The sequence below is a fragment of the Psychrobacter sp. LFX-11D genome, from assembly GCF_904846475.1.
Taxonomy (GTDB): Bacteria; Pseudomonadota; Gammaproteobacteria; order Pseudomonadales; family Moraxellaceae; genus Psychrobacter; species Psychrobacter cryohalolentis.
The window spans coordinates 57,672-109,594 of sequence record NZ_CAJHAV010000011.1; the positions used below are offsets into that span (position 1 = coordinate 57,672).

The window sequence follows — 51,923 nt, forward strand, 5'->3', positions numbered from 1 at the left end:
GCTTTAGTGATACCCAATACATAGTCTAAATATAATGGACCGATACCTGTACCAGTCGATACACCGCCCGCAGTGACGCTAGAGCTGGTCACAAACGGGTAAGTACCGTGGTCGATATCAAGTAATGTACCTTGGGCGCCTTCAAACATTAGGTTTTTGCCAGCAAGACGTAATTGGTTTAGGTCTTCGGTTACATCGGTAACCATGCCTTTGATTTCTTCGCGCCACTCTTGGCAAAGCTTAAGCGTCTCATCAAAATCAATCGCTTCAACTTTATAATACTGAGTCAGTTGGAAGTTATGATATTCGATTAAGTTACGTAGTTTTTCTTCTAAGTCATCACGGAACAAATCAGCAAGCTTGATGGCACGGCGCGCAACTTTATCTTCATAAGCTGGTCCAATACCACGACCAGTCGTACCGATTTTACCACTACCGCGCTTAGCTTCGCGTGCTTGGTCAAGCGCCACGTGATAAGGCATAATTAATGGACAGTTTGGTGAAATACGTAGGCGCTCACGGACTGGCACATTCTTCTCTTCTAGGGCTTTCATCTCTTTTAATAGAGCGTCAGGTGCAAGCACCACGCCGTTACCGATGAAGCACGTTACGCCTTCACGCAAGATACCTGAAGGAATCAGATGTAGGATGGTGGTTTTGCCATCGACAACTAAGGTGTGACCGGCATTATGCCCGCCTTGGAAACGTGCAACGGCTGAGGCTTTTTCGGTCAGTAAATCAACGATTTTACCTTTACCTTCATCGCCCCATTGGCTACCTAAAACTACGACATTCTTACCCATGATAAATCCTTACCTTAATATATTGAGGTGTGTGCAATAAGTGTTTAAAACTACCTATCAAAACGAAAGTAATGCTAAAAACGATACTTTAAACAAAGTATATTTTTAACGACTTAATCACTAAATATCTTTTTATAGCAAACGCTTTTTTTATAGCATTCATAAATGTTAAATATTTTCAAAGTTAAACCGCGTGTAGCTGCCATTGGTTATCGACAAGGCTTAAACGATGAGTCATACCCACTGGAATATCTTTTGCCGTTAATGGCATGGTCACGCGATAGCCCTGCTGACGTAAGCTTGCCACTTGCTGTAATAATAGCTGCAGCTGCTCACTACCCAAATCCTTGAAAGCGTCATAATCGACCAGCACAATAACAGGTGCATCAAGCTGAGTATGCGCGAGCAAACGGCTGACATCCATACTAAAGCCGGTCGCTTGACGTGGCTGATTCGTGGCTAATTGATTACTTTTCATACCATCAAAGCGCCCGCCACGTACCAGTGGCTGAGTTTCACTATTGATATAACCATTGAACACAATGCCCGTATGATAATGATAGCCTGATAGCTCGGTCACATCGATACTGACCGCACACTGCCACTGTACTTGCAAGTGCGCTTTTAGACGTTGCAGCTCATCAATAGCTGTGACAATTTGAGCGTCTTGTTGCGCATTCTCTGACAATCTTCCAAGCAGATTTGCAATGTCATGACCAAAGCGCGCCAAGGTATAAAAATCGCTACCCAGCGGTAGCGCTTGGCAAACCTGCTTAAGCTCTGGCAAGTTCTTATTGGCATAAAGCTGCATCAATTGCTCAGTATCACTTTCTGATAATACTGCCAATTCTGCCAAGCGCTTAAATATCGCTACATGACCCAAATCAACGTGTAATGCTGCGCTCATCTCTAGGCTATTGAGCATGCTAAATAAGACATCAATCAGCTCAATATCTGCTGCAATGTACTCACAACCAAATATCTCAGCGCCTAATTGCAACGGTGTACGTGAACCAAAAAGCCCCGATGGCAAGGTATGAATGACATCGCCTGCATAGCAATAACGCGCGATTCCATCACCGCCATGATGTGCATCAATACGTAGAATCTGCGGCGTGATATCCGCGCGTATACCCATTAAGCGACCAGTTAGCTGATCGATAATCTTAAAGGTTTGACGCTTTAGATCTTCTGAGGCACCGCTCAGTAGTGATTCGGTAAACTCAATCATTGGCGGATTGACCAACTGATAGCCATGGCTGATAAGTTGCTGGATCAATTGATGTCTAAGCACTTCTTGTTTATGGGCGTCTTCAAACAACACATCAACCACCCCATCAGGCAGCAACCAGCTATTAGCAACATCGCTGGCAAGATTGCTTAAATAAGGTAAACGGTTGGGTGCGGCAGTATTATCAGCGGGCTGAGTAGCCGCTTGCTTGAGGGTATTTTGCAGGGCAGGTTTTGCAGAATCAGGACTGGCAGACACAATAAATCCTTGTTTGGCGTATCGCTTACCAAAAGCGCGGTAAAGATGCGGTACTTAAAGGTTATATTTCCAATTGCATAGATATCAGGCGTTTTTTATTTTTCACGCGCAACATCACTGACCCAATTATTGATAAGCAAACTAGGTAACCGCAAAAGGGTGAGTAATAGTATTAGTTGGGATGATAAGACGAGTATCTTTATGCGCTAAAATTTATGTGATAGAAAACTATGATAAATAATCAAGGCACTTTATGCTTTAGTTTAGCATAGCAGCTAAGCTTCGCCTAGTGACAATTAACGGCAATCGCCATCTAATTTATTCTATTAACCTTAAAAACTGTCTTTTTTATGACAGATTTATCATCATAAATACCGTATTTCTATAGAGACAATATAGTGTTAACGGCGCAATATTTCCTTTAACTATCTGTTGCATCTATCGTTGAATAACGTCTTAGATGTGCACTCATGTTACACTAGCCTATATTTTTATTTTGGAAGCCTTATGTCATCTGATTATCATCCAAATCCTGCTACCAACCAAGCCAATGTGCTTGGCACTGCCCTAGCCAGCTGTTGTTTTGATCCGCTTACCGGTTATTATCGTAATGGCTTTTGTCATACGGGCAACCATGATGTTGGTCAACATACCGTTTGCGCCAAAATGACCAGCGAGTTTTTAAACTTTTCAGCCAGTCGCGGTAACGATTTGATTACGCCATTGCCCGAGTATGGTTTCGCCGGTCTACAACCAGGTGACTACTGGTGTATTTGTGCGCTACGTTGGGTTGAAGCACTCGATTTAGGCATGGCACCACAAATCAAGCTTGAAGCATGTCATGAGAGCTTATTAAATTTGGTCGATATTGAGACGCTAAAACGCTTTGCCTTGTAATCCGCATCAGTTGCAGAAGTTATTTTATATTTATTTTTATACTTAGACAGAAGGAGTAGGTATGAATCAAGATGATGACCTGATTGTCAAAACGGCAACGCGTATCACACCTGAGTCTAATGTCAGTCTTATTGACGCCACTATCATAGACGAGCACTCCTATTTAGACAATTATGACAGCTATATCTATGGCGATTCTGATGCAACGGTCGAGGACACTATTGAGACCATGACCGTCTATGATCCAGACTCTGAACGCTATGAGGATATTGAGCCACTCAGTGCTAATGAAGTGGTCAATTGTTATGCGTATTCTCGTAAAACCGGTGAGCAGCTTAATAAAATAGCGCTCAGGGATGTCAGTCGCGCCTTGAGCAATAGTGGTCAGTTTATCTGGTTAGGTCTTTATGAGCCTAGCTTGCAGACAATATCCGAGGTAAAAGAAGCCTTTGATCTGCACGAGCTTTCAATCGAAGATGCCTTTGCCGATCATCAGCGCGCCAAAGTTGAAAGCTATGATAATGATACGATATTTGTGGTATTGCGTACTGCTAAGCTTGAAGGCAATGTCATCCGCTATGGTACTACGGCGATATTTATGGGCAAGAACTATCTGATTACGATTCGTAATGGTCCTTCTAACTCCTATGCGCCAGTACGTGAGCACTGCAATCGCCGCCCTGAAAAACTGCGTATGGGACCTATATTTGTCTTGCACGCTGTAATTGATTTTATCGTCGATAACTATATGCCAGTGACCGACCGCTTAGGCAGCTATTTACGTGAGCAAGAGCGCAATATTTTTACTTATGAATTTAATAAAGAAACGCTTAGAAATCTATATGAATTAAAATCACAATTGGTGCATATGCGTGCAGTTATTTTACCAGTGCAGGATATCTGTAGCTTTTTTATAAACCATCAAAAAAGCGATTTAGTCTCACCATTTTCGCATGCTGCAAAACCCTACTTTCGAGATGTGAATGACCATCTATTGCATTCTTTAGATGCCATCAATGGTTTAAATGAGATGCTCAGTGTGGTGATGAATACCTATCTCGCTATGGTAAATATGGGACAGAATGAGGTGGTTCGCAAGCTTGCTGCTTGGGCAGGTATTTTGGCAGTACCGACGGCGATTGCGGGTATCTATGGGATGAACTTCGACTTTATGCCTGAGCTACACTGGCAATATTCTTACTTTATCATCATGGCGGTTATCATTTCACTATGTAGCTTTTTATACCTTAACTTTAAGCGCTTAGGCTGGTTATAAGATAGTGTTTTAGATGAAAAAAGGGCTGCCATATATATATGGAAGCCCTTTTTTTATTAACAGATATTAACTATCGTTAGTAACTCATCGACACCTATCATCCCTTTATCGATAAAAATTATTTAAGAGACTGCTTATTATCAACACAAGGCAAATGATGCTCAGTACTGGTCACTTGATGGTCTTTCAAATAATCTTCTGGTCGCCCAAACATCTTAGCCGTCCAAGTTAATATAACAATTGACGCACTCAGCACCATAATGGCAAAGGAAATCGTTGCTAACAGCCATAAGTGAAAGTTATCTGATACCGCCTGTACATCGACGACTAAATGTCGCGATAACGCCGTAATCGCAATAAATATCAAGAACTGCACTGGCAAACGATGAGTCTTAAAATAGATCCCTATCATCGCTAACAGCTCTAGATAAATAAAGAGTAATAAGATGTCTTTCAAATCCGCTGAACCTTTTTGAAAGATGACAAAGAATTCTTTGCCCGCTGTCCAAACCACCACTACACTGATTAAAAATAAGATTATGTAATGAGAGACATCGACGAACTCTCTACCAATACCTTGTAATCGCTCATGAATATCCACGTTATTTTTAGCCATGTTAGATCCTATCAACGGTAAAGGGGTTGATTTAGCCTGAGTCTTTGTGCTGTCTACTGTGAAGTCTCAGGCTCCTTATCTATCGGCAATCGGTGCTCTTATGCTTAACTCATTAACTCATTAACTCATTAACTCATTAACTGATTAACTGATTAACTATTGTCTAAACCGGCAGCTTTTTCAGCAGCATCAACGGTCTGGCGAATAAGGGTATTAATCGTCATAGGCCCAACGCCACCTGGTACAGGCGTATAAGCACTAGCGATATTTTCTACACCTTGCAATTCGATATCGCCGACGCCGCCATTATCCGTTGGATGAAAGCCTGCATCAATGACCACAGCACCCGCTTTAATCCACTCTGCTTTAATCAATTCAGGTACGCCGACTGCACCAACTACGATATCAGCACGCTTAATATGAGACTCTAAATCTTGCGTTCTTGAATGGCAGATTGTTACTGTACAGTTGGCATTTAATAGCATCATCGCCATTGGTTTACCTAAAATGGCACTACGACCTACTACCACGGCCTCCAAACCAGCCAGCTCAATATTATGCTGCTCTAGTAAATGCATGATACCTTGCGGGGTACATGAGCCATAAGCGGACTGCTGCATTGCCATACGACCAAAGCCAAGACAGGTCACACCATCGACGTCTTTTGCCAAGTCAATCTGCTCAAAGCAAGCACGCTCATCAATATGAGCCGGTACTGGGTGCTGCAGCAAAATACCATGAACATCTGGACTGCTATTCAGCTCGTCTATTTTTGCTATCAGCTCTGCAGTCGTTGTCGCACTTGGCATCTCAACCCTAATAGAATCCATACCGACACGTTTACAAGCATTGCCTTTCATACGTACATAGGTCGCAGAAGCCGGATCATCGCCGACCAATATCGTCGCTAAGCTTGGTGTACGTCCTGTCTTAGCTTTAATAGCGTCTACACGCGTACTCAGTTGCTGTTCTATTTGTTTAGCAAGTGCTTTACCGTCCAAAACGGTAGCAGATCCTTGGGCAGTTGACGTAATAGACGCAATTGACATAGTAACTCCAATAGAGGGTGCGATAAAAAAAGTAAAGACAGCGCCGCAATTGCTTGCATGCCTGTCTTATCCTTGATCAAGGTATGATTGATACTCATATTGTACCTGCCTGAGCCAAAAAATCCTAGCACCCTATATTCGATTCAATTTAAAAAGAACACCGTACTGCTGGGATAAATTTTACGAAGCCTCTGGAGTGCGAAGCGCACAGCAAGCGAGAGAAATTTATCCCAGTGTAATGCTATTCTAAGCATAACTCCTTTATATTGAACTCACTATATTAAAAAGCCATAATTAAAAAACAATAACGTGACCATAAAAAAGTCGATCTATTAAATATTAATAGACCGACTTTTTGTTTTCAAGCACTGTCGTGCATTGATTAAGCAAGCATTTAATAAGTCTGCAGCTCAATACCTATACCTACGCCAACATCAGTGGACTGGATATCTGAATCTACGGCCCAAATTCGGCTAGAGATAAGTGCTTTGGGATTGTATTGATGCTCCCAAGCCACATCAATACCAGTCAACTTATCAGTCGTTGGGAATGCTTGATTAATGGCTTCATCGGCTTGATTTACCTTAGCATGCTGTACTTTTGCATTAATAAAATTACGGTTATCGAGCCATAAGCGACCACCAAGCGCGATACTTTCCGCATCGCCGCCTAACGCATAGCCTAATGGGAAGCCTTGCTGATAATAGCCATCTTTATAAGTACCATGATCATAAGAAACCCCTCTAACTTCACCGCTAGTACGGGTATCTGTATACTCAGCATAAAGCTGATAAGGTTTGCCGTAAGCAGCAGACGCATAATCAACACCGGCTAAATACATGTTTTTCGCTGGCAAGCCGCCTGCTTCATCTTCACCGATATATTGAGCATAAACGCCAGCAGGCACATTCACCAATGGCGCTAAATTTAAGCGCGCATCAAAACCGCCTAACTGATTAGCAGGGTCTTCTTTACCTGTATCTCCATTATCTCTAGTTCCTAAGAGAGCATCAGTAAAGGAGCTAAAGCTCTGTGGACGACCTTCACCGCCCCACATAAAGGTACGTGAAGCACCAACTTCTAACCATTCCCAAGGACTAGCCGTCAGCCTTGCGCCAAATAGCTTAGCATCAGGAATCGCCTCATAATCCTCTAGCTGACCGGCAAATAGCTGATACTGCCAAGGTCCAACCCACGATAAATATGGGGATATCGGCGCAGTTTGTTGATCTCGCTGCATGGTGAAACCTGTCACTGGTAAGCTTGCATCGCCTCGAATAAGGCTACCATCATGCCCAGGTCCCCACCACGTTGGAATTTTACCCGCTATCAACCACTGATTGGCAGCGGTACCAGCAAGGTACGAGCCCTCAAAGCTAACATCTGAGCTGTCATCGATAAGTTTGTCATTTTTTAAATTGGCTTGTAAATTAAATTCCCATTCCGCTTCGCTAAGCGACACGCCAACGCTTCCTTGTTGACCCGCCAGCTTATCATCAGCAAATTTTTGTGGTAGCTGCTCTCTATCGGTTTGTATATGCAGTGCTGCCGAGCCTTTTACCACTGAGTTGCGGTTCTGATTCAATCGCGTTTGTACCGACTGCAGGATCTGCTGCTGCGCTGGCGTCTGGGCATTAGCGCTATTTAAAGCGCGTTTGATCTCATTGGCCGTCAGCGGCCAAGTACTGGTGCTAATCTGCGCGACCCCTTGAGTATTCAACCAGTCAAGATCGGCCTTAAGCTTTAGATCGTTCATATACAGGTTTTGTGCAGATGCCAACACCGACACTGAGGATAAGACACTCAAACCCAATAAAATGCTTAGCTTCTTGTACATGATCAAATACTCTTCGGTTATAAAGGGTTTATTATAAATGCCAATGGCTTATAAATACTATGGGTCAAACATCCATTTGCATTAACGTAACTAAATTTAACTCAACAACTGATATCTTATTGGTTATGTATATTCGCAAATACGCTATCAATCGCCTGTACGGTTTGCTTAATCTCGTCTTCTGTCAACGTTGGATGAACGAGAAACATCAAGCTGGTTTCGCCAAGCTGCTTGGCGACTGGTAGTCTCGTCTCAGGACGTAAGCCTGTATTATCAAACGCTTTTTCCAGATATACCTCAGAAGCGGATCCTGAAAAACAAGGAACCCCTAAGTCATTGATCTCTTCAATGATCCGATCTCGTGACCACTCTTTCGGTAGGTTATCTGACTGCACATAGACGTAAAGCTTATAATAAGCGTGGGTCGAATCTGCAAACTGCAGCGACTCTTCTAACCTAGGTACAGAAAGATAGCCTTTCGCTTCCCATTTTGCACAGGTATCTAAGATAGCTTGAGCATTAGCCGTACGTTTGGCTGTCCAATCAGGCATTCTCGTTAATTGAATACGGCCAAGCACTGCTTGCATTTCAGTCATGCGCCAATTGGTACCAAAGCTCTCATGTAGCCAGCGATAGCCTGGTGGATGCTCGGTCTCATAGACCGCTGCATAGCTTTTACCATGGTCTTTATACGCCCACATTTTGCGCCATAATTGCTCATCATTGGTGGTGACCATACCGCCCTCACCGCCTGTGGTCATTACTTTATCTTGGCAAAAGCTCCACGCACCGATATGGCCGATACTCCCCACGCTACGACCCTTGTAACGCGCACCATGTGCCTGTGCACAGTCCTCTATCACATATAGATTATGCTGTTCTGCCAACGCCATGATGCCATCCATATCACAAGGCCAACCTGCCAAATGCACACAGACGATAGCTTTGGTTTTATCTGTCAGTACTGCAGCAATTGACTCGGGCGTGATATTACCAGTTGCCTCATCGACATCAGCAAATACAGGCGTCGCTCCCGCATTGACGACCGATGAGATACTTGCAATAAAGGTACGCGGTGTGACGATTACTTCATCACCTGCGCCAATATCTAACGCTTGCAAGGCAACGTCTAATGCCAACGTACCATTACCCATCGCAATGGCATATTTGCTATCAGCCCATTTAGCAAACTCAGTCTCAAACTGACGACACTCTTGCCCTGTCCAGTAATTTACCTTGTTGGATAATAATACTTGACTGACGGCATCAGCCTCTTCTTGAGTAAAGCTTGGCCAAGGTGAAAATGGGGTATTTAACACATTACTCATCCATAAAAATTGATTACTACCAACCATCTAGGTCGGTCTTTAGCCTGACAAAGGAAACACTACTTAGCCTACGCGCCAACATTTTTAACTACAGCAGCGCCTGAATACACAACTATAGCTAAGCAATATTTAACATGTAACTACCACTCAACAACTGTTGCAGCCCAAGAGTAGCCAACACCAAACCCAACCAATAATATACGATCACCAGATTTAAACTTTTGCTCATTCAAAGCTTCTTTAATACCGAGAGGAATAGTAGAGGATACCGTATTACCGTAACGCTCATAGGAGGTTAAGAAGCGTTCTTCAGCAAAACCTGTTTTAGATCTAAGCTTATCAAGCATAAACTTATTAGCCTGATGAAATATCACATAATCAATGTCATTTTTACTTAAATTAGCTTTTTCCAATAAAGCATTAACACTAGATGGAACAGTCTTCATCGTGAATAGAAGAATTTCAGCACCGTTCATATATAGATTTTTCGGTGCTCTTACGTTACCTGATGTATCTTCAGTCAAAATAGACGAGGCATCAGTAATTGGATTTTTACTACCCCCATCAGGCACTATTAAATTATCACCACCATTACCATCAGTACCAAATACAAAAGGACCAATTAAGTCATGGTTAGACTCTTTTCCTTTGATTAAGGTTGCAGTAGCAGCATCACCAAATAACGTCCGAACACTTTTATCACCTGCAGCAATATGCTTAGAATATGCTTCAGATGTAATTAATAAAATATTGCTAGCCTGCCCAGTCTCAATCAAGCCTTTTGCAAGACTCAATCCATAGACATAACCAGAGCAACCTAAATTAAAATCTAAAGCGCCGCAGGATGTTGGTAAACCAAGTTCAGATTGAACCAAGCATGCGGTCGTAGGTAGAAAATAGTCAGGACTTTGTGTACATAGCAACACATAATCTATCGAACTTTTATCAATTGCATTTTCAGAGATTAAAGACTCGGCAGCGGCCACAGCCATATCAGATATAGTCTGATTCTCGTTGCAAATATGTCGAGTATGTATTCCAGTTTTTGAAAAAATCTTATCAACGCTCCAATCAGGAAATTCAAGCGCTAAATCTTCGTTCGTTAGTGTATTTTCAGGTAAGTAAGAACTTACTGCAGCAATATAAGCTTTCATATCAATTCCTTAGTGAGCACTGTAACCACCATCAACATACAGTGTTGTACCAGTCACCCAGCGCGCCATATCACTAGTTAAAAAAGCAGCAGCATGGGCAATATCTTCAGGAGTACCTAGACCTAATGGGTGCTTGTCAGCTATTGCCATATATTGTTCAGAGGTAAGCTGTTGACTAAACTCTTTAGCCATTTCTGTTTGTACGTGTCCAGGTGCAATACAGTTCACACGTACTTTTAATCTTGCTAACTCAAGCGCTAAAGATTTGGATAGGCCTTGTAATGCTGCCTTAGAAGCTGCGTAAGTAGAAATCGCGGGCTCACCACATATTGCAGCGACTGAGCTTAAAAAGATCAGACTTGACCCTTGAGGATTAAAACGCCCTTTTCTACTGATACTTTTTGCTAAAAATTGAGCGCTTTTTACGTTTGCATTGAAAATATCATCAAAGTGGTTTTCTTTTAAGACCTTCAGTGGCAAAGTTTTTTGCACACCTGCACAGTGCACAACACCATCTATAGGGCCCATTTGAGTGACTGCAGTCTTAATCAGTTGCTCAACATCATCTGCTGAATCAAGATTTGAACAGAGAGAAAAATGTTTGTCTCCCTGCAATTGGCTTACAGTATCTGCTAAGCGCTCTTGATTGCGCCCTGTAACAATGACTTTAGCGCCTTGTTGACTAAAAAAAACAGCGGTTTGTTTACCGATACCTGATGATGCACCTGTAATAAGAACCACTTTATCTTTAAGTAAATTTGCTATCACATCACACCTCAACAACAGATAGTAAAGCAGTCTCAGAGAGGTCAGCATGAACAGCGCCCCAAGACAGACCAACGCCAAAACCTGCCATCAGTATGGATTCTCTACTCACAATGTTTTGACTGCATAAAGTGAGAGGTATGGACGCACTGCTCGTATTGCCGTAATCAACAATACTCAAGGGTACTTGCTCTGTAGTAAAACCAGACTTTTTAGATAAGTGCTTCAACATAAAGCGATTGGCTTGATGATAAATACATGCATTAATATCTGAACTTGTAACACCCAGCTCATTCATAAAACCATTGAGCATTTCAGGTACAGCAGCGAGAGTGAACTGAAAAACCTCGCCACCATCCATAGCCAAGTATGCTGAAGACATACCACGTTCCGCACTGTCTTGTATGCTTTTGTCTTTAGCTATGATGTGCTCAAAACCAGTACCATCAGAGCCTAATGTGAAGCTTAGTTTTTTACCTGTTTTTTTCTGTAACGCAGTTGCTGTCCCTGCATCACCAAATAGCAAACCTGTACTTCTGTCGTCTTTATTAACGATTTTACTGATCGTATCGCCAACAAGCAGCAACACTCGTTCAACACCAGAGTTGATTAAGCTCGCGGCTAAATACAAGCCATACACATAGCCAGAGCAACCTAAATTGACATCAAAAGCGATAGTTTTTCTACTTAAACCTAGTTTAGCTTGAAGAACACAAGCTGTGGCAGGTAGCTGATAATCAGGTGTTTGACTGACAAAAATCAGAGCTCCTATACTTTCAGGCTCCCAATCTAAGTCTTTAATAACTCGAACAGCGGATTCATAACAAAAATCTGATGTTGTTTGCTTCACGTTAGCTATATGTCGTGTTTCAACACCAATATTTTTAATTATTTTTTTGACTTCGGCTTCACCAAAAATCTTAGCTAGGCTAAAATTATTAATTTTATCTGCTGGCACAGTTGATGCTATAGCTGCAATATCAACATCATTAATAATTAACATATAAACTCCTGAGCACCTGCAAGCAGGCGCTCTGCATATCCTATTGAATTAAATCTAATAAGTCTTTAACACTTTTCACTGCAACCACTTCAGTTGGTGAAAGCGTCTTACCAAACTCTGAATCAGCTTCAGCCATAAATGAAACAACAGCTAATGAATCCCACATTTCTTCACATAGCTCTGTCTCTAACGAAACTTCCTCCAATTCACACTCCAAAATATCAGCAACAATTTCAAGTAATTTAGCTTCTTTAGACATTTTAACCTCACATTATTTTTTTGGCAGGATTGCCAAATACCGTTGTATTTTCTTTAACTTTACGGATTACCAAGCTACCCGCGCCTATAATAGCACCAGTACCAACCTGAACACTAGGAATAATCGACGCATGGCTACCCATAAAAACTTTATCACCAAGCTTAACATTACCGGTGACATCACAATGCCCGCTCAGTGTGCAAAAATCTCCTAGGGCTGCATCATGACCAACACTAGAAAACGCATTAATTGTACAACCACGTCCTAAAGTCACATTAGTTGTAACGACTGAGTTTGGCGCGAATACAGTACCTACACCAACACTTACATCGTGCCCAATAATGGCTGAAGGATGTATATAAGAAATAATAGTACCGTTATTTTTATTATAAAATTCAAAAACCTGCTCTTTAAGAGCTGGGTTAGCTATTGCGACAATTAAGCAATCTGTGACCTTTAAATCAATACTCTTTAAATTGCCTACTATTTTGTGAGATAAATCAAAATCATCTAATGCACTTGAGTTATCATCAAGAAAGCCTACTAGCTTTGAATTATTATAAGTGAAATTATTGTCAACTAAATAACTATATATTTCTCGAGCAAAACCACCTGCACCTAAAATATACAGATTTTCATTACCAGAAAATGCAGACATAGTTGCTTCACCATCGGCACTAACACCATCTTTAATAACCACTTTTTTTACTGTCTTCAATAATATCTTGATATCTAACCATAGTGATTGATTATCTACATACCACGTATCGAGCTCAAACTTTTTATCCCAACCAATCGCATTACGCCCATTTACTTGCGCATAACCGGTAATACCAGGGCGTACATTATGACGACGCGATTGCTCTTTACTATATAGCGGTAGGTATTCCATTAATAATGGGCGTGGTCCGACTAAGCTCATATCGCCTTTGACGACATTCCACAGCTCAGGCAGTTCATCCAAACTACTATTACGTAGTGCTTTACCAAAGTCAGTCAAGCGCTCGCTATCTGGTAGAGGATTGCCATCACTGTCTATAGCATCTTTCATCGTGCGAAACTTAATCATCTCAAACGGCTTACCGTCTAGACCCGGGCGTGTTTGACGAAATAGTACTGGCGAGCCTAAATTTTTTTTGACTTTATAGGCAGTGATAGCATATACCGGAGATAAGGCAACTAAAGCGGCAGTCGCGGCAGTGATATCAAAAAGGCGTTTTATCAATTTTTATTATCCTATTATATTTAATAGAGCTTTTAATAATTCAACATATGTTCTTTTTTATTCAGAAAAACTAATAACTCACTCTTATTTCATTAACTAAAGCAAAGCATCAAGAGTAATATAGGCTATAACAGATACACACTCTAGTATCTGAATATCAAACATAATTTAAGATTTGAAACTATTACACAACTCTATTACTATTTTAATTTCCTCTAGTGTCAATGTTGGCCCTATCGGCAAACTCAACACCTCTGCATGAATGCTTTCAGAAATAGGATAACTTAGCTCATTCCACTCTTTATATGCAGGCTGCTGATGCGGTGGCACAGGATAATGTATTAGTGTCTGAACGCCATTATCAGCTAAGTATTTTTGTAGCGCATCTCTCTGCTCACAGCGAATAACAAAGACATGCCAAACGTGTGCGCTATCATTTTCCTTAGTAGGTAGTATGATTGCTTTATTATTAAGACCTTCAAGATAAGCATCCGCGACTTTACGACGATGGGCAATCTCGTTATCTAAATGGTTTAGTTTCACATTAAGCATAGCGGCTTGAATTTCATCCAAACGACTGTTAACACCCTGAAATAGGTTTTTATATTTTTCGTGTGAACCATAATTACGTAATGCACGCAATGTATCGGCCAGCTCTTTATCACTCGTGGTAATTGCGCCAGCGTCACCCAATGCGCCAAGGTTTTTACCCGGATAAAAACTAAAACCCGATGCATCACCCCAGCTCCCTGCTTTCTTACCATCAAGAGAAGCGCCATGGGCTTGCGCCGAGTCTTCTAATACCAACAACTCATGACGTTTAGCAATAGCCATAATAGCTGGCATATCCGCTAATTGCCCATATAAGTGCACTGGAAGTATGGCTTTTGTTCTGCTCGTAATAGCCGCTTCAATCTTTTTAGGATCAATATTGAAGCTATTTAAACACGGCTCAACTAAAATAGGCGTTAGATTATTAGCACTAATTGCTAATATGCTGGCTATATAAGTATTAGACGGTACGATAACTTCATCACCATCTTTGAGTTTACCTAATTCTTTCCAAGCACGAAGGGTAAGAATAAGCGCATCTAAACCATTGGCCACACCAATGGCGTATTTCGTCCCGCAGTAGTTAGCAAACTGCTGCTCGAATTGCTCGAGCTCACTGCCGCCGATATACCAGCCTGAGTCAATAACACGAGTACAAGCATCTACAAGCTCATCACGATATTGGGCATTAATAGCTTTTAGATCAAGAAAAGGAATCATTTTATATACCTATGGGATAAATATTTCGGCAGTGCCTGTTGTAACCACTCTATTTTTAACAGTGCAGACAGTTTCAAAGGTTACTCGCTTTTTAAGTACATCTATAGCAATCACAGTGACTTTTGCGACGACAGTATCGCCTAAATATACGGGTTTTTTAAATTGTAAGTTTTGACCTGCATACACACATCCTTCACCTGGAAGTTTGGTTCCAAATATTGCAGAGAAAAAACTAGCTGTTAATAAACCATGAGCAATTCTATTTTTAAAGCGAGAATTTTCTGCATATTCCTCACTTAGATGTACAGGATTGTGATCACCTGAAATGCCAGCGAACGCTTTTACGTCTGCATCACTTATAGTTTGACTATAAGATGCTGTCATCCCTATTGTAATTTCTGTTATCGTAAAAGACGTTTTTATATGCATTATTCACTTATCCAAGTTCTGACCAAATCTTCTGGATAACCACGATGGAAGTGCTTACGCCATGGATAAGCATCTCCGCTGCCATCATGTAATTTAATCTTAGACGTTGGACATATCTTCTTAGCGGGGGAGCCTGCATAAATCATATCTTCTTCTGTATCACCTTTTATAGAAGAATGAGCGCCGATTAAACAACCCTTCCTAATATAAGCTCCCGGTAGTACGACACTCATTGTTGCTATAACGGCGTAATCTTCAACAGTCACGCCAAGTAAAGTATCACTAGGTGGATGAGGGTCATTGGTCAGCACGACATAAGGAAAAATCCATACATAACTACCAATTTTACTTTTCTGACCAATATGAACATTGCTGTGGAAACGGACAAAATCACCTATTTCACAATGGCCTTGTAAGTCAGACAAAGTCCCTATTTGTAAGTTTTTTCCAGCTTTAATTTTCTCTCTTACAGTAACTCGATGACCTGTCACTAATGACTCTAAAAATACAGATCCTTCATAGAAAACACTATGCGACCTGATATGCGAGTTTGGACCTATATATAATTTATTTCTATTTGATAAATGATTGGAAACGCCTATCTCGCAAAACGCTTCAATAACTGTATTATCAGAAATCTCCACATTGTCATAAATAATTGTATAAGCACCGATTTCTACATTATTTCCAATGATAGCTTTGTCGGATACTATTGCCGTTGCATGAATGCTCATAAACACCTCAAAAATTCTTTATAATCACGAATATAATCAGCTTCATCATAATGCTCACTAGCCAATACTAAGAGCACACAATCATCACTAAAATCATGCATTTCTCGCCATACCAAATCCCCAATCAATAACCCTTTATTCGGTGTATCGAGCCAAACCTCCTCTCGATGCTGTCCATCATCTAGGATCATACGACAGCTGCCTTTGACACAGACCGCAATCTGTTTTAGGCTGTGATGCGCATGGAAACCACGCGAGACTCCTGACTGAGTGCCAAATATATAATACAAACGCTTTATTTGAAATGGGATGGATTGCTCAGACTCAATCGCGATCAAGCCACCTCTTTCATCACCAAAACTTGGTAAATCAACTAGCTTTATTAAACTCATGACTATTCACTTGTTAAAGACATTAGATACTGACCATATGCATTTTTACTCATCGTTTGACCAATCTCAGCCACTTGTTGTTTGGTCAACCAGCCGTTATTGAGAGCAATCTCTTCTAAACAAGCAACCTTATAGCCTTGACGCTTTTCAATGGTCTCTACAAACTGCGCTGCTTCTAGTAAACTTTCATGTGTGCCGGTATCTAGCCATGCAAATCCACGACCTAGCAGCTCCACATTTAGATCACCACGTTCCATATACATTTGATTGACGGTAGTAATCTCAACTTCGCCTCGCTCAGAAGGCTTAACTTTTTTCGCAATCTCTATAACATCATTATCATAAAAATATAGACCTGTTACTGCATAATTAGATTTAGGCTTGACAGGCTTTTCTTCTATCGAAATAGCGCGCTTATCTTCATCGAATGCCACGACGCCAAAACGCTCTGGATCTTTAACTTGATAGCCAAAGACGGTTGCGCCTTTTTGACGATTGACTGCTTGATGGAGCAATGGAGTAAAGCCTTGACCATAAAAGATATTATCCCCAAGCACTAAACAGACATTACTATCGCCAATAAAATCTTCGCCGATAATAAAGGCTTGCGCCAAACCGTCTGGACTAGGCTGAACCGCATAACTGATATCGATACCAAGCTCTTGACCGTCACCAAGTAAGCGCTTAAAACCGTCTATATCATCTGGTGTGCTAATGATTAGCACCTCACGGATACCTGCGAGCATCAATACAGATAACGGATAATAAATCATCGGTTTATCATAGATAGGGAGCAGCTGCTTAGAGACGCCTTTAGTAATGGGATACAGACGTGTACCTGAACCCCCTGCTAAAATAATACCTTTAGTATTCATTTATTCACCTGCTCCTAGTCTTTCACGTTGATAGCTGCCATCTTGAACGCGGCTGCACCACTCCATATTATTCAAATACCATTCGACCGTTTTTCTGATGCCACTATCAAACGTCTCTGTCGGTGTCCAATTTAATTCATTGGCAATTTTGCTGGCATCGATTGCATAGCGTAAGTCATGCCCTGGGCGGTCTTTTACAAAGGTGATTAATGATTCGTACGGCTGACCATTTGCCTGTGGTTTTAGTTCATCTAAGATGTGACAAATCGTTTTGACAACTTCTATATTTTGCTTTTCGTTATGTCCGCCGATATTATAAGTCTCACCAATCTTCCCTTCAGTGACCACTTTGTATAAAGCACGCGCATGATCTTCTACAAACAACCAATCACGTATTTGATTGCCTTTGCCATAGATAGGCAGTGCTTTGCCATCTAGAGCATTTAAGATAACCAACGGAATAAGCTTTTCAGGAAAATGGTAAGGACCATAATTATTAGAGCAGTTAGTAACTAAAATAGGAAAACCATAAGTACGATGCCAAGCTCGAACTAAATGGTCTGAGCTAGCTTTACTTGCTGAATAAGGTGAACTTGGCGCATATGGGGTAGATTCTGTAAATAAATCAGTCGTGCCTTCTAAATCGCCATAAACTTCATCGGTAGAAATATGATGAAACTTAAACTTTTGCTTATCTAGGTCATCAAGCGTTTGCCAGTATTGACGTGCCACCTCTAATAAATGGTAAGTGCCTACGATGTTGGTATTAATAAATTCAGCTGGTCCATCGATAGATCGGTCAACATGTGACTCTGCTGCTAAATGCATGACAAGATTGGGTTGAAAGCTATCGAATGCTTGCTCCAATGCCTCTTTATCACAGATATCAATCTGTTGAAACTCATATCTAGCACTCTGATCAATTTCTTTGAGGGATTCCAAGTTACCCGCATAGGTTAATTTATCAATGTTTAAAACTTCGTCGTCCGTACTACGGATAATATGGCGGATAACAGCAGAACCAATAAAGCCTGCGCCACCAGTAATGAGTATTTTCATATACAGAGTCCTGAGTTAATTAACTAACTCTCTAATACTAAGGTGTTTAAGAAACTTATGGCCATGATCATATGCAAAATGAGATAGTATAGACGAAATCCAAATATGAGGTTCTGCGAGAGCATAATTCTTTGAAAGAATCATTGCTTTACCATGAAATATTTCACGCCGACTCAAAGTTTTCATACTATTGTTTTCATGAGATCTATAATAGAAAAGAGGTTCAGCTACACAAGAAAAATCGGTATTAGCAGCACACCGGATAGAAAAATCCCAATCTTCATATTTGAGATTAGAATCGAAGCCCCCGACTTTGTCATATAAGTTTCTGGTAAACATAATGCTACCAGCAGCATAAGGTTGTCGTAAGAGAAGCTTATTCAAAACTTGACCAGTAAAATCTTTCTTAGGAAAAACTCTTAACTCTCTTCCTGTATCTGAATCAAACTCAATAGCCTGAGTATAACAAAACTCAGATTTATTGTTGTTTTTTAGCACTTCGACCTGTTTCTCGATTTTCATAGGGTGGAAATAGTCGTCTGATGCTAGCATACATAACAACCCTCCTTTAGAGAAATCTTGTATACCTCTATTAAGGGTTTTACATACACCTGAATTTTCTTGTAAAACTAGCATAAAACCAAGCTCTTTCTCGAGCTTTGAAAGCAATTCTATAGAACCATCATTAGACCCGTCATCAATCACAATTAGCTGGATATTTTTATAGGTTTGCTCAATCACACTTCTAATAGATTTTTCTATATAATCAACGTGATTATATGACGGTATTATAACACTTACTAAAATATCATTTTTTTTCATTATATTTACCTAGTAGTGAAGCGTAAAACTGTAATAGCTTCTCAGCTTCGATTGTCCAGTTATACTTATCTAACACAGCCTTTCTGCCGTTCTTTCCCATACGCTCTGCTATCTTAGGGTTTTCAATCAAATAATCTATTGCTTGAGCTATTTCCTTAGGGTTAAGGGGGTCTATACAGAGCCCGCATTTTTCGTTTTCGATAATTTCATTCCACAAAAGAAAATTAGAAGCTATTACTGGCAATCCCGCTGCCATATATTCAAACATTTTAATTGGTAGTGAATCGATGAAGTTAACTGCAGGTTGCAAAGTGACTAAGCCAGCAAAAGAATCATTTAAAAGTGAGCTCACTCCATCACGGCTCAACCATCCGCGGTCATCTACTGATTGCCAGTAAAAATGCTCTTTTACTTCTGATTCAAAATGTGTATCAGAGAAGCTACCAGCAAAACTTAGTATAAAATCATTATTTACTAAAAGTGCACTATCAAGAATCTCGTATATTCCTCGGTTTCTCTCAAGTCCACCTATGTAACATATACGACAACTTTTCATAGACCAATCAACATGGATATTATTGAATTCCTTCAATATAGGATAGTTTCTTATATCCATTGCCAAAATATTATGTTTTTCAAAACCTTGACGAATCGAAGGAGTAGATGTAATAACTGCACTAATCTTTTTACAACTCCAAATTTGATAAGCTTGAAAAGACTTAGATAAAACCACTCTAGATACTTTGTTTAAATAGTGCTTACTAAGTAACTGTTTTGGAACATCCTCATGAGAATCGAATATTACAATAGAGTTGGTTTTTCTTTTAAGCTTTAGGCCTATAGGCATAAGTTCTGGATCATGAAATTGGTATAAATCTGCGTCTAATTCTAAGGCTTTTACATAAACTTTTTTGGTAGTCTTGAAAATACGATTTAAGCGCCCCGAATCACTACATCCAACATCCAGTATTTTGACTCCATCCTTAATTTCATCTCCCAAACCATCTGCAACAACAAGATACACATCATAACCGAAGTCCGATAATGTTACACATTGCTTTAAAAATATTCTTATATCATAACGGCTATGTACTGACGTCATATGAACTATTTTTTCCACCTAGGTATTCCTTATTTATAATATCAACAATCTTAAAAATCACTCCAACACTTTAAGAGTCTTTCTTATTTTTAACTTCATCATTTTATCAATCTTTGCAACAGTAAAAACCTCAGGTTTGCAGGTTTTATTAAATAGCATATTTTTTATAAACCCAATTTTTAAAAATTAATTATTTTACTCTACTTCTATTTATACTAAGATATAAACCCCATACAAACCCAGGTAGCACCCAAAAAAATGATTTGGAAAATAAGATCAATAATACTACTACAGAACTAAGACTAAGACAAAAGTAGAACTTATCTGTCTGTTGCTTATCTTTCAAAGCAATAAGAATACAATGAAAAAATGGTATAAAGCACAGTAAAACGTATAGGATAAAACTAATGAGACCAAATCCTGCCCAGACTGAAAGCACATTATGAATATAGCTTCCTCTGGAGCCTCCTTCTAAGATATGTCCTCCAAAATAGCCCAAAATGGGGTGTTGAATTATTTGATTCAGCCCTATTTGTTCTAAACTCTTTCGAGCTTCCCACGAAGTATCATTAGCGAGATCAAAAACTTGAGCGCCTCTACCACCAGAAAAGCTATCATAACTAAAGTATAAGACTATAAGCCCTAATACACAAAAAGATAATAATTTCAGAAATTGAATAATATTTATTTTAAATCTTAACAATAGTAATAAAGTACCAGAAAGAACCAAACCAACAAACTCTGAACGAGCGCCTAAAATAAACAAAATAAAAATAGATAACATATAGATAAAAAGATATCTAGCTAACCTATTCGTCATACTTAAAACAATTAATGAAGTTATTATAGCACTCCGAGCGTAACCTTGGTATGTTGAGACATATTCTGTAGCGTTATCATCTGCAAAAGACTTGGCATAAAACATAACCTGTCCTGTCTTTAAAAAATAGAACAAGAGTAAAGCTGCAGATACTAGAATAGTATAAAGTAAAATCTTATATATTTTTTGGTTTAAGTCTACGAAAAACCCTATAAAGAAAATAGCCAATGTTAGAGTCATAGTTTCAATAATCTGAAAATATGCGTCTTCAATCCCTGCTCTTGAATCTAATAAGTAATTAGTAGTAGAAAATAGAAATATATAAACATATAAAAAAATCAGAATTATAAAATAACCTAAAGATTTATTATCTAAAAAAACTGGTAATCTTAAAAGCATAGGTAATACTAAAATAAGATAGATCACACTAAATAAACCAAAAAACCCACCAAAAATAGGTGTAATAAAACCATAAGCAACTAACGTATTATATAGAGCAAACCCTGGAAATAGTAGAATAATAGTAAAACTACTTATATAAGCAAGATAGTCATCTATTAGTTTCTTTTTGATATTCAAGACAACTTCCTTAAAGTAAAAAAAACCTGTATTCAAAACACATGTCAGAAAATAACTTTAAAAAATTATTATAATTTAGGAAAGTAATTATTGTAGTGTTGACTTAATAACAACAGTCATCTAACTTTAATAAAACTCCTCATGATTGTAAGATCGACCCAGTTCCGTAATGTTCATATATAATGATAATTATATTAGACCTCTTGTAAAATTCATAGGTTTAGCTCGAAATTAATGATACCAGCAAACAGCTTCATTCTAAGATCATAGCGCTGACGACGGTTACGATATTTATGAGCCACGATTTTGAACAACTTGATTAAGCCTATTTTGTGCTCAACCACAATACGGAACTTTGCCAGATAGTGATTGGCCTGTTTGCATATCTCCAGTAACTGACCACCACGTGGCTTTTTAAAAGGGGTGAAGGTTTGCTTATGTAGCTTTGCTATACCCTGATAACCACTATCTGCTAGTAATTTAGCATTGTCAGGAAGCCAATCAGGACAAGTATCTTTATACAGCTTAAAATCGTGGATTGACCCTTTGCAGGTTTGTACATTAAGTATCAACCCTGTTTGCCAATGAACGATAACCTGCGCTTTCAAGGTGTGTTGTTTTTTCTTACCGCTGTAGTAGTCTCTTTGGTTTTTTTTGGACGCTCAATTGGGGTTTCGTTCGCATCAACAATGACGACGCTCCAATTGATGTCATCATCGACGCGATTAGGGAGCTTTTTGGGCAATTCAAACTTACCAGAGTCAATCAGGATGTCTTCTACTTTACGGATGATACGACTAGCAGAAGACTCATGAATACCAAAGTCCATACTGATATGATAAAGCGTGCGGTATTCACGCCAATAAGTCAGGGCTAATAGTATTTGTGCTTTAAGACTGAGCACGCTTGGTCTGCCTGATTTGGTTTTAGATGCTTCATGCTCTTGCATGGCCTCAAGCATGTCATAAAAGGTGGCTTTATGAATGCCTGTATAGCGTTTAAAACCAGCGTCACTTTGTTTGAGTAGCTTATCTATGTTTGGCATGGTTCCTAAAAAGTTATGAGTGTCTTCTTATTTTAATTCCCTTTGCTACTTTTGCAAGAGGTCTAATAACGTTGGTTCGCTTTTTACCTTGCCAGTTGTAGCTATCGATACAAGGCTTACCAATCGGTGCATAACCATGAGAGCGAATGGTCTCGTGCTCAAAGCCGCTTTCATCCATATAGACGATGGGATAGACTTGTTGTTTAAAAGTATCAAGCTTGCTGTAATATATCGCTCTTTTGATTGGACAGGCTTTTGGATGTTCTAAGGTCTTTTTTTTGACTGATGCCTAGGCGCTTTAGGGCATGATAAATGCCTGTTTTACTACAGTTTAGACGACGTGCTCGCTCATACTGGTAATCATCTGGATGTTCTTTAACGTCATTAAGTAGCACGTCATCTGGTATTTTATAGGGTTTGGTTTGTCTGGTTGTTTTACTATGAACACGCCGCTTCCAATTCTGTATAGTGGTTGGACTGAGATTGTAAAAACCAGCCGCCTCGGCAAAGGTCATACCCTCGTCTAAGGTTTTTAGTACCTGTTTGCGAAAATCTAGTGAGTAAGTCATGAGCTTTATGATAACAATTGGGTTTGATAATTAGTTTATAACACTTTTAGGTGGAATTGACTATGTAATACGAAACTTCGCCAGATAGTGATTGGATTGTTTGCATATCTCTAACAGCTGACCCCTACATGATTTTTTAAAGGGGGGTAAAGGTTTGTTTATGTAGAATTGCAATTCCCTGATAGCCGCTACCTGCTAGTAATTTAACGTTGTCAGGAAGCCAATCAGGACAAGTATCTTTATACAGCTTAGAATCGTGGATTGACCCTTTGAATATCTAATATCAAACCGGTTTGCCAATGAACGATAACTTGAGCTTTTTTTAAGGTATGTTGTTTTTTCTTACCGCTGTAGTAGTCTCTTTGGTTTCTTTTGGACGCTCAATTGGGGTTTCGGTGGCATCAACAATGACGACTGACCAATTAATATCGTCATTAACTCTAATAGGCAGCTTTTTAGGCAATTCAAACCTATCTGAATCAACAAGAACATCTTCCATTTTATGAATGATACGGCTGGCAGAGGACTCATGAATACCAAAGTCCGTACTGATGTGGTATAGCGTCCGATATTCACGCCAATAAGCCAGGGCCAGTAATATTTGTTCCTAAAGACTAATCGCGCTTGGTCGTCCTAATTTAGTCTTTTTTGCTTCATGCTGCTGCATAGTATCTAACATTTTATGGAAAGTCGCTTTATGAATGCCTGTGTAGAGTTTAAAGCCAGCATTATTTTGTTTGAGAAGCTTATCTATATTTGGCATGGTTCCTAGCCAGTTGTGAATATATAAGTTATTGTAAAATCTTCTACTACTTTTGCAAGAGGTCTATTGCCTCAGTTGACTATTTTTATATTTCTCTGCAGCATGCGTAAGATATACCTGAGCAATTGCACTTTCTACAAAGCTCATAGTCATATTCATGAGCTGCGTAGCTATCATTAGATAGTCAGCTCCATTCTTTTCTGCTAATAATGCAATTATAACAACCGAGTAATTGAAAACATACAGAATTGGTTAGAGCTTCAAATATAGAAAATTGATAATACTTTATATTTTAATAATTATTTTATTTTTTTGGTAAATAACTTAAAACAGATAGAACCACAAACAAGTATATTGAATAAAAAATAAAACCAGTAATTGCGTAAACTTCTACAATATAACTTCTGTAGTATAGACCTGATATTACAACCCCGCCCACTCTTAATAATAACCCAAAAAACTGAAGTAACATCGCTATCTTTGGGTTATTGGTTATATGCAAAGCCATTGACACCGGAGAAGTTATGAACTGCATTAAAAACCAAGGAGACATCCACGCTATTAATATACCCGCACGTTGCCACTCTTTACCAAAAATAATAGGGATTAAAAATGGGGCAGCCATGCCAGCGAATATAATTGTTGGAGTACCTATCTTCGCTAAAGCCCTGACTGTGTTATGAGTAAACTGACGTAGCTGACCTTCATAGTTTTTTTCAGAGGCTTCTGCCAAATATACTTGCCCTACTGCCCCGCCTATTAAACTCATTGGTGCAGACAGTAGGCGCATTGCTAGCATCAAAAACCCAGCTTCAGCGCTCACCGCATAGTAAGCGATTAAAATTACTGGTATCTGCATAGCACCAGAGTTTGCAAATGCCTCCCAAGTAGAATACTTAGGAAATCGATCATATTGCTTAAAAACAGATTTTAATTCACTAAATTTAACATCCCGAAGTAAAGAACTACTGTTTTTTATAAAGTAACGACTTAATCCTATAATTCCTGCACCGATGCTTACCAATTGACCAATTAACAACCCAAGAGGTCCCAATCCAGCATATCCCAATCCAATTTGCGTACTGCTACCGCCAACTGCCTGACTCAAGCGAGTTTTAGCAACTAAAGAAAATGCCTTATGTCTTGTAGCCCAATACTGTAACGCCGCATAAATGCCTGAAAAAAACACACTTAATGGTATCAGCCACACATAACCTTCTAGCTTTCCTTCAGTTGCTAGATATATTTGCTTAGAAAATAAAATCGTTCCAACAACTGTTAATAGTGTTATTACGACTACACTACCTAGAGATAGAACGAACAGGACCAAAGCATCTTTATCTTCCTTTGGTATTGGTATCGCTATCTCCAAACGCAAGCAAGAAACAACAGAAATAAGTGACACAAATGAAAGATATACAGCTAGTACACCAAAGTCTTCAGGTGAATACAGTCTAGTTAATACTGGAAGCAATATTATTGTTATTAACTGGGCAAAAGCTGTTCCTCCTACCAACATGCTAACATTTCTAACAAAGCTTCCTTGGAATAAGGTTTTGATCTTCTGTTTAAATATATCCATTAGTTTTAGATAAGCACCTGTTGGAGCGCGCTAATAATTTTATCTTGCTGCTTTTCCTTTACATAAGGATGCATCGGCAAACTCATTACCCGCTCAGCGACCGCATCACCTACTGGTAGTACTGCATTTGTATCTGCAACCGCAGGCTGCTTATTTAACGGTATAGGATAGTGTACGGCTGTAGGGACACCTTGCTCTTTTAGCTTCGCTTGCACCTCATCACGATTATCAACCTGAATGGTATATTGCGCCCATGCACTCTGATTGTGTGCTTCGATAAAGGGTATAGTAGTAATGCCCGCTTCAGTGAAGAGCTGATTGTACGTCTCTGCTACATGCTGACGTGCTTGCATCTCATCATCTAAGATTTCAAGCTTAGGAAGTAGTATAGCTGCTTGTAAGGTATCTAACCGACTATTCACACCGACTCTGATATGATGATAGCGGCGATCTTGACCATGACGTGCTATTTGTCGTATTAGGGTCGCCAGCGCCTCATCATTGGTAAAGATAGCACCACCATCACCGTAGCAACCTAATGGTTTACTAGGGAAAAAGCTGGTACAGGCTACCGTCGTTAAATTACAAGACTTCTTACTCTTGTAAGTAGCACCAAAGCTCTGTGCGGCATCTTCAATGACTGGGATATCATGTTTGGCAGCGATAGCATTGATAGCATCATAGTCTGCACACTGGCCATATAGGCTAACCCCGATAATGGCTTTGGTACGTGGTGTAATGGCCGCTTCAAGCTGCTCGACATCTAAGTTATAAGTTCTTGGATTGATATCGACATAGATAGGCTTGGCACCTAGTACTGCAACCGTCTCTGCTGTTGCAATATAAGTGAATCCTGGCGTGATGACCTCATCTCCAGGACCGATACCAAATGCCATTTGGGCGATTTGTAGCGCATCAGTACCATTGGCACAAGTGATACAGTATTTAGCACCCGTATATGCTGCTAACTTTTCCTCAAGCTCATGTACTTCAGGACCTAAAATATACTGACCATGAGCCAATACCTTTTGGATGTTGACATCTAGTTTGTCTTTTATTCTGTCTTGTTGTGCGATCAGATCAATAAACTGCATAATAATCACCTGCTTGCGTTGAATTTTTCTTGTATAGAAGTCATGGTATGTTCATCAAGTCCGCTTTTCTCAACACCTCTATCATTCTTTCCTATTTTCTTTGCTGGGTTGCCAGCATATATAGAGAAAGGCTCAACAACCAGCTTTTTAGTTATAATTGCCCCCATACCAATCATACAATAAGGCCAAATCTTTTGACGCTGATGGACAATACAGCCCATACCTAAGTTAGAGCCCTCCATGACCTCTACATGGCCTCCAAGCATTACGTGGCTAGATAGCGTGACTTTGTTCCCAATAATGACATCATGCGCTACATAAGCACCTTTCATCAAAAAACAGTCATTGCCAATATATGTGTTCCTGATAGTTCCAGCATCAATAGTCACATTTCCAGTAACTTTTGTACCTGAACCTATATGAACGGTATAGGGCGTTTCAGGAAACACAGATTTATCTTCGGGTGGATAGCCTATAATACAGTTAGGTCCTATATAAACATCATCTTCAATGACAACATCATCATGAATGACTGCTGAAGGATGTATTTGCACATTATTGTTCATCTTACTATCCTATCAACAGTTTTTTGACATTCGGATGTAATCTAGACTCATCTGTAGTAGAGTCTTTGGCATAACGGATATTTTCAACCGTTTTTACACCAAACCGTGCATCTTCTAAGCCATAGCCACGCCCTGCAAGAATTTCTTGATACGAGATAGTATGCAAATCAGTAAATCCACCTGAGAATTCAATCTCATCGCCCTCGATATCAATGGAGCGATAAGTAGGTTGCTTGCCTTTTACACTTTCGGGTAAATCATTGGCATCAATAGACAAGAACCAACGTACACGAGCTTTATCATACTCTAAATAGCCACCAGCTTTAGTCTCATCAGTATAGTAGACTTCACTTTCTACTAAATCACCGAATATAAAATGCAGCATGTCGAAGAAGTGCACGCCAATATTGGTCGCAATACCAAAGGATTTATTTAGCTCGCCTTTCCAGCTCTCTAGATACCATTTTCCGCGAGAGGTAATATACGTAAGCTCTACCTCATATTTTTCTGCACGATTTGCATTAGCGATTTTATCTTTTAATTCTAATATCGCATCATGGTGGCGGAGCTGAAGTATGTTATAGACCTTATGCCCTGTTTCTTTCTCAACAGCTATTAACTCATCAAGTGCCGCTTCAGTAGGTACCAATGGTTTTTCACAAATAACGTCTGCACCCATCCTAAGACCAGCAGCAATATGCGAATAATGTAAATAGTTGGGAGAACAAATTGAGACGATATCAATTTTTTTATCGGTATCGCGCTTAAGCTGATAACAATAATCGCTAAAACGTTCAAACTCTGTGAAGAACTCACTACTAGGAGAGATACTATCGATAATACCCACAGAATCATTAATATCATAAGCAACAGATAACTCATTACCAGTTTCTTTGATAGCTTTCATATGACGTGGAGCGATATAACCAGCAGCGCCTATCAGTGCAAAATTTTTCATTCTACTATCCTTAAATTTTTATAAACGAATATCTGTTTCGCCTTCTTGGAATACATGCTTAACGTCATAAACAACATGGCTTGATTTAGCCAATTCTCTAATTGCAACCACGCCCATCTGCTTGTACTTACTGTGATCAACAGCAACTACGACACCATCGTAATAGCCTTTTTGCAACTCATTGATCAATTCTATCCCGTAATGATCAAACACTTCTTGCTTATCAGCCCAATCATCATAGACATCAACATTAATATTAAAGCTTTTTAGCTCTTTGATAATATCAATGACTTTGGTATTACGGGTATCAGGGCAATCACCTTTAAAGGTAAAACCAAGCACCAATACCTTTGCTTCATCGATATGTATTTTACTACGTGCTAGTTTTTTGACCATTTGTGTAGCGACATATTGCCCCATTCCATCATTTATACGCCTACCGGCGAGGATAACTTCTGGTCGATAGCCAACTTCTTGAGCTTTATGAGTCAAATAATAGGGATCTACACTAATACAATGCCCGCCAACCAAACCTGGCTTAAATTTAAGGAAGTTCCATTTGCTACCAGCAGCATCCAATACCGCTTGCGTATCTATACCAATGATATTAAATATCTTAGCAAACTCATTAACGATAGCGATATTTAAGTCGCGCTGCGTATTTTCAATAACCTTAGCAGCTTCAGCAACTTTAATTGACGTTGCACGATAAGTACCAGCAGTAATAATAGAGGCATAAAGACTATCGATTAAATCAGCCGCCTCTGGTGTTGAGCCTGAAGTAATCTTAGTGATTTTAGTTAAGGTATTTACCTTATCACCTGGATTGATACGTTCCGGGCTATAACCAACATAAAAATCTTGATTAAATGTTAGACCAGATATTTTCTCTATAATAGGAATACAAATTTCTTCTGTCGCACCAGGGTAGACTGTAGACTCATAAACCACAATATCGCCAGCTTTTATAACTTTTCCCACCGCTGCAGAAGCACTCTCTAAAGGCGTAAGATCTGGTGCATTATTTTCATCAATCGGCGTCGGTACTGTGACGATATAAAAATTATAATCAGCAATATCATTTAGTTCAGTGGTAAATTTTAGTGAACTAGCGGATTTGAGCTCTTCACTGTTGACTTCAAGCGTCCCATCGAAGCCATCTCTTAACTCTTGCACGCGTTTAGTATTGATATCGAAACCGATTACTGGGCGATACTTACCAAACTCAACCGCTAATGGTAAACCGACATAACCAAGCCCAATCACCGCGATTTTTATGTCATCGATAGCTAGCATAATATTCCTTTGTTAATCTGACCAACTTGTTTTAAATAATATATTTAAGGTGCTTATTGAAAGCTATTGAGCTTTGGATCTTTCTTGATAACCTGCTACAAACTGCTTAAATTGTTGCTTTAGCCAAGGGACATCGAATTGCTTTTGTTTTTCAGTCAGCTCAAACAATACTGATTCAAGCTCATCTAATGGGAAGCTATGCTCTATTGCTTGCATGATAAGAGGGTGATCAGTGGACTCAACATTATCTTCACCGATGATCAGCTCTTCATAGAGCTTCTCTCCGGCTCTAAGACCCGTAAAGATGACTTCGATATCACCTTCAGGATGGGCAGCATCTTTAATATCAAAACCACTTAAATGAATCATTCGGTGGGCCAAATCAACGATTTTAACTGGCTCGCCCATATCGAGGACAAACACTTCACCACCCGATGCCATCGCACCTGCTTGGATCACCAAGTTTGCCGCTTCTGGAATCGTCATAAAGTAACGAGTCACATCAGGATGGGTGACCGTAATCGGCTTACCTTGCTCTATCTGCTTGGTAAATAACGGTACAACAGAGCCCGATGAGCCGAGTACGTTACCAAAACGCACCATACTGATACAGGTTTGGCTATCCGTTTGGCTTAGCGCTTGGCAAACCAACTCTGCTAAACGCTTAGAGGCGCCCATCACATTGGTCGGTCTTACAGCTTTATCAGTCGAGATCAGTACAAATGTTTCTACATTTGCTGCAATCGCCGCTCGGGCGCAGTGATAAGTACCTTTGGTATTATTAATAACGCCTTCAAAGGGATTGTGCTCTACCATTGGCACATGTTTATAAGCAGCCGCATGATAAACCGTTTGGATGTTATAGAGATTCAATATTCTAAGCAGGTTCGATTCATTGGTGACATTACCGATGACTGCAATAATTTTAATATCTTGATAAGCAGGCGTATTTGCTTGCTTAATGGTTAGCTCTTGATGGATGCTATAAAGCGCAAACTCGGACAGCTCATAGAGTACTAGGCATTTTGGCTTATTCTTGATTACTTGACGACATAGCTCGCTACCGATAGAACCACCAGCGCCTGTAACTAACACGCACTTATCTTTAATATTTAGTTGGAGCAATTTTTCATCAGGTTCGACAGTCTGTCTGTCTAGCACATCTAAGATATCCACTTTGCGCATACTACTGACAGTCACTTTTTCGTCAGCGATTTCCTCTAGACTGGGCAGTTCTTTTATTTTTATCGCAATGCCTGAAAGTTTGTCTATAATCTGACGTTTTTGCGCGCGGCTGATTGAAGGAATAGCCAAAAATACCTGCGCAATATCTAATTCTTCTACTAAGCTTACTAAATCATGAGCCGGATAAATCTTTTTACCGAGCAAATAAGCACCAGCAAGCTGTGGATCATCATCAACGTAAGCCACAACATTATATTTATGTGAGTTTCTTAAACCCTCTAATAAATCTCGACCAGCCTCTCCGGCGCCGTAAATAACAACATTATCATAAACACCATCGTCTTTAAGGCGACGCTGGGCTCTACCGCTCCAGCGCATTAAAATCTCACGAATAATAAGACGACTATTCCATAACCAGATAAAGAAGAAAAATAGAAAGATAATGGGAACGGAGCGCGGTATATCTTCTGAAGGATTTAAATAGATGATAATCTCGTAAACAACGATGAGCACAAAGAATAGCTTTGCGACACTACCCATCACCGTATCTAAAAAACCACGTGCTACGCCTTTATAAAAACCAATCAAATATAAACCGACGATGGGCAGCGTACCATAAGATAATAATATGATAGGACTAATGTTATGAGCGATGTCACCATAGCGCAACGACAACGCTAAGAACAGGCAAACTAAAGATGCTACCAAGTCTGTAGTGAGTAAAATCGCTCGTTTTACACTACGGGGCAACGATAACAAGTATTCGGCTATACGTTGTAGCCAGCCAGTTTTGCCATGAAGTGATGGATAATCACTTGACGGTTTTGAATTAGTAGACATAACACTCAACCACTTAAAAACGTGAATTTTGGTAGAATTTCCAAAAAGCTAACTATTGGTTATTACCATAAGCATAACTATAGTGATAACTATATTTGCTCATAATCCCTTGTTGTACATCGTTGAGAATGATACCGTCGACCTTTATATTGGCTTTATTCATCTGATTAACCGCATAAACCAGCTGCCCTTCTATAGAATCGTCGTATCTAGTTACCATCAATACCTTATCCGCGTGCTGCGCTAATATCATAGCGTCAGAAGCGGCCAATACTGGTGGCGAGTCGATGACAATATAATCATAATGCAAATTAAGCTCTGCCATTAAATGATTAAAACTGCCATTTGCTAATAATGAAGCAGGGTTACGCGGATGCTGACCGCGTGGTATAAAGTCAATATTATCTATGCCAGTCGGATGAATAAAGCTTGCTAGGTTACTAGTCTCTTGACTGGTAATAACTTCTGTAGTTTGGGCGTTAGATTTTGATAAATGAGTCTTATCCTGTGATAAATAGTCCGCTAAACCATTATCCTGACTCATACTAAACATCTTATGCAGCTCACCCAAGCGCATATCAGCATCCATAATCAGGACTTTTTTATCTAACTGGGCAAATACTTCTGTCAAATTAGAAGAGATAAAAGACTTACCAACGCCTGGGCTTTCGCCAGTAATCAAGATAACTTTGGCGCGCTGACCAGCCCGCCCTTCTACTGGCATGCCAAACATTAGATTCGTTCTTAAGCTTTTAATAGCCTCATAGCTCAAACTATTATGATCGACATAAGCCAACAAACGATTAGGTGCTTTCTTATTTTTACGCAGTCTGGTGAGTAGTGGCGAACGTGGAACCGTTGCTACTACAGGAACGCCCGTTTTATTTTCAATACGCTCAGGGTCTTTGACCACATTCCTAAGCATGTTTTTAAGTAGTACCAACATTGTACCAAACATCGCTCCTAATAGCATAGCCAATATCATTATTAACAGTTTTTTTGGTGCAATGGCTCTATAAGTGCTGATAGGCAAATCAATAATACGTGCAAAACCAATTTGACCCGCTTTAACGATTTTTAACTGTTCATAGTTTTTAAGTAGTGTCAGATAGATCTCTCTATTAATCGTCGTGTCAGCTGACAGTTGTAAAAACTCTCTTTGTATCTCAGGTAAACCGGCGATAGTATCGTCTATCTCATTTTTTCTAGCATTAAGTACCGCCAGTTGCTCATTGATCTGGACAACCAAAGGGTGCTCTTCTGTGTAGTAAGTTGTGAGATCCGCTTTTTTAAGCTTCAATTCATTGAGTTGGGCATCGATTTGCGAGTTTTCTGTCAATAACAACTCTGCTTCTTTACCCACGTCGATAGTGCCGTACTTTTTACGGAAGTCATTAAATACTGCTTCAGAGTCTTCCAGTTTTTTCTTTAACGTTGGAATCTGAGTTTCCATAAAACTAATGGTTTTAGTGGTTTCTTCGGAACCACGCGACTGATTTTGATCAATGTAAGATAAGACAATTTGTTTTAATATCAAGCTGGTTTGTTGCTGATTGGCACCCGTCATAGATAGCTGAATAATGCCTGTCTGCTTACCTTTTTCAACCACAGATAGGGCACTATTTATCTGATCAGTCGTGGTTTGAAGAGATTGCTTAGTGATATTAACCGAGTAGCCATCAGCGGGTAGATCATCAACTTTAATTTGAATCTGACCATCTGTGCCTTTAAATAAATGCGCCTTACCGATCTGACCTTTAAAATCGTCAAAACCATTAGTTAATACAAATCCTGTCGCGGAGCGTGTTAAAGTAAAAGATTGATTTAAATACTCTTGTGAGACATTAAATTGGCTAATTCTTACTTCACCATCTTCGGTTTTAAGAGATACTCCTTCAGGTTTATTTATTTGAGTATCCGTACTATTGCTCTTGATTCTATCCAACGCGCCAATATTAGGATCGGACAAACGAATTCGTAGATGTAACAAATTAACCACTGGCTCTAAGATCATACGCGATCTTATCAGTTCAGCCTCTGCTTGCGCTTTACTGACTTCAGAGCCAATCAGCTCAGAAATATCCGCACCTAATGCGGCAACGCCTTTAGAGTTCTCTTCAATTTGAATCAGTGCATCCGACTTAAAAGTAGGATTGACGTATCTGCTATATAAAATCCCTATTACCAATCCTAATACAGCAAAAAACACAATGACTTTCCAGCCACGCAAAATGGCAAACAGTAGCGCCATAAGATCAATTTCGTCATTATCTTCTTTGGAAGCAGCGTTTGATAAGTTCTTTGAATCTGTATTCATAACTGTATGGTCATCACTTAAGGTTAATCGTTTAATAGCAGCTATTTAGCTAATTTTATCGGCCCACTGTTCTAGGCTAACAACAATATCTTGATATGCTGTCTGAAACGCACTCATCTCATGTTTATAGGGGTCGGCAATATCTTTGTCTTGCCAATGACCGAGCTTAAAAGTCTTGCCGCGACAAAACGGCCAGCGCTCTTCGATCCATTTGGTCTGACTGTCTGACATAGTAAAAATCAAATCCGCTTTTTTTGCCAAACCTTCGTCAATTTGTTTGGCGACATGATTAGTGATATCTATTTCTTGTTTAGCCATAATTTCTAGCGCGGCAGGATCTGCAGAGTGCCCGACTAAAGCCCCTACCCCTGCAGAATCGACATTTTTATGAGGGTAACGTTGTTTTAATAACGCTTCTGCCATGGGACTACGGCAAATATTACCGACACACACCACTAAAATATTATCAAATGCCATAATAATTATTACCTATTATTTATAAGCCCAATGCCTATAAGCCTGAGAGCGACCTGATGGCTGTTGTAGACGGTAAAATAGCGCTGATAACACGATTCCAACGCGTTAAGCCAGTTGGATCGACATAAACAATATCATTCGGGTGCATCTCGAAACGATTGGCTAGCGCAAAGCTGGTTATGGTCTGCATATCTACATAGTAAATATCTGTCGCTCGTGTATTTAAATTATCACGAACCACATATATTTTAGCCGCATTTGCTGTAGCAGAATTAAGCCCTTTAGACTCACCCAAAACCTGCGCCAAACTAATACCTTGCTCTAAAATAGGCACTGGCTCTACTTGACCGAACTCACCTAAAACATATACTTTATTACGATCTTGACTATTGACGTGGATAGAGTCGCCATCTCGCAGGTAAATTTGGTTAGCAGAAGCGCCCATTTGGCGCAGCGACTCCAGTCCGATGTTATAGCTAGTACCGTTACGGTTTAGCACGACATTATTTGAGTCGCCCGTAGGAGTGGCTCCGCCGGCCATAGAAATTGCGCCATAGAGCGACACAGGCACATCAGCAATAGCAAACTCGCCCGGTTGTTTTACCTCACCATCAATAAAGAATTTATTGCCACGGTAGTTAACGATTTTAACCTGCGGGTCTGAATATTTAAGATAACGTTGCAGTTGTTTCTGTAAATTGGCAGTAAATTGTGGCACGCTCATGCCACTGGCTTTAATACGTCCAATAAGTGGAAACTGTACAAAACCTTGTTGATCAACAGGGAAGCCCAAAGCATAAGGGTTGGCAGTGTTACTACTATTTGTCAAAGGCGGCGCAATCTCTGGATATCCTACTAGCGTAATACCTAAAATATCACCTTCCGAGATTCGGTAATCAACTTGCCCAGAGGTTCTCAGCAAACGCGTTAAATCGCTACTAGGAACAACGGCCTGCTTCGGTGGTAGCGTCGCCAAATTTAACGGCTGCACATTAAACTGTATACCACTCGCAGCTACGAATGAACCACTGGGCGGCAGATCACCAGATTGTAGGCCAGAGTTAATGCTGGAACAGCCTGAAATCAGACCTATCATAAGCACAGACGCCACACCTAATAACTTTGATGAATTGAAGAACATAAAAAAACCTTTATAAATCACAGATATAAGCAGCGTCTAGCAACGAGCGCAATTGAGACAACTATACTAAAAAGTTACACCAACCATAAAAAACAAAGCAATAATACCATAGCTGGTTAAAGATTGGACAGATAAGGTAAATTTTTTGGAGGAATTAGGTAAGAGTAAAAATCAATTTATATTTACTTTTCGTCAGATATATCAATCTCGATTGAAGACATAACCACGTAATAAAGCCTAACCTACCAACAATAATAGCCTTAAAAGCTAATCTTAAACATAACTTCGATAAATAGCGTATAATACTCGATCCAGATTAATACATTGAGAAATGTAAACTAACCGACTCAAGGATATCGTTATGAAAGATGAAAAACTGCAAAAAGCCCTCGCCCGTATGGGACTTGGTTCACGTCGGCAAATGGAAGAAGTGATTAAAGCAGGGCGTGTGACCGTTAATAATGGACCCGCAACCATCGGCGACCGCGTTGAACAAGGCGATGAGATTCGTGTTGATGGTCGCCAAATCAAATATACGGCTGAAAACGAAAAGCGTCGCCGAGTCTTAGCCTATTACAAGCCTGAAGGGGAAGTTTGTTCTGCTAGTGACCCAGAAGGCCGTCCAACGGTTTTCGAACGTTTACCAAAATTGACTCACGACCGCTGGGTCATGGTTGGGCGCTTGGATATTAACTCGACTGGTTTGCTCTTATTTACCAATGATGGCGAAATGGCGCATCGCTTAATGCACCCATCTAGTGAAGTCACCCGTGAGTATGCCGTACGTGTACTTGGTGAAGTAACCCCAGACATCGCGCGTACTCTAACGGCAGGCGTCATGCTAGAAGATGGCATGGCACAGTTTGAAGATATCAAAGAAGGCGGCGGTGAAGGCGTCAATAAATGGTATCACGTCAGACTAAAAGAAGGTCGAAATCGCGAAGTGCGCCGATTGTTTGAGTCACAAGGTCTTAAAGTGAGCCGTCTATTACGTACGCGTTACGGGTCGATTGCGCTACCAAAAGAATTGCGTACCGGTCGCTTCTTAGAGCTCGATAAAAAAGACATCAATACCTTAACCGATTTGGTGAGCTTACGACCACGTCACGGTACGGGATTGCACGGTGCAGCTAAAGAAAAGCAAGAACGTATCAAAAGCAAGCCGCTCAAAGCGCGCCGTGTTGACAGTCGTAGCGATAACCGTCCTAGCAGCGTCAAACCTAAAAGCAGTGGCAGTCCTGCCAGTCGCGGTTCACGTAATACTCGTGATCGTAACAACAAGCGTTAATTTATTAGGGATTGATGCTAGGTGATAAAAAAGCGGTCAATGATTAATTCATTGACCGCTTTTTTATGCGTTTTTATGCGTTTTTTAAAAATATCACTAACTTGAGGCTTAGTCGTCATGACTATGAATATAATTTTTCATTACTCTTAATTCTTGTAGATGTTGCTCTTCCATTCGCTCTAATAACCCATCTAAACGCTGCTCGATGCTGTCCAATACCTCTTGTAATAGCCTACCCGCCTTAGTCTGCTTCTGTCCATTTTTAGTATGGTTGCTTACATGGTTGCTTACATTGATATTTGCTAAATGATAATGACTGGCTAACATTTCAGGTAAGCGGATATGCAGCATTTTATGTAAGACAAATTGCTGCTCGTTAATAGCTGAAGTTACATTTTGCGCTTCTAACTCGTTTTGGTAGTTATGATAGTTTGCTACCTTTTTATCAATGTGCTGCAATTGGCGCAGTTGCTTATCCGATAAAGCTCCTAGATGTTTTTTATTTAAATCTAGCTGTTGCCAATTGAGAGAAGTTAACAACAGGGGCGCATTACTATCTTGATAAATCAGCACGCCTGGAGTAATGCCAACCATTTTATGGAATGCGTGCCAGCCCTTTCTACCCAAATAAAAGACGCTAACAGTAGCAACCACACCAACGCCTATTAATATACTCATGTTACTTTACTCTTCTTTAAACCTATTTCAGCATAAACACTTAGACTTGGAATATTATTAACATCTCTCATTTATAGCTTAATATTTTTTACATCAGTTTCTTTATTAGCTGGATTTTCAATTGCTTGGACTTCAACAGCGCTATTATCAATTTGTTGTAGTCTAGAATTGCTGGTTGGGTTATTAAAACGCTGCTGCAAATAGCGATTGGTCGCCAGCAATTTTTGTCCATCTTGATGATAGGACGCATTCAGCAAGTCATCAAATTGGGTATTAATCGTCCTAAGCACTTCTAATAGCGCCTCTTTGCCCGTGACATCAGAATGCTTAATTTTCGTGGTATCAGCAAGTGCGCCATTCCCGACATCTAAGTCATGTAAGCGGCGATAATCCGCTACCGCCAGTGGCACATGCCTATCCATTAGATTTTGAATCATAACGTAGGTTTCGTTGACGGTATCTTTATCATCAATTTTACCATCGTTATTGGTATCGCCATAAATAACCCGCAGCTTTTCGCCCTTATCATTGATTTGCTCAAGTGCTGTTTTGACCTCAACTGGCAAGCTCTTTTCAGGTATATAACCCAATTGCGGCATCGCTTTATACTCAAGCATTTTGGGCGCCGTGACTTTTTTGATACCACGATAACCAAGGTACAACCCAGCTGCTGGCAGCACGCCATATAAAACAAACATCACGAACATTGCAGTCAGTTGGGTCATTTGGGTATCCTTGTTATTTAGTAGAAATGATTGGCAAATTTATTGTTATTTTCGATAATACTTAATCATTATTATTAAACAAAAAAATAAGGCTGTATTAAAGCCTTATATTGTTATGTATTGCGCCGATTGTGTTTATAGTTATTTGCAAACAAAACAGAAACATGAATTTTTTACGCGACACTGGAATAAACTTTTCTAGCTTGCTGTGCCTGCGCCGACAGAGGCTGCGAAAAATTCATTCCAGTGTCTCGGTATCGTCTTTATACTGAACTCACAATAACAATACTAACAACTTTTAAATAATCCTCGTTAAATTCAAGTTAGCTTTGGGTACGGCTTTTGACATAACGGTGCGTTGAAGCCAGTTTGTTCATCACCGTTTGATGCAATTCTTCTAATAACTCGTCAAGCTCGTAATCAATGTCTAAAAACAAATCTGTGAGCATATCGCCGGCGGTCATTTTTCCTTGGATGACATTGTTTTTCGTGCGGTGCGGGCTAAAGCGTTGCAGCTGCTCGTAGTGATGCAAGGCTTCTGGAATACTTTCAGATATCAGCTTATCAATGACAAACTGACGCTCATTATGTTGCTGCTTCTGCTCATCATTAAGCTCGCTACTCCATTCACGATAGCGTTTTAATTTGCCATTGATTCTATCTAAAATAGCAACTGCTTCAATTGGCATCGCATTTAGCGTGGCTGCATCGACCACATTCACAAGCTCAGTCATAATCGGACAGCGTCCATGTTTAAGAAACCATAAGGTATCTGGGTCAAAAGGTGGTCTATTACTCGGTCGCATTTGAGCACGATTGGATAAGTAACGATCGGTCAATGGCGTCGGTGCACGAATATCAGACACTTGCGCTAAAGCATCACAAATACGTTCGGTACGCTGTGGCTCAGTAAGCGGCGAAGCATTAGACGTTGAAGTATTGACATCATTTTTATTATTAGTAAGTTTATTGGCAGCCGCTTGCTGAGCATTTTTAGCAGCGGCGGTTGGCAGGTCATCATGTGCTTGCCCAAATGACTGTAGCATTCTTGTCAAACTTATGACCATAACTTACCCTGCTCCTCGCCCATTTACTGATTGCATTTGACCATTCAATCCCTTATCTTAACAGCTTTTTGCCATACTACCAGTAAGCAAACGTCAGCATTTTTAAAGGATAAGACAGCCATCATGAATATCACCGATTACAGTTCCGGTTTTTTGCTTGGCTTATCTCTCATCATCGCTATTGGTTCGCAGAACGCTTTTGTACTCAAACAAGGGCTCAAACGCGAGCACATATTTTTTGTCTGTCTGTTCTGCGCAGTCAGTGATGCGTTGTTGATTTCAGCTGGCGTTGGCGGTTTTGGCGCGGTAACGGCACGCTATCCGCAAGTGGTCAATATTGCCAAGGTCGCGGGCGTCATATTCTTATTAGGTTACGGACTGCAAAGCTTGTATGCCAGTATGCGTTTATCCCACTCACTTACCGTCGATGGACAAGTCGTCACTAGCCTAAAAAAGGCATTATTACTATGCTTTGGTTTTACATGGCTAAATCCACACGTCTATTTAGATACCTTGGTGCTGGTCGGTATGGTTTCAACAGGAGCCAGTAGTAAGCTTGCCTTTGCAGTAGGAGCGGTCAGCGCTTCATTCTGCTTTTTCTTTGCACTCGGCTATGGCGCACGGTTACTCAAACCTTTATTTGCCAAACCAAAAGCGTGGAATATCCTTGACGCCTTAGTCGGCATATTGATGCTATATTTGGCTTGGCATTTGTACCAAAGCTAAAACAGAGCTTTCTACTCAAGAGCCTTTATCCAAACAATGATACGCCGTTTAAAAAACAGAAAAACCAAATACTTTTTTGAAAGTAGTTGGTTTTTTGAGCGATTAAATCGCTTCTATAGACTAAAAAATTAGATCAAATCAGGAAATAGCGTACGTAGCCCATTAACGATAATTTCGATAGCAACTGCCGCCAATAGCATCCCCATGATTCGACTCATAATATTAAGCCCTGTATCACCCAATAAGCGACTGATACGACCAGCTGCCATCAATGCCAAATAACAAAATAAACTGATAAACAAACCCGCAATCAAAATGGCAGATATTTGCAAGATGCCAGAAACTTGTGATGAGTAGATAATAACGGTTGAAATACCACCCGGTCCAATCATCATAGGAATAGCAATCGGCACAACTGCGGCTGCCATCGTTGGCGGCGCACCTTGGAGATGGTCAACATCGAAGTTTTCTTGATCAGGCTTAACCGGATTGCCCTCGCCATTCATCATATTGAGAGCGATTAAAAACACTAAGATACCACCTGCTAACTGAAACGAGCCGATTGAAATACCCAAGACTTTGAGGAGCGTTTCGCCTGCTAAGGTGAAAAAACTAATAGTAATAAAAATGGTCAGACAAGCAACGCGCGCTACTTTACGTCGATTATTCATTGAATAACCACGCGTTGAATCTAAAAACAATGTCAATGCGCTAAAGGGGTTAATCAATACCATAAAGGCTAGGATTATCTTAATAATTTCAGTATTCACTGAGCGCTCGCTTGTCTATTAGTCAAATCGGGCAAAAAACAAGGCCATCATGCAAGTGCATCAATGACCTAATAGTCGGTAGCAGCGGCATTGTAGCATAGGCAGATAAGCCTATTAAATCATTAACTTCGCTTAATTCCTACACCTTACCAAATCCATAGGATATCGATACAAATCTGCCCTTTCAATAGAGGGTTAATCCTCTATTAAACTTCATTAAAACGAGTCTATATAGTTGATCCATTTTTAAAAGAGTACAGCACTGCTGGGGTTAATTATTCGCAGCCTCTGTCTGCGCAGGCACAGCAAGCAAGAAAAAGTAACCCCAGCAGTGCTTTATAACATTTGTACTTCTTTTATTTGGGACTCACTATATTTAGACCAAGCGTGAAAGCTAAGCGCTAAAATCCAAACCAATATCTAATGCAGTCGTGCTGTGGGTCAAATAACCCATCGCGATAAAATCAACACCCGTTTTTGCGACGGCTTGCACTGTTTCAGGGGTGATACCACCTGATGCTTCGGTTTTAGCACGACCTTTACACATAGCGACTGCCTGCGACAATATCTCAGGCGCCATATTATCTAATAGCACTAAGCTCACACCAGCATCTAGTGCTTGCTCTAACTGTGCTAATGTATCGACTTCCACTTCGATTGGAATCAGATGCCCAGCAAATTCTTGCGCTTGCTCAATCGCTTTTTTAATATCACCTGCGATGGCAATATGGTTGTCTTTAATTAAAATCGCATCATCTAAACCCAAGCGATGATTACGCCCGCCACCGCAGCGTACGGCGTATTTTTGGACGATACGTAAGCCTGGAATGGTTTTACGCGTACAAGTAATTTGCGCTGGATATGCTGCCACGCTATCAACAATCTTCTTAGTATCTGTCGCAATACCGCTAAGATGAGTCATAAAGTTAAGTGCCGTACGCTCTGCTGTCAGCAAATTACGCGCATTGCCGCGCACAGTTGCTAATACCGCGCCAGCTTCGACCGTTTCACCATCATGGACTTGAGCAACGAATGCTATCTGCTCATCAATCAAAGCAAAAGATAAGCGTGCTAAATCCATACCACATATCACGCCTGCTTGCCTTGCCTTAATCTGTAATTGCGCTTGCATGCCGGCTGGAATGGTCGCTTGTGAAGTGACATCACCACGTCTACCCAAATCTTCTGTTAATGCCGCTTCAACCAACGGTTTAAGTAATACCTCAGCCAGTGCTGGCTCTCGTTTAACTGTCATTTTTAGCCCTTATTATGCTTATATTCTGAATATCTATTATTTAAACTCAAAATGAGCATAAATATAACGTAAAGTTTATTGGCTCGCAAGAAAATATCATAAATTAAAATTTTCAATAAATTTATTGGGTTTGACAATGATAGAGGCTGATAGCGATTGGGCGGCTATTTACGTTTTGGCAATTTGCTGTCCATCAGCAAACTTTGCAGTTCAATATCATGGCGAAAACGATAAAGTTTAGCGGGACGACCACGCTGGGCGCTACTACTCTGCCCTGTTTCTAGCACAAGATTTTGCGATTCTAGCAGCCGGCGGAAGTTTTGCTTATGTAAGCGCACACCCGATAGTGCTTCGACACTCTGCTGTAACTGCGACAAGGTGAATTCATCTGGCATCAAGCCAAAAATGAGTGGTCGATATTCAATTTTTGCGCGTAGTCTTGAAATAGCCGTCGCAATCACCCGGCGATGGTCATAGTACATCGGTGACCCTATAAGCTGTGACCAGTTACTAGGCAATTTAAACGCCTTGTTAGATTCAGCACTATCAGGTTGAACATTAGCCAAATAGCTGGGTGGATAAGTTGGTGCTTCTGCAATAAGACCTGCTTCATACAACATCTCATAGCGCAAAAGGACATGTTCTGCAATCCATTCCCTATTCTCGTATTCTTTGTCATTTATCAGCTGATCGTTGCTCTCTGCATTTGAATGCGCGCTTTTATTTTTAGAGCAATTATTTAGAATCGTCTCACTGACGCCCCAACACAGACCCATACGTTGACGCCGGCGCTGCTGAATATCAGGCTCTTTTGCAGCATCTGCCCAACATAATAATGCTGGTACGATATAGTCCATAATGATAGCTGGCATACCATCTAAGTGATTTTCCCATGGGAAGTAATCGTACCAATCACGCCATAATGCTTGGCTTTGTAGCTGTGTTTGCGCTTCTTGCACCAGACCCAAATAGCTGACGTAAACCAGCGCATGACCATCATCATTGCGTCTATTGGTATCAACAAAGGTATATAGCTGTTCCAAATAACCAAGTGGCTGCTGCGTTTGCTCTTCAACCCATTGGCGCACGCCTGCTTGCAACGAGCGGTGTAATGGCATGAGGGGACCATTGGGCAATAGCTTGCCTTGATCAACGGTTAAAACGCGCGCCGTGTGCTCGGTAATCGCGACCAGCACTGCGACAACCTCAGTCGTACCGCTACCTTGTTGATGGGCGTGTGAATAAGACAACGTCATGACGTTAATGATTACCTTTTATTTTATTTATGAAATACAGCTCAACTGATAAGCCATTGACCACATGCTAAGTATAGCTTGAATCGATGTTTATCATAGCTTGTGGTTGTAATTATACAAAATGAGTCCTGCATAAATAATAAACGTATAAAAAATTTCTTGTGTTTATGCTCAAAATGAGCATAATTAAACCAGTATATTTTTTAGCGCTATTTACTTGACCCACTTTTAACGGCAATTGACGTGTCGTTATTGCATGAAAGGTTTGCACTTATGAAAACGTATCCGTATGACGCACCGATTATGAGTGCCGATAATCGCATTGCCACGCAAATGAATATCGAATATGCCAAAGCAAAAATGCCCGCAGACTTGCCGCGTAGTGAGCGACTGCAAGTTGAAGAAAATATTAAGCAGTTATTAAAAGCGCATAACGCCGTCTTAGTGGCGCATTATTATGTCGACCCTTTTATTCAGGATTTGGCATTGGCAACCGGCGGTTGTGTTGGTGATTCACTTGAAATGGCGCGTTTTGGTCAGGCGCATAGTGCACAAACACTGGTAGTTGCAGGTGTACGCTTTATGGGTGAGTCGGCAAAGATACTCAGTATGGAAAAAACAGTACTGATGCCAGACTTAGAAGCAGAATGCTCGCTTGATTTGGGCTGCCCTGCCGATGAATTTTCTGCCTTTTGTGATGCGTATCCTGAGCGTACCGTAGTGGTCTACGCCAATACCAGTGCGGCAGTAAAAGCACGGGCTGATTGGGTAGTAACTTCGTCAGTTGGTATCGATATCATTCGACATTTGCAAGAACAAGGCGAGCCTATCATTTGGGGTCCGGATAGACACTTAGGTAAATACATTGCCCGTGAGACTGGGGCAGATATGCTGCTCTGGCAAGGCTCTTGTATGGTACATAACGAATTTAAAGCCACTGAGCTTGAACAATTAAAAGCTGAACATCCGACAGCAAAAGTCTTGGTACATCCTGAATCTCCAGATAGTGTCGTGGCGCTTGCCGATGTAGTTGGTTCCACTAGTAAGCTATTGCAATCCACCTATGAGATGGATGCTGATACTTTTATCGTCGCAACTGACTTAGGAATCTTGCATGAGATGCAAAAGCGCTCGCCAAACAAGCGCTTTTTGGCTGCCCCTACCGCTGGTGAAAGTGCCAGTTGTAAAAGCTGTGCTTTTTGTCCATGGATGGCGATGAATGGTCTACAAGGTATCAAGCAATGCTTGATTAATAATAGCGGTGAAGTATTAATGACGGCTGAGCTGGCAGCCGCAGCTAGAAAACCACTACAACGCATGCTTGATTTTGCTGAATCACAAAAACAGCGGGTAGCAGCAAGCGGCGATATCGTCCAAGACCGGGCATTGTTTGCGAATGTTGGAGCAGCATAATATGAGCGCGAACTGGTTAAATGGCAAAGATAACTGTAATGCGCATCAGATCCCTGATGCTGTCGTGATAACAGATGTGCTTATCATTGGGACTGGGCTTGCAGGATTAAGCACCGCGCTTGCTTTACCAGAGTCGCTAAGCATTACCATATTAAGTAAAGCTGCATTGGAAGTTTGCTCAAGCCATTATGCCCAAGGCGGTATCGCCGCAAGCTTGGACAAAAATGATTCGGTTGCTGACCATATCGCTGATACACTAATCGCTGGTGCAGGATTATGTGCAGCGGATAATACTGCCAGTATCCTAAACGCTGGACAACAAGCGGTTCAATGGCTATGCGAACAAGGCGTACCTTTTACTCAGATTCCCCAGCCAGAATCAAAAAATTATATAAAGGCGAGTTTTGACCTCTCTCACTTACATCTGACCAAAGAAGGCGGTCATGGTTGTAGACGTGTTGCTCATGCTGATGATGCAACGGGTCGACATATCATGGAGGCCTTGACTATAAAAGTGCAAGCCGCGTCCAATATCACTATCTTGCCCTACCATGAAGCACTGTATTTATTAACTGACAACAGTGATAACCGATGCCAAGGTGCACAAGCTTTTGATCATGTTAATCAGTGCAAACTTACCTTTCATAGTCGCGCAGTTGTACTGGCCAGCGGCGGTTTAGGGCAATTATTTCAACGAGCCAGCGCGCCCAACGTCTGTGTCGGTGATGGCATTATGATGGCATGGCAAGCAGGCTGCCGTTTGGCAAATTTAGAGTTCATCCAATTTCATCCGACTGGTCTAGCACTAGGAGATAGCAGTTTTTTGATTTCTGAAGCTTTACGCGGCGAAGGTGGACGGCTATATTGTCCACAAACTGGCAAGCGCTTTATGCTAGAGATTGATGAGCGTGCAGAACTGGCGCCGCGAGATATTGTCGCTCGATCAATAGCTGAGCAGATTAATAATAACGGACTTGGCTACGTTCATCTTGACGTCAGTCACTTACCAGCGGAATTTTTGCAAGAGCATTTCCCTCAGATTTATCAGACACTATTAGCACTTGGTATTGATATAACTAAAGAGCCAATTCCGGTTGCCCCAACCGCCCATTATAGCTGTGGCGGCGTGGTCACTGATGCTGATGGCGTAACCGATGTAGCAGGTCTTTATGCCGCTGGTGAAGTTGCTTATACAGGTCTGCATGGAGCAAATCGCTTAGCAAGTAATTCATTATTGGAATGCGTGGTGGTTGGGCGCAATATCGCCGCTGATTTGCCTCGCTATTTGAAAGCACTAGAGAATCTAGATACTGCTGCCATTTATGAAAGCATAAACTTATCAGCACCTACCTTTTGGACAGCGCCAACTCTTAAAGATACTCAAGCCATTACGCTCTCTTCTTTTATTACACGTCCATTGACTTCAGCTGATTACGAGGATACTGATAGCAATATAGATACTAATAATCAGGCTGGCAAAATCATTACAGAATTAAAAATTTTAATGACCTCACATATGGGTATCACTCGCACTGCCGAATTATTAGAGCAAATATTGATACAGATACAGCAATGGCAACAATGGCTTGAAAAATCTGAATTAAGTCAGCCCAATATAAATGCTTCAGACGACGCTATGACCATTGATAAACTTGCACACTTTCAATTAGCAAGACAGTTGCAATTAGCGACTTTAATTGTTCAGTCTGCTTGTCAGCGCCTTGAAAGTCGTGGCGGACACTATCGTAGAGACTATCCCAACCTAGGAGCCACTGCTCGCATTAGTGTGATTGAGCCATTATCAAATCAAGCTATTTGCCCATTAAGTGGTATCAATAATCCCACTTCAGAAATTCAGAGACATCATAAATCTGTCCAATCCGAACACGCGGTATAGTTGCTTTATATTCAATCAATTCGGCACTGCTGGTCTAGCATATAGAGAAGCTCATAAAAAAAGCTTTGACCAGCAGCAATTCAATGAATTTTGTCTGCTCATGTCAGTATTGTTACTCTGATATGTTACAATCCTTGCCTTATTAAAAAACCCTTCCTAAAAACAATTTGTTAAAACGCCTTTTAAAAATGCCGCGAGCCCTTTACCATGCAAAGCTTAGTTACCCTTGTCTTGGTTTTAATGCCAATGTTTATTGGCTTTGCCATTCCATCCAATCCAACCCTGACCAAAATTGCCGATAAAGGCTTGTCTTATTTGGTCTTTATTATTTTAGGCTTGATTGGTATTGAGCTAGCACAAGTCGAAGGACTTGGCAGTCAGGTAGGTGAAATCGCACTGTACGTCACGATATTATCAATACTGACAATTGGAACTGGATTATTTGGGCTAATGCTGTTTGACCGTTTGCGCCCGTGGCATGCCAAAAAACCCAGTGTTAAATCTAAAGAGCATCGCGTCAGTATTCGTGGCAGCCTCACTCAAGTCATCTGTGTGGTAATAGGTTTTGTGATCGGTTATTTCTTGCCAGCCAACTATATACCGCCTGAAAACACCATGACGGTCATGCTAATGATATTAATCTTGCTGGTTGGTATTGGATTAAAAGGCTCGGGTATTACTTTAAAAGAAGTGCTGCTTAATAAACGCGGTGTTGAGATGAGTATTATCTTTACGATATCAGTATTGGTTGGCGGGCTTATCTTTGCGCTGATGTTTAGCGATGTTTCTTGGACGAAGGGCTTGGCACTAGCGTCAGGATTTGGTTGGTATTCGCTATCTGCGATTGTGATGACTGATGCTTATGGGGCGATTTGGGGCAGTGTTGCGCTATTTAACGACTTGATACGTGAGTTCTTTGCGTTGATATTTATCCCCGTCTTTATGCGTAAATATCCGTCTGCCTCGGTTGGACTTGGCGGTGCGACCAGTTTAGATTTTACTTTGCCAATTATTCAGCAATCAGGTGGTCTAAAAGTGGTGCCATTAGCGATTAGCTTTGGTTTTATTATTAATATTGTCGCACCAGTGCTGATGGTTTTGTTTTCGTCTTTAAGGTAGATACATTTTAGCATTTGCTAAATTCATATTAAGCGATATAATGTATATCAATATGACCGTCACCTCTGCTCTTGCAAGTGGCGGTTTTCTATATCTAGTAACTCAACCTTATAATAACTTATTTTAGAGCCATAATTTCCAGTCATCTATACTTGTTACCAAACCAAAATCTGTAATATTGACAGTATTATTAGGTACAGTAGGAAATTCCTTCAATAAAACTTTAAAGCGTTTATTCCACTGAGAGTTAGGACAGATAATATTTAGCATATGCTGCATAATACAAAAATAAAAAAATGGTTTATGATTTGCAAGTGCCGTCCATTTTTCATCTAAGATAATAGGAGCTGACTGTTCAAGAATGTTAGCATTCCATAATCGACTGTGGTGAGCACTAACATTACGAATAAAATTTAGACTACGTAACCATTGCTCAAGTTGTTTCCCACTAACCTCATATTTTTGTGCAATGGTCGCCTTATCTGAATAGGTCATGCCAGCATACAATCTAGACATGCAACCAAAATCCCAAACCTCAATTGCTACCCAAATGGGTATAACTCCTTGATAAGAATTATTATGATGCGAAATGAAAGGCTCTTTTCTTGCACGATATAACAACTGATTATGCTTTTCCAACCAAAGTTGGTGTTCAGTTTTTCCTTTATTCCTTCCTTTCCTAATTATCTTTTTTGCAAAATTACCATCTAATTTCGCTGGTTGTTCATGAGCTTGTGGATCTTTTTTACCCAATATATGTGCAATATCCACTCTAACTGCCATCTCTATTCTTTCTAACGCATCCAACGCTAAGAGCCTCAAGTTTTTGTCAAAGACATAAAGCTCTACAATGTGCTTAAAATGAGTATCGTCTACGAATAAACTTAGCCGTTTATTTGTAGATTTGTCATCAAACTGGCGGAATGGGTACCAGTAACCACTTAACCGATAATAACCAACCCTTTCAAGATAACTGAGTGCTGCTACTTCATTGTCTATTAGCATATCTTTAGCTTTTAAACTATTAAGTTGCTGTTGGAATGAAAACCAAGATTTACTCATTTCATTTACCCTGTTGCATACTATTAACTACCAAACACTTAATCGCCTAAACCCCACTCGCCTGCTTAGCAAACAGCAGCATCAATGGCTTGATTTTGCTCACGCGGTACATACCTTCATTACGAAGTTGTTGGATAGGACGCAGTTGAGCCAGCGAGCCAGCGAACAGCCAGTTAAGCGCCGAAAAGCTGTGCATCATCAGACTGTTATGCGGACGACGCAAACGCTCATAGCTACGCAAGGTTTGATTGGTACCCCAAAGCGTCCCGCCACTACGGTTATAATCATGCGCCAATTGTTTGCTTAATGCTTTTACATCAAGCATCCCAAGATTGAGCCCTTGCCCAGCAAGTGGATGCACCCCATGCGCCGCATCACCAATCAATACTAAATTATCCGAGACATAAGTCTTTGCTTGCTGCGCCGCTAGCGGAAAACTGGCGATTGATTCAATTTTATGGATAGCACCAAGCTCATAATGACTGGCAGCAGCCAATTTATCAGCGATATAGCGCGGGTGTTCTTCTATCAATGCCAATGCTTGATTACGTGGTAATGTCCATACAATTGACTGCCAATGTTGTGGATTGGCTTTGTCTTCATCGGTGATATCAGCGAGCGGCAATAATGCCAATGTACCAGTCGGCAGCATGGCTTGGCGGGCGGTTTCTTGATGTGGCTTTTCAGTTTGAATCGCACAACAGATCGCGGTTTGATTATAATCAAGAATATCAAGCTCAATACCTGCTTGCTTGCGCACGAATGAGCTACGACCGTCAGCACCGACCAATAAACGCGCGTCAATCACGCTTCCGTTATCTAACGTCACACGGTAGCCTTGCGTTGCACCTAGCCAGTCCATATCAACGATCTTCTGCCCATCGATAACCGTTAGATATTGCTTTAAATCGGTAGCAGATAAACGCTGCCATAATGCATATTCGATAACCGCGGGCTCAACCATACTACCAAGCATTTTCGGCTCAGAATTTTGATTACTGTCATCACTATTATTAGTACTATCGCCGAACAGCAGCTCGCCCACACCATTCAATTGCCAAACCTGCATTTGTAAGTAATCAGCTTTACGCTCTGACGCTGCTATTTTTTGCCAAGCGCCAACTTCTTTTAATAATTCAATACTGGCAAGACTTAACGCATAAACACGTGCATCACGTTGACCCAGTATTTGCTGCCAATCTTCCTCGTTACGCTTTGGGCGCGCATCAATGAGTGTCACCGGCTTATTGTCTTGTGCCAGTTTGAGCGCAAGCGTTGCACCGACGATACCGCCGCCGATAATCAGCGTATGGTTATTTTTCATAAAATATCCTTTGTTTCGCTACTTGAATTATCCGCTGATATTTTTAATAATTAGCAGCAGTTAGATTTTTGAATTTTTTTAATGGCTTACCAATACTAAGACTTTAGACCCATCGCGTAGTTGGCAATTAACGGCTTAATATTGGGTAGTTTATCAAAGGCAACTAACGCCACGTTACGCGCCAGCTTCACGGCTGGATTTGGATGCGTAAAGCCATGTACCACGGCATCACAGAAGCGGATAACGCGTTTTTGATCGGTTTGACGGGCTTTTTCATAACGTTTTAGTAGTGTAGGATCACCAATATCTGCGCCTTTAAGCACTTGCGCGCTCATCATTTGTGCCAGTACATGAGCGTCACGCATACATAGGTTAAACCCTTGTCCTGCTACTGGATGCAGGGTGTGCGCTGCATTACCCATGATAACGCAGCGACCATCCACTTGTTTATCTGCCAGCACTCGTGTCAATGGATATGCACCACGGCGACCAGCAGTTTTAAACGTGCCTGCACGCTGACCAAAAGCTTGCTGCAAAGTCGCTAAGAAATGCGCGTCATCCTCTAAGTATTGCGTCTCTTCTCCGGTTCGGCAAACCCAAACGACTGAACGTCTATAGCCAGTCTGATATTCGTTATTACCGTCGCCTTCTGGATCCGTTAATGGCAACACTGCCAGCGGTCCGGCAGGACTAAAACGCTCAATCGCATTATGCTCATGTGGTTTGTCCGTTTCTACCACGCCGACGATAGCCGTTTGCTTATAATCATAAGTAGTCGTACCGATATCTAATAACTGACGCACGGTAGAGTCGCGCCCATCACAGGCGACCAACACACTACCCTGCAATTGCTGCTCATGCTCTTCTTCCCCATAGTAGCTAAAACTTAGGGTTACGCTATCGTTTTTCTGGTCAACGGCTATTACATTTGCATTATCAATGAGCATAATCAGTGGCTCTTGCTTAGCAGCAAGGAGCAACTTACGCCCAAGCCACGCATTTTCCATCACTTGTCCAAACGACTCAACTTGTTCATCCTTTTTATTGAGTTGCGCGCGTCCAAAGCTACCTTGTTCACTAATCTGTACAGCATCAATCCGGCAGGCATGGCTTTGTAGTTCATCCCACAGCCCGATCTCTTGATAAATCTGTACCGTACGCCTTGACAATGCAGTATTACGGCTGTCTAAGTAATGACTACGCTGACTATCATCATTTGGACTGATGGTCGGATAGCTGTTTTTCTCTAGCAACGTACTGGCGATACCATGGTTTGCCAATAACAAAGCAAAAGATAAGCCGACATGACCGCCACCAGCGATAAGTACCTGCTCCTCCGTCATCGCAGCATGTTTAATATTATTAGATTTTGATAAATTTGATTCAGTAGTTTGCATCATTATTATTCCTATCATTGCCGATTTAGCACGCATTTATAAGTGATTATTATTCACTCAAAATTTTATTTTATTAAAAAACCTATTGTTCTTTGAACATATTAAAAAATGGGGCTGTCCTAGATAAGCAAAATAATCTAGGATAGCCATATGAGAAAGAGTAGATTAAGTTGGTACAAACAAACCAGACTCATTGAACTCTTTGTTGCTGGTTCTACCGCAAGAACAGCAGCAAGCCTAGTGGGTGTTAATAAAACAACATCTAGCTATTACTTTCATCGTCTTAGACTACTGATTTATGAAAACAGTCAGGAACCTGGTCTTCTAG

At 40.6% G+C, this 51,923-nt stretch carries 49 protein-coding genes and 2 pseudogenes (1 of these 51 only partly in view); 8 read left to right on the forward strand and 43 right to left on the reverse strand.

Features of this window, described 5'->3' with window-relative positions:
* Positions 1-803 carry the 5' portion of an adenylosuccinate synthase gene (locus JMX75_RS09265; protein ID WP_201532099.1) on the reverse strand. It extends 487 nt beyond the left edge of the window, so only the first 803 of its 1,290 coding nucleotides appear in the window; it begins with the start codon at positions 801-803; its stop codon lies off the left edge, out of view.
* Between the two features lie 184 nt (positions 804-987).
* Positions 988-2,292, reverse strand: a complete 1,305-nt coding sequence (locus JMX75_RS09270) for an ATP phosphoribosyltransferase regulatory subunit (RefSeq protein ID WP_041752991.1) — start codon at positions 2,290-2,292, stop codon at positions 988-990.
* Between the two features lie 507 nt (positions 2,293-2,799).
* Here JMX75_RS09270 and JMX75_RS09275 point away from each other — a divergent pair.
* Both JMX75_RS09275 and corA read left to right on the forward strand, forming a co-directional pair.
* Complete coding sequence (locus tag JMX75_RS09275; protein ID WP_133105248.1) at positions 2,800-3,189, forward strand: DUF2237 family protein; 390 nt, start codon at positions 2,800-2,802, stop codon at positions 3,187-3,189.
* A 61-nt stretch (positions 3,190-3,250) separates the two neighbouring features.
* Positions 3,251-4,465 (forward strand): magnesium/cobalt transporter CorA, encoded by a 1,215-nt coding sequence (gene corA, locus JMX75_RS09280; RefSeq protein WP_133105249.1) that lies wholly within the window; start codon positions 3,251-3,253, stop codon positions 4,463-4,465.
* A 118-nt stretch (positions 4,466-4,583) separates the two neighbouring features.
* On the opposite strand, the gene JMX75_RS09285 is transcribed toward corA, so the two are convergent.
* The 32 genes and pseudogenes from JMX75_RS09285 to JMX75_RS09435 form a co-directional block, all read right to left on the reverse strand.
* Complete coding sequence (locus JMX75_RS09285; RefSeq protein WP_133105250.1) at positions 4,584-5,081, reverse strand: phosphate-starvation-inducible PsiE family protein; 498 nt, start codon at positions 5,079-5,081, stop codon at positions 4,584-4,586.
* Between the two features lie 152 nt (positions 5,082-5,233).
* On the reverse strand, positions 5,234-6,130 hold the full coding sequence (gene folD, locus JMX75_RS09290; protein WP_201532100.1) for a bifunctional methylenetetrahydrofolate dehydrogenase/methenyltetrahydrofolate cyclohydrolase FolD: 897 nt from the start codon (positions 6,128-6,130) through the stop codon (positions 5,234-5,236).
* Between the two features lie 394 nt (positions 6,131-6,524).
* Complete coding sequence (locus JMX75_RS09295; protein WP_201532101.1) at positions 6,525-7,967, reverse strand: capsule assembly Wzi family protein; 1,443 nt, start codon at positions 7,965-7,967, stop codon at positions 6,525-6,527.
* 116 nt (positions 7,968-8,083) lie between these two features.
* Entirely contained in the window at positions 8,084-9,286 is a 1,203-nt protein-coding gene (locus JMX75_RS09300; protein ID WP_201532102.1) for a DegT/DnrJ/EryC1/StrS family aminotransferase, read from the reverse strand.
* A gap of 149 nt (positions 9,287-9,435) precedes the next feature.
* Complete coding sequence (locus tag JMX75_RS09305) at positions 9,436-10,449, reverse strand: 3-oxoacyl-ACP synthase III family protein (protein ID WP_201532103.1); 1,014 nt, start codon at positions 10,447-10,449, stop codon at positions 9,436-9,438.
* Between the two features lie 9 nt (positions 10,450-10,458).
* On the reverse strand, positions 10,459-11,217 hold the full coding sequence (locus JMX75_RS09310) for an SDR family NAD(P)-dependent oxidoreductase (protein WP_201532104.1): 759 nt from the start codon (positions 11,215-11,217) through the stop codon (positions 10,459-10,461).
* Position 11,218: 1 nt separating this feature from the next.
* Positions 11,219-12,217 (reverse strand): ketoacyl-ACP synthase III, encoded by a 999-nt coding sequence (locus tag JMX75_RS09315; protein ID WP_201532105.1) that lies wholly within the window; start codon positions 12,215-12,217, stop codon positions 11,219-11,221.
* Between the two features lie 40 nt (positions 12,218-12,257).
* Positions 12,258-12,476, reverse strand: a complete 219-nt coding sequence (locus tag JMX75_RS09320; protein WP_201532106.1) for an acyl carrier protein — start codon at positions 12,474-12,476, stop codon at positions 12,258-12,260.
* Positions 12,477-12,483: 7 nt separating this feature from the next.
* Positions 12,484-13,134, reverse strand: coding sequence for an acetyltransferase (locus JMX75_RS13045; protein ID WP_265089561.1), 651 nt, complete (start codon positions 13,132-13,134; stop codon positions 12,484-12,486).
* Positions 13,108-13,701 (reverse strand): annotated as a pseudogene (locus JMX75_RS13050) (sugar transferase); the annotation flags it as partial. The pseudogene JMX75_RS13050 and the gene JMX75_RS13045, both read right to left, overlap by 27 nt.
* Positions 13,702-13,869: 168 nt before the next feature.
* Positions 13,870-14,973 carry a DegT/DnrJ/EryC1/StrS family aminotransferase gene (locus tag JMX75_RS09330; protein WP_201532108.1) on the reverse strand — a complete coding sequence of 368 codons (1,104 nt, stop codon included), beginning with the start codon at positions 14,971-14,973 and terminating at the stop codon, positions 13,870-13,872.
* Between the two features lie 9 nt (positions 14,974-14,982).
* Complete coding sequence (locus tag JMX75_RS09335) at positions 14,983-15,402, reverse strand: MaoC family dehydratase (RefSeq protein WP_201532109.1); 420 nt, start codon at positions 15,400-15,402, stop codon at positions 14,983-14,985.
* Positions 15,402-16,136: an acyltransferase gene (locus JMX75_RS09340; RefSeq protein WP_201532110.1), complete on the reverse strand. Its 735-nt coding sequence runs from the start codon at positions 16,134-16,136 to the stop codon at positions 15,402-15,404. The genes JMX75_RS09335 and JMX75_RS09340 overlap by 1 nt, the downstream gene beginning before the upstream one ends.
* On the reverse strand, positions 16,133-16,528 hold the full coding sequence (locus tag JMX75_RS09345) for a sugar 3,4-ketoisomerase (RefSeq protein ID WP_201532111.1): 396 nt from the start codon (positions 16,526-16,528) through the stop codon (positions 16,133-16,135). Before JMX75_RS09345 ends, JMX75_RS09340 begins: the two co-directional genes overlap by 4 nt.
* A gap of 2 nt (positions 16,529-16,530) precedes the next feature.
* The gene (gene rfbA, locus JMX75_RS09350) at positions 16,531-17,403 is read right to left on the reverse strand and encodes a glucose-1-phosphate thymidylyltransferase RfbA (RefSeq protein ID WP_201532112.1); all 873 of its coding nucleotides are present in this window, start codon (positions 17,401-17,403) and stop codon (positions 16,531-16,533) included.
* Complete coding sequence (rfbB, locus tag JMX75_RS09355) at positions 17,404-18,462, reverse strand: dTDP-glucose 4,6-dehydratase (RefSeq protein ID WP_201532113.1); 1,059 nt, start codon at positions 18,460-18,462, stop codon at positions 17,404-17,406.
* A 15-nt stretch (positions 18,463-18,477) separates the two neighbouring features.
* Positions 18,478-19,284, reverse strand: coding sequence for a glycosyltransferase (locus tag JMX75_RS09360; protein ID WP_201532114.1), 807 nt, complete (start codon positions 19,282-19,284; stop codon positions 18,478-18,480).
* On the reverse strand, positions 19,271-20,404 hold the full coding sequence (locus JMX75_RS09365; protein WP_201532115.1) for a glycosyltransferase family 4 protein: 1,134 nt from the start codon (positions 20,402-20,404) through the stop codon (positions 19,271-19,273). The genes JMX75_RS09360 and JMX75_RS09365 overlap by 14 nt, the downstream gene beginning before the upstream one ends.
* Before the next feature lie 172 nt (positions 20,405-20,576).
* On the reverse strand, positions 20,577-21,785 hold the full coding sequence (locus JMX75_RS09370) for a hypothetical protein (RefSeq protein WP_201532116.1): 1,209 nt from the start codon (positions 21,783-21,785) through the stop codon (positions 20,577-20,579).
* Positions 21,786-21,997: 212 nt separating this feature from the next.
* Positions 21,998-22,393 carry a transposase family protein gene (locus JMX75_RS09375; RefSeq protein ID WP_201532137.1) on the reverse strand — a complete coding sequence of 132 codons (396 nt, stop codon included), beginning with the start codon at positions 22,391-22,393 and terminating at the stop codon, positions 21,998-22,000.
* Positions 22,390-22,830 carry a helix-turn-helix domain-containing protein gene (locus tag JMX75_RS09380; RefSeq protein WP_201532117.1) on the reverse strand — a complete coding sequence of 147 codons (441 nt, stop codon included), beginning with the start codon at positions 22,828-22,830 and terminating at the stop codon, positions 22,390-22,392. Before JMX75_RS09380 ends, JMX75_RS09375 begins: the two co-directional genes overlap by 4 nt.
* Before the next feature lie 212 nt (positions 22,831-23,042).
* Positions 23,043-23,399 carry an IS630 transposase-related protein gene (locus tag JMX75_RS09385; protein ID WP_201532118.1) on the reverse strand — a complete coding sequence of 119 codons (357 nt, stop codon included), beginning with the start codon at positions 23,397-23,399 and terminating at the stop codon, positions 23,043-23,045.
* Between the two features lie 322 nt (positions 23,400-23,721).
* The gene (locus tag JMX75_RS09390) at positions 23,722-24,000 is read right to left on the reverse strand and encodes a helix-turn-helix domain-containing protein (RefSeq protein WP_201532138.1); all 279 of its coding nucleotides are present in this window, start codon (positions 23,998-24,000) and stop codon (positions 23,722-23,724) included.
* Between the two features lie 466 nt (positions 24,001-24,466).
* Positions 24,467-25,744 carry a lipopolysaccharide biosynthesis protein gene (locus JMX75_RS09395; protein WP_201532119.1) on the reverse strand — a complete coding sequence of 426 codons (1,278 nt, stop codon included), beginning with the start codon at positions 25,742-25,744 and terminating at the stop codon, positions 24,467-24,469.
* 5 nt (positions 25,745-25,749) lie between these two features.
* On the reverse strand, positions 25,750-26,841 hold the full coding sequence (locus JMX75_RS09400) for a DegT/DnrJ/EryC1/StrS family aminotransferase (RefSeq protein WP_201532139.1): 1,092 nt from the start codon (positions 26,839-26,841) through the stop codon (positions 25,750-25,752).
* 2 nt (positions 26,842-26,843) lie between these two features.
* Positions 26,844-27,404 (reverse strand): hypothetical protein, encoded by a 561-nt coding sequence (locus JMX75_RS09405; RefSeq protein ID WP_201532140.1) that lies wholly within the window; start codon positions 27,402-27,404, stop codon positions 26,844-26,846.
* A 4-nt stretch (positions 27,405-27,408) separates the two neighbouring features.
* Complete coding sequence (locus tag JMX75_RS09410) at positions 27,409-28,362, reverse strand: Gfo/Idh/MocA family protein (RefSeq protein WP_201532120.1); 954 nt, start codon at positions 28,360-28,362, stop codon at positions 27,409-27,411.
* An 18-nt stretch (positions 28,363-28,380) separates the two neighbouring features.
* Positions 28,381-29,658 carry a Vi polysaccharide biosynthesis UDP-N-acetylglucosamine C-6 dehydrogenase TviB gene (tviB, locus tag JMX75_RS09415; protein ID WP_201532121.1) on the reverse strand — a complete coding sequence of 426 codons (1,278 nt, stop codon included), beginning with the start codon at positions 29,656-29,658 and terminating at the stop codon, positions 28,381-28,383.
* 63 nt (positions 29,659-29,721) lie between these two features.
* Positions 29,722-31,683 carry a polysaccharide biosynthesis protein gene (locus tag JMX75_RS09420; RefSeq protein ID WP_201532122.1) on the reverse strand — a complete coding sequence of 654 codons (1,962 nt, stop codon included), beginning with the start codon at positions 31,681-31,683 and terminating at the stop codon, positions 29,722-29,724.
* A 52-nt stretch (positions 31,684-31,735) separates the two neighbouring features.
* Positions 31,736-34,000 (reverse strand): GNVR domain-containing protein, encoded by a 2,265-nt coding sequence (locus tag JMX75_RS09425; protein WP_201532123.1) that lies wholly within the window; start codon positions 33,998-34,000, stop codon positions 31,736-31,738.
* A 45-nt stretch (positions 34,001-34,045) separates the two neighbouring features.
* Positions 34,046-34,477, reverse strand: a complete 432-nt coding sequence (locus JMX75_RS09430; RefSeq protein ID WP_193031838.1) for a low molecular weight protein-tyrosine-phosphatase — start codon at positions 34,475-34,477, stop codon at positions 34,046-34,048.
* Positions 34,478-34,511: 34 nt separating this feature from the next.
* Positions 34,512-35,618, reverse strand: a complete 1,107-nt coding sequence (locus JMX75_RS09435; RefSeq protein ID WP_201532124.1) for a polysaccharide biosynthesis/export family protein — start codon at positions 35,616-35,618, stop codon at positions 34,512-34,514.
* Between the two features lie 361 nt (positions 35,619-35,979).
* Between JMX75_RS09435 and rluB the strand changes: the two genes are divergently transcribed.
* A complete protein-coding gene (rluB, locus tag JMX75_RS09440; RefSeq protein WP_201532125.1) occupies positions 35,980-36,906 on the forward strand; it encodes a 23S rRNA pseudouridine(2605) synthase RluB in 927 nt (308 codons plus the stop codon).
* A gap of 108 nt (positions 36,907-37,014) precedes the next feature.
* Here rluB and JMX75_RS09445 read toward each other — a convergent pair whose 3' ends face one another.
* The 3 genes from JMX75_RS09445 to JMX75_RS09455 form a co-directional block, all read right to left on the reverse strand.
* Positions 37,015-37,584 carry a hypothetical protein gene (locus JMX75_RS09445; protein WP_201532126.1) on the reverse strand — a complete coding sequence of 190 codons (570 nt, stop codon included), beginning with the start codon at positions 37,582-37,584 and terminating at the stop codon, positions 37,015-37,017.
* Positions 37,585-37,655: 71 nt separating this feature from the next.
* The gene (locus JMX75_RS09450; protein WP_201532127.1) at positions 37,656-38,309 is read right to left on the reverse strand and encodes a hypothetical protein; all 654 of its coding nucleotides are present in this window, start codon (positions 38,307-38,309) and stop codon (positions 37,656-37,658) included.
* Between the two features lie 323 nt (positions 38,310-38,632).
* Positions 38,633-39,355: a hypothetical protein gene (locus JMX75_RS09455; protein ID WP_201532141.1), complete on the reverse strand. Its 723-nt coding sequence runs from the start codon at positions 39,353-39,355 to the stop codon at positions 38,633-38,635.
* Positions 39,356-39,499: 144 nt separating this feature from the next.
* On the opposite strand from JMX75_RS09455, the gene JMX75_RS09460 reads away from it, so the two are divergent.
* A complete protein-coding gene (locus JMX75_RS09460) occupies positions 39,500-40,102 on the forward strand; it encodes a LysE/ArgO family amino acid transporter (protein WP_201532128.1) in 603 nt (200 codons plus the stop codon).
* Positions 40,103-40,230: 128 nt separating this feature from the next.
* Here the strand turns inward: JMX75_RS09460 and JMX75_RS09465 are convergent, their stop codons facing one another.
* From JMX75_RS09465 to JMX75_RS09475, 3 genes are all read right to left on the reverse strand, one after another.
* Positions 40,231-40,872, reverse strand: coding sequence for a MarC family protein (locus tag JMX75_RS09465; protein WP_084674192.1), 642 nt, complete (start codon positions 40,870-40,872; stop codon positions 40,231-40,233).
* A gap of 394 nt (positions 40,873-41,266) precedes the next feature.
* Positions 41,267-42,127, reverse strand: coding sequence for a carboxylating nicotinate-nucleotide diphosphorylase (gene nadC, locus JMX75_RS09470; RefSeq protein WP_201532129.1), 861 nt, complete (start codon positions 42,125-42,127; stop codon positions 41,267-41,269).
* Positions 42,128-42,291: 164 nt separating this feature from the next.
* Positions 42,292-43,383 carry an NUDIX hydrolase gene (locus JMX75_RS09475; protein ID WP_201532130.1) on the reverse strand — a complete coding sequence of 364 codons (1,092 nt, stop codon included), beginning with the start codon at positions 43,381-43,383 and terminating at the stop codon, positions 42,292-42,294.
* A gap of 273 nt (positions 43,384-43,656) precedes the next feature.
* Here JMX75_RS09475 and nadA point away from each other — a divergent pair, with 273 nt between their 5' ends.
* The 3 genes from nadA to JMX75_RS09490 all read left to right on the forward strand — a co-directional run bounded on the left by nadA (position 43,657) and on the right by JMX75_RS09490 (position 47,812).
* Positions 43,657-44,796, forward strand: coding sequence for a quinolinate synthase NadA (gene nadA / locus JMX75_RS09480; RefSeq protein ID WP_201532131.1), 1,140 nt, complete (start codon positions 43,657-43,659; stop codon positions 44,794-44,796).
* 1 nt (position 44,797) lies between these two features.
* A complete protein-coding gene (gene nadB, locus JMX75_RS09485; RefSeq protein WP_201532132.1) occupies positions 44,798-46,693 on the forward strand; it encodes an L-aspartate oxidase in 1,896 nt (631 codons plus the stop codon).
* A gap of 207 nt (positions 46,694-46,900) precedes the next feature.
* The gene (locus JMX75_RS09490) at positions 46,901-47,812 is read left to right on the forward strand and encodes a lysine exporter LysO family protein (protein WP_201532133.1); all 912 of its coding nucleotides are present in this window, start codon (positions 46,901-46,903) and stop codon (positions 47,810-47,812) included.
* Between the two features lie 123 nt (positions 47,813-47,935).
* Here the strand turns inward: JMX75_RS09490 and JMX75_RS09495 are convergent, their stop codons facing one another.
* The 3 genes from JMX75_RS09495 to JMX75_RS09505 all read right to left on the reverse strand — a co-directional run bounded on the left by JMX75_RS09495 (position 47,936) and on the right by JMX75_RS09505 (position 51,595).
* Positions 47,936-48,874, reverse strand: a complete 939-nt coding sequence (locus JMX75_RS09495) for an Abi family protein (RefSeq protein WP_133105287.1) — start codon at positions 48,872-48,874, stop codon at positions 47,936-47,938.
* 46 nt (positions 48,875-48,920) lie between these two features.
* Positions 48,921-50,198: an FAD-dependent monooxygenase gene (locus JMX75_RS09500; protein WP_201532134.1), complete on the reverse strand. Its 1,278-nt coding sequence runs from the start codon at positions 50,196-50,198 to the stop codon at positions 48,921-48,923.
* 95 nt (positions 50,199-50,293) lie between these two features.
* A complete protein-coding gene (locus JMX75_RS09505) occupies positions 50,294-51,595 on the reverse strand; it encodes an FAD-dependent monooxygenase (RefSeq protein WP_265089563.1) in 1,302 nt (433 codons plus the stop codon).
* Positions 51,596-51,745: 150 nt separating this feature from the next.
* Here JMX75_RS09505 and JMX75_RS09510 point away from each other — a divergent pair.
* A pseudogene (locus JMX75_RS09510) lies at positions 51,746-51,923 on the forward strand (IS1595 family transposase); the annotation flags it as partial.

What these genes read in the sequence shown, in the direction of transcription:
- JMX75_RS09275 (WP_133105248.1), top strand. Translation starts at nt 2,800, where the DNA reads ATGTCATCTGATTATCATCCAAATCCTGCTACCAACCAAGCCAATGTG.
- corA (WP_133105249.1), top strand. Translation starts at nt 3,251, where the DNA reads ATGAATCAAGATGATGACCTGATTGTCAAAACGGCAACGCGTATCACA.
- JMX75_RS09285 (WP_133105250.1), bottom strand. Translation starts at nt 5,081, where the DNA reads ATGGCTAAAAATAACGTGGATATTCATGAGCGATTACAAGGTATTGGT.
- folD (WP_201532100.1), bottom strand. Translation starts at nt 6,130, where the DNA reads ATGTCAATTGCGTCTATTACGTCAACTGCCCAAGGATCTGCTACCGTT.
- JMX75_RS09295 (WP_201532101.1), bottom strand. Translation starts at nt 7,967, where the DNA reads ATGTACAAGAAGCTAAGCATTTTATTGGGTTTGAGTGTCTTATCCTCA.
- JMX75_RS09305 (WP_201532103.1), bottom strand. Translation starts at nt 10,449, where the DNA reads ATGAAAGCTTATATTGCTGCAGTAAGTTCTTACTTACCTGAAAATACA.
- JMX75_RS09315 (WP_201532105.1), bottom strand. Translation starts at nt 12,217, where the DNA reads ATGTTAATTATTAATGATGTTGATATTGCAGCTATAGCATCAACTGTG.
- JMX75_RS09320 (WP_201532106.1), bottom strand. Translation starts at nt 12,476, where the DNA reads ATGTCTAAAGAAGCTAAATTACTTGAAATTGTTGCTGATATTTTGGAG.
- JMX75_RS13045 (WP_265089561.1), bottom strand. Translation starts at nt 13,134, where the DNA reads ATGTCTGCATTTTCTGGTAATGAAAATCTGTATATTTTAGGTGCAGGT.
- JMX75_RS09330 (WP_201532108.1), bottom strand. Translation starts at nt 14,973, where the DNA reads ATGATTCCTTTTCTTGATCTAAAAGCTATTAATGCCCAATATCGTGAT.
- JMX75_RS09335 (WP_201532109.1), bottom strand. Translation starts at nt 15,402, where the DNA reads ATGCATATAAAAACGTCTTTTACGATAACAGAAATTACAATAGGGATG.
- JMX75_RS09340 (WP_201532110.1), bottom strand. Translation starts at nt 16,136, where the DNA reads ATGAGCATTCATGCAACGGCAATAGTATCCGACAAAGCTATCATTGGA.
- JMX75_RS09345 (WP_201532111.1), bottom strand. Translation starts at nt 16,528, where the DNA reads ATGAGTTTAATAAAGCTAGTTGATTTACCAAGTTTTGGTGATGAAAGA.
- rfbA (WP_201532112.1), bottom strand. Translation starts at nt 17,403, where the DNA reads ATGAATACTAAAGGTATTATTTTAGCAGGGGGTTCAGGTACACGTCTG.
- rfbB (WP_201532113.1), bottom strand. Translation starts at nt 18,462, where the DNA reads ATGAAAATACTCATTACTGGTGGCGCAGGCTTTATTGGTTCTGCTGTT.
- JMX75_RS09360 (WP_201532114.1), bottom strand. Translation starts at nt 19,284, where the DNA reads ATGAAAAAAAATGATATTTTAGTAAGTGTTATAATACCGTCATATAAT.
- JMX75_RS09380 (WP_201532117.1), bottom strand. Translation starts at nt 22,830, where the DNA reads ATGCCAAACATAGATAAGCTACTCAAACAAAGTGACGCTGGTTTTAAA.
- JMX75_RS09385 (WP_201532118.1), bottom strand. Translation starts at nt 23,399, where the DNA reads ATGACTTACTCACTAGATTTTCGCAAACAGGTACTAAAAACCTTAGAC.
- JMX75_RS09395 (WP_201532119.1), bottom strand. Translation starts at nt 25,744, where the DNA reads ATGGATATATTTAAACAGAAGATCAAAACCTTATTCCAAGGAAGCTTT.
- JMX75_RS09405 (WP_201532140.1), bottom strand. Translation starts at nt 27,404, where the DNA reads ATGAACAATAATGTGCAAATACATCCTTCAGCAGTCATTCATGATGAT.
- JMX75_RS09410 (WP_201532120.1), bottom strand. Translation starts at nt 28,362, where the DNA reads ATGAAAAATTTTGCACTGATAGGCGCTGCTGGTTATATCGCTCCACGT.
- tviB (WP_201532121.1), bottom strand. Translation starts at nt 29,658, where the DNA reads ATGCTAGCTATCGATGACATAAAAATCGCGGTGATTGGGCTTGGTTAT.
- JMX75_RS09420 (WP_201532122.1), bottom strand. Translation starts at nt 31,683, where the DNA reads ATGTCTACTAATTCAAAACCGTCAAGTGATTATCCATCACTTCATGGC.
- JMX75_RS09425 (WP_201532123.1), bottom strand. Translation starts at nt 34,000, where the DNA reads ATGAATACAGATTCAAAGAACTTATCAAACGCTGCTTCCAAAGAAGAT.
- JMX75_RS09430 (WP_193031838.1), bottom strand. Translation starts at nt 34,477, where the DNA reads ATGGCATTTGATAATATTTTAGTGGTGTGTGTCGGTAATATTTGCCGT.
- JMX75_RS09435 (WP_201532124.1), bottom strand. Translation starts at nt 35,618, where the DNA reads ATGTTCTTCAATTCATCAAAGTTATTAGGTGTGGCGTCTGTGCTTATG.
- rluB (WP_201532125.1), top strand. Translation starts at nt 35,980, where the DNA reads ATGAAAGATGAAAAACTGCAAAAAGCCCTCGCCCGTATGGGACTTGGT.
- JMX75_RS09445 (WP_201532126.1), bottom strand. Translation starts at nt 37,584, where the DNA reads ATGAGTATATTAATAGGCGTTGGTGTGGTTGCTACTGTTAGCGTCTTT.
- JMX75_RS09450 (WP_201532127.1), bottom strand. Translation starts at nt 38,309, where the DNA reads ATGACCCAACTGACTGCAATGTTCGTGATGTTTGTTTTATATGGCGTG.
- JMX75_RS09455 (WP_201532141.1), bottom strand. Translation starts at nt 39,355, where the DNA reads ATGCTACAGTCATTTGGGCAAGCACATGATGACCTGCCAACCGCCGCT.
- JMX75_RS09460 (WP_201532128.1), top strand. Translation starts at nt 39,500, where the DNA reads ATGAATATCACCGATTACAGTTCCGGTTTTTTGCTTGGCTTATCTCTC.
- nadC (WP_201532129.1), bottom strand. Translation starts at nt 42,127, where the DNA reads ATGACAGTTAAACGAGAGCCAGCACTGGCTGAGGTATTACTTAAACCG.
- JMX75_RS09475 (WP_201532130.1), bottom strand. Translation starts at nt 43,383, where the DNA reads ATGACGTTGTCTTATTCACACGCCCATCAACAAGGTAGCGGTACGACT.
- nadA (WP_201532131.1), top strand. Translation starts at nt 43,657, where the DNA reads ATGAAAACGTATCCGTATGACGCACCGATTATGAGTGCCGATAATCGC.
- nadB (WP_201532132.1), top strand. Translation starts at nt 44,798, where the DNA reads ATGAGCGCGAACTGGTTAAATGGCAAAGATAACTGTAATGCGCATCAG.
- JMX75_RS09490 (WP_201532133.1), top strand. Translation starts at nt 46,901, where the DNA reads ATGCAAAGCTTAGTTACCCTTGTCTTGGTTTTAATGCCAATGTTTATT.
- JMX75_RS09495 (WP_133105287.1), bottom strand. Translation starts at nt 48,874, where the DNA reads ATGAGTAAATCTTGGTTTTCATTCCAACAGCAACTTAATAGTTTAAAA.
- JMX75_RS09500 (WP_201532134.1), bottom strand. Translation starts at nt 50,198, where the DNA reads ATGAAAAATAACCATACGCTGATTATCGGCGGCGGTATCGTCGGTGCA.
- JMX75_RS09505 (WP_265089563.1), bottom strand. Translation starts at nt 51,595, where the DNA reads ATGCAAACTACTGAATCAAATTTATCAAAATCTAATAATATTAAACAT.